We start from the raw sequence: 57084 nt of genomic DNA on the forward strand, positions 1-57084 counted from the left end.
AAGCCCGCCGACAACTCGGCCGTCAAGGGCCTGCTCTACCGGACCGGCTACTCGGGCAACACCGGCGCGTTCTTCGCGACCAGCACCTTCGGCAGTGGTCGCGTCGCCTTCTGGGGCGACAGTTCGCCGATCGACGACGGCACCGGCCAGTCCGGCAACACGCTGTACGACGGCTGGAACGACACCGGCGCCACCAACGCGGCGCTCGCCCTGAACGCCACCGAATGGCTCGCCGGTGCGAGCGGCACCGGTGGCGGCGGAGGCGGTGGCGGCACCTGCACGGCCGCGCAGCTGCTCGCCAACCCCGGCTTCGAGTCCGCAAGCTCGTCCTGGACCGCGAGCAGCGGCGTGATCACCACCGACACCGGTGAGGCCGCCCGCACCGGCTCCTACAAGGCCTGGCTGGACGGATACGGATCAGCCCACACCGACACGCTCTCCCAGGCGGTGACCATCCCGTCCGGCTGCTCCGCCACCCTCAGCTTCTACCTCCACGTGGACACGGCCGAGACGACCACCAGCACGGCGTACGACACCCTCAAGGCCCAGGTCCTCAACAGCAGCGGCACGGTCCTGTCGACCCTGGCCACGTACTCGAACCTGAACGCGGCGTCGGGGTACACCCAGCGCACCTTCAGCCTCGGCACCGCCTACGCCGGGCAGACGGTCACCATCAAGTTCACCGGCACCGAAGGCTCCACGCTCCAGACGTCGTTCGTCATCGACGACACCGCGCTCAATGTGAGCTGAACACGGGAGGAGCGGGCCCGGATCGATCCGGACCCGCCCCTCGGCCTGTCCCGCCCTATGTCGCCGGGACCGTCCTCTCCGGCGTGTTCCACCCGGACACCCGTACCCCTGGCACGGATCCGCGCAGGTCGGCCGTCCGGTACGTGGCCGTCAGAGTCGTCGACTCGCCGGGCCACAGGCTGACCTGATTGTCGGACCACTGTACCGGCAGTACCGGCTTGCCCTTCGCGTCCACGAGGTGCACATCGGTGAGGAGCGACGGTGTCTTCCCGCTCCCGGTGTTCCGTACGGTGACCGTCGTCGTGGACGTTCCGTCCGGGCCGGAAGAAGTCGACGCCGTCGCCGAAACCGGCACCTGCGCCATCGAGGTGAGCCCCTTGAGGTCCGCATAGCTCGTCGTCGGCGTGTAATACCAGTCGGTCTTGGACCAGTCGAGCGTGTCCGGTTTGGTGGACAGCCAGTAGACGTTGCGGCTCACCTCCTGGCCTTTGGAGTCGGTGAGGATGAGGCGTGCGAGATACGTCGTCGACAACCCGCTGACCGATGACGGCACCGTGAGCGCGGCGCTGCGCGCTCCGTCCCCGCCCACTGTCACGTCCTTCGTCGTCTTCTCGTACTTCTGCGCACCGTCGGTGTTGAAGAGCGTGACCCGGGCTGTCAGGCCGGACGCTGACGCGTGCCGGTTGTTCACCACCACGACCGAACGGTTGTCGTACGAGTACTGGATGTGCAGCGGCTCATTGGCCTTCTTGGCGCCGAAGTAGGCGCCGCCCTGGTCGAGATAACGGTCCATCAACTGCCAGTGCAGTGACGTCCATCCGCTGTTGAACATCCAGTAGATGACACCCGTCGAGGGCTTCGAGGTGTCGGTGGCGTTGCGCCCGTATGCCTCGTACTGTGCGCGCACGTTCTCGTACTGGGCGAGCTGTGCCTTGCGCACGTAGTCCGTGAGGCCGGTCGGTGCGCCGTAGCGGCCGGTCAGGGCGGCGTCGTAGATCTTGAGGGTGTCGAAGGTCGACGACGGCGAGCGGTGGTACTGCTTGGCGCCCGGATTCTTCCAGAGGGTGTCGAGATCGGCGGGGGACATCATCCGGCGCAGGGTGTCGAGCGTGGGGATGTCGGGGCCCGCGCTGGTCTCGGAGTTGAAGCCGGTGGCGCCGCCCTCGCGCTTGGCGTACCAGTAGTTCGGCGGGATCCAGTCGTAGGGACCGGTCATCTTCATGCCCGAACTGCCGGACTGCGGAGAGGATTTGTCGGAGGCGGCGGCGACCACCGGGGTCGGCCAGTCGGCGGCCTTCAGCGCGTCGAGATAGTTCTTCTCGATCGTGGCGTCCGGCGCGAAGTCGCTGCCGATCAGGAACGAGATGACGCTCGGGTGATCCCGCAGGCGCGCGGCCTCGGCGGCCATCGAGGCCTTGGCGACGGGATAGTCGGCGGCGGTCCACTTGTCGCCCCGCTCGCTGCCGTTGACGTTCCCCTCCCACTTGTCGCAGCACTCCCAGCCGGGAAGCGTGAGGATGCCGTACCGGTCGGCGAGGTCGAAGAACTCGTCGGGCTCGATGTGCCCTTCCAGGCGGATGGCGTTGAGACCCAGGTCGAGCGCGTATTTCAGCCGGTCCTCGACGTACCTCCGGTCCCAGCGCAGGAACTCGTCCGGCGACCATCCGCCGCCCTTGATCAGCAGCCGCCGGCCGTTGATGCTGTACTGCCGGGCGCCGTCGGAGTTGAGCGGCGCCTTCACGTCGCGGATACCGAAGTCCTCGTGCGCGGTGTCCGAGGGGGTGCCGGCGACGGAGGCGGTCAGGTCGAGGCCGTACAGGGGCTGTCCGCCCATGCCCGTGGGCCACCACACCTTCGGCGATGTCAGGTGCAGGCCGGGGGAGTCGGCCGGGGTGAAGGTGACCGCCTTCGTCTCGTGCGCGGCGAGCGCGACGGTCTTGCTGAAGGACGCCGACCCGATGGTGCCGGAGACCGTGGCCGAGACGGCGGCGCCCGTCTCGTTGCGCGCCTTCGCCTTGACCGTGAGGTCCGCGGCGGCGAGCGACGGGATGTCGAGCTTGGTCACCACGTGCGCGTCGCGCAGCGCGACCGGGCCGCCCCGGCGCACGAGGACGTCGCGGACGATGCCCATGTTCTCGTCGGGCGGCGGTTGCAGCCAGTCGATCCAGCCCATGGTGAGGTTCTTGATGGGCACGTTGGGATGGATCCGGAAGGCGACCGTGTTGGTGCCCGCTCGCACCAGTGAGGTGATGTCGAGTTCGTGGTGCGTGTACGCGCCCGCCACATCGGCGGCTTTGGCGACCTGCTTGCCGTTGACGTAGACGTCGGCCGCCGAGATGACCCCGCTGAAGTCCAGGTAGCTGCGCTCGGAGGTGTCGGTGACCGTGAAGTCCGAGCGGTACCACCAGGGCACGGCGAAGTCGGCCTTCGGGATCTTCTGCTGGTTGGTGGAGTAGAACGGGTCCGCGAACTTCCCCTGCGCGAGCAGAGCCGCGAGGACCGTGGAGCGCGAGCCCGCCGGATACCAGCCGCTCGCGGGATAGCCGGGACTCGAGACGTCCGCCGCCGGGTCGCTCACCTCGGCGGTCGACTGGATCGCGTACCCGGCGAGTGCGGTGGTGCTGCCCGGTGCGGAAGCCACCGCGGTGACGCGGCCCCGCTGCGCGGTGGCCGGCCCGGCGTCATGGACGCCGGCCCACGCGCTCGTGGAAAGGGCGCACAGGAGGCCCAGGGCGACGGCGGGCGTGGCGAGGCGCCGTCTTGAGGCAGGACGGTGGAACACGGTGGTCTCCTTGGGGGGTGGGGGAGCATCCGCGCTTCGACACTGCAGGTTTGCAAGCTTCGATAATGTAAGTTAGGAAACTTTACTAACTTGGCCCACACAAGCTAGGCGGCTGGGAAAGTCATGTCAATCACCGCAGGGAGCACGCTCCACTCGGCAGGGCGGGTGCGCTCAGGAAGCCGACCGCCGCTCGAACACCACATCACGTGCTGTCCCCAGTGCCGTCGCGACTGCCCCGAGCAGCACCGCGTCCTCACCCAGTCGGCTGGGTACGACTTTCGGACGCAACGGCGTAAGGGTGCGCAGGGTCTCGCGCACGGGCCGCAGCAGCAGATCGACGCTGTGGCCCACCCCGCCACCCAGGACGACCAGATCGGGGTCGAGCACCGCGGCGGCCGCCGCCACCGTGTGCGCGATCCGCTCGCCCTCCAACCGAACCGCCTGGACCGCGGCGGCATGGCCCTCGCGCGCCGCGTCGAAGACGGCCTTCGCGGTGAGCTGCCCGGTCATGCCGAAGTGCCGTGCCGCCTCGACGACGGCCACCCCGGACACCGCGTCCTCCAGCGTCTCCGGCTTCTGCTGCCCCGGCCACGGCAGGAATCCGATTTCCCCGGCCCCGCCGTGCGCCCCGGTGAACAGCCGGCCCTCGCTGACGACACCCATGCCGAGACCGGTGCCGATCATGATGTACGTGAACAGGCGGCTGCCCGCGCCGACTCCGTAGGTGTACTCGCCCAGCGCCGCCAGGTTGGCGTCGTTGTGCACCTCCAGCGGGATGCCCAGCTTCTCGCGCATCCGGTCGAACAGGCCCGCGCGGCCCCACCCGGGCAGATGCATCGAGTACCGCACCCGGCGCTGCTTCTCGTCGTACACGCCCGGCGTACCGACCACCGCGTGGGCCACCTCGTCCGCCTCGACGCCGGAGTTGGCGACCACCTGATGGGCCGTGGCGACCACCAGGTCGGCCATGGCGCCCGAGCTGCGGGCCCGGTTGCGCACGTCGGCCCGCGCCACCACCGCGCCGTCCAGATCGGCGACGGCCACGCGCAGCCAGCTGCGGCCGATGTCGATGCCGAGCGCGTAGCCGGCCGCGGGGTCGGGGGCGTACAGGACCGCCACCCTGCCGCGCTCCGGCGCGTGGGTGCCGACCTCGTGGACCAGTCCCGCGTCCTCCAGGGCGGCGAGCGCGCTGGAGACCGTGGGCTTGGACAGTCCCGTCTCGCGGGCGAGTTGGGCGCGCGAGGCGGCGCCGACCGTGCGCAACCGGTCGAGGAGCAGTCGCTCGTTGGTGCTGCGCAGCCGCCGCCGGTTCCAGGGCTGATCCGGCTGCTCTGTGGCGTCGCTGGCGGGCATCGCACCATTCTCACGCATTCATGACACCCTCTTGACGCATCTAGTAAGGCTCCTTAACTTTATCGCCCAGTCAGCCTCGCCGGGCGAGCCAAGGGGAGCCCAGCGCCGGCCGGTCACCCGCCGCTCTTGTTCCGTCGGCCGCCATTGAGGTCGGCCGTCACTTCGTACCTCTCCCCGCGTCTTGCTTCAGGAGGAACCATGTCCGGTAGCCCGCCACCCGAGGGCGGTTTCGTCCGCCGCGTCGGCCTGTTCCAGGCCACCGCCATCAACATGAGCCAGATGTGCGGCATCGGGCCGTTCGTGACGATCCCGCTGATGGTCGCCGCGTTCGGCGGCCCGCAGGCGGTCATCGGCTTCCTCGCCGGGGCCCTGCTGGCCCTCGCGGACGGGCTCGTCTGGGCCGAGCTCGGGGCGTCGATGCCCGGCTCCGGCGGCAGTTACGTCTATCTGCGCCAGGCCTTCCAGTACCGCACCGGGCGGCTGATGCCCTTCCTGTTCGTCTGGACGGCCATGCTGTTCATCCCGCTGATCATGTCCACCGGCGTGGTCGGCTTCGTCCAGTACCTGGGCTACCTGGCCCCCGACATGGGCAAGACCACGGGGGACCTCATCGGACTGGGCATGGTCGCCCTCGTGGTGATTCTGCTGTGGCGCGGCATCGAGCACATCGCGCGGATCACCGCTGTGATGTGGGCGGTCATGATCACCTCGGTCGTCCTGGTGATCCTCGCCGCCGCCACCGACTTCAGCGCGCACCTGGCCTTCACCTATCCGGCGCACGCCTTCGAGCTGACCAGCAGCCACTTCTGGATCGGCTTCGCCGCGGGCCTGACCATCGGCATCTACGACTACCTCGGCTACAACACCACCGCGTACATGGGCGCCGAGATCAAGGACCCGGGCCGTACGCTGCCGCGCTCCATCATCTTCTCCATCCTCGGCATCATGGCGATCTACCTGCTGCTGCAGATCGGCACGCTCGGCGTCATCGACTGGCAGCGGATGACCGACCCCGGCGACATCGCCTCCACGTCCGTGGCCTCCGCGGTCCTGGAGAAGACCTGGGGCAAGGGTGCCGCCGACACGGTCACGGTCCTCATCCTCATCACCGCGTTCGCCTCGGTCTTCACCGGCCTGCTCGGCGGTTCGCGCGTCCCGTACGACGCCGCCCGTGACCGCGTCTTCTTCCGCCCGTACGCCAAGCTCCACCCCGAACACCGCTTCCCGATGCTGGGCCTGGCCACCATGGGCGTCATCACGGCGATCGGCTTCCTCATCGGCCGCCACACCGACCTCGCCACGCTCATCCAGCTGCTCACCACCGTCATGGTGATCGTCCAGGCACTGGCCCAGATCGTCGCCCTGTCGGTGCTGCGTCGGCGGCAACCGGAACTGCGCCGCCCGTACAAGATGTGGCTCTATCCCGTGCCGAGCTTCCTCGCCCTCGCGGGCTGGCTCACCATCTACGGATACGCGGACAAGAACTCCCCGGGACGCCACCCCATCGAATGGTCCCTGGCCTGGGTCGCCCTCGGCTGTGTCGCCTACGTCATCTGGGCGCGCCTGGAGAAGGTGTGGCCGTTCGGACCGAAGGAGATCACCGAGGAGTACCTTCCCGCGCCGACGCCGGACGCGGAACCCGCGGAGGCGTAAGGGACGGGCGCCCGCCCTCCTTGGGCCCGCTTCAGGGCTTGGCGGGCAGCCAGCCGGTGGCGGCCACGACCTCACGCGCGATGTCGATCACCGCGCGGTCGTCGGTCGCCACCCGCACGGTGTCCGCGGGCGCCCACGCGTCCAACAGCCGTGCCTTGTAGGCGCTGTTCTTCAGCTCCCGCTCCAACTCGGAGCCGATTTCGCGCCCCTTGAGCCGATGGGCGATCGTCTCGTCCGTGGCTGTCAGCAGCACCCGTACCAGCCGTACGTCCGCTCCCATCGCCCGCTCGAACAGGCCCGCCGACTCGGCGAGCACGCTCACGGTGTTGGTGTAGACGAGACGCCGGTGGCCCAGCTCGGCGAAGTTGCCCCAGACCGCCCGGAGGTTGCGCTCGGTGACCGCGGCGCGGTGCGGGTCGCCCTCCGGCGCCGGATGCACCTGCCCCATGAAGTCGCCCTCGATCACCGCGTGAGCGACCTCCGCGACCCGCAGCCGCGCAGAAACCTCCCAGCCCACCGTGGACTTGCCCACACCGGCGCGTCCGCCGATGAGCAGTACCTCCGCGTGAGTACCGGAGCGCCGCGTCACCAGCGGTGCCCGTCGCTCGCTGCTTCGCCGCCGTCGAGATGGCTCCAGGTGCGCAGGACGACCTCCCGGCCCTTCGCCTCTCGACGGACCGGATCTTCGTCGGTCAGCACGAACCCGGCCGCCTTGGCGACCGCCTCGCTCGCCGCGTTCCCGTCCTCGATGCACAGCACCACGCGCCGCGGCCCGGCACGACGCTTCGCGAAGTGCACCGCGAGCCGCACCGCGCGGGTCGCGAGCCCCCGCCCCCGGTAGGCCGGACCCACTCCATACGCGAGTTCGACGTCCCGCGCGTCCGCCGCGCTGCGGAACAGCAGGATCTCACCCTGCGGCCGCCCGCCGTCCGTGGTGATGGCCAGCTGCACCGTCTGCCGCTCGGCGGCCTTCTGCTCGGCGGCCGCGAGATACACCCGCGCCGCCTCGGCGTCGAACGGCGACGGGACCGGTGTCCAGCGGTCGATCTCGGGATCGTCGTAAAGCGCGACGAGGTCCGCCACGTCGTCGGCGCACCACTCGCGCAGCTGAAGTCCCAGCCCTTCGATGTGCAGCGGCCTCGGGAAGTCGAACATCGGTTGAACGTCCATCAGTTGATCCTGCCGCGCCGGACAGGTGCCGGCCAAGAGGCCCCCGCGAGATACGGGCTCGGCTTAGGCCCCCGCGAGATACGGGCTCGGCTTACCTGCGCACCGCACCGCCGCGCGGATCTCGTCCGCCGGATCTCCCCGGTGGTACGGCCGTTCCGAGGGCTCGATACCGTCCAGGAACTCCTGATAGCGGAGCGCGTACGTGAGATGGGCGAGCGGCTCGGCGAGCGCGAGGGCGCGCGCCGGGTCGGCGGCGGGCAACCGCGCCCTCCACGCGTCGATCCAGGCACGGGCGGCCTGCGCACGGCGCGACTCGGGGAGGAAGTCCTGCACGCGCAGTCCGTCCAGGACCGGGTTGCCCCAATGGGCGTCGGCGAAGTCCACGACCACGGGCGTCCCGCCGTCACTGCGCCAGTTGCCGGGGTGGAAGTCGCCGTGCACAAGCGTGTCGGGCAGCCCGCACTCGGTGAGAAGGTCCCAGCGATTCATCAACTCCCTTGCGGACGTGAGCTCTTGACACTTCAGCTCCCGCGCGACCGGTCCGTCCAGCAGCTCGCGGAGCTGAGCGGTGAGAACCGGCGCACGCCAGTCCCTGATGCCTGACGGACGCCCCGAATCTCGCCCCGCGAGCGCCGCCTGCGCCGCCACGAAGCGCTCCGTGACGGCGGCGACCGTGTCGGACGAGGCGCCCCAGCAGTCCTCGCCGGGGATGTGCTCCATCAGCAAGCGGTACTCGCCGGAACCGAGGAGCGTCGCGACCAGACCGGGGTCGACCCGCGCGAAGGCCCCGACGACCGTGGCCTCGTCGGCCGCGAAATGCGGTGTCGCCTTGAGCCAGACCGCGCCCCGCACGGTGGGCAGGCGGAAGAGCCCGGCCAGGTTCCACGTCCGGCGCTGCTCGACCCGACCGGTCACCGGCCGTCCGGCCGACGCCAGCGTGTCGGTCGCCCAGCCGAGGAGTTCGCGCAGACCGTCGGCGCGCGCCCACGGCGAGCGGAACACCTCGTGGCCGTTCAACAGGCCCTGATCGACGGGCCGTCGATCAAGCGCACCGGGCGCCGGCCGCTCCAACGCCTCGACGTGGTAGGTCACATGACCGTCCCGTCCACCCGCACCGCCGTCGACATCGACGAGACGCAGGACCAGCACCGGTACGCCGAGCAGCCCCTCCAGTCGTCCGACGACCGGCTCCACCTCGGACCACCAAGGGATGTCCACGGGGAAGGGTCCTGCGACACCCAGGAAGTCCTCGCCCGAGGTCACCCATGCGCTCACGGTTCGGCTCACGGCGCCAGTGTGGGCGGCGACGGAGGTCTCTGGCGAGCGAATATCCGGGCCTGGCCGAGTGGGTTGCTCTATAGGACTGACGGCGCTACCGTCCAGTAAGTTGTTCCACGGGGCAGCAGGACAGGCGCACGCAACAGGTGCAGGCAACAGATGCAGGCAACAGATGCAGGCAACAGATGCAGGCAACAGAGCACGGACACAGGTAACACGGCACAGACGCAGGACTCACTGGAACCCGCTGAGCGTGAGGAGCCGATGGGCGTGGCCGACACCGGACGAGAGACCTGGCAGACCTCCGCGTGCATCCTCTGCGAGTGCAACTGCGGAATCGAAGTCCAGCTGGACGGGCGGCGGTTGGCCCGCATCCGCGGCGACAAGTTGCACCCCTCGTCGGCGGGCTACACCTGCGAGAAGGCGCTGCGCCTCGACCACTACCAGAACGGCCGCCACCGGCTCACCTCACCGCTGCGCCGCCGCGCCGACGGGACGTACGAGGAGATCGACTGGGACACCGCGCTCGACGAGATCGCCGAACGCCTCACGGCCGTGCGCGACGAGCACGGCGGCGAGAAGATCTTCTTCTATGGTGCCGGGGGCCAGGGCAACCATCTCGGGGGCCTGCACACCAAGGCACTCCAAACGGCTCTCGACAGCTCCTACTTCTCCAACGCGCTCGCCCAGGAGAAGACCGGCGAGATGTGGGTCGACGCCAAGCTCTACGGCGGCCACACCAAGGGCGACTTCGAACACAGTGAAGTGGTCGTCTTCCTCGGCAAGAACCCCTGGCAGTCGCACAGCTTCCCGCGGGCCCGGCCTACCCTGCGTGCCCTCGCCAAGGACCCAGACCGTTCGTTGATCGTCCTCGACCCGCGGCGCAGCGAGACCGCCGCGCTGGCCGACCATCACCTCCAGGTGCGGCCGGGCACGGACGCGTGGTGTCTGGCCGCCCTGCTCGCCGTCATCGTCCAGGAGGGCCTGTACGACGCCGAGTTCATCGAGGCGCACACGACGGGGGCCGGCCCGGTGCTCGCCGCGCTGGCCGACGTGCCGGTGTCGGAGTACGCGACCCGCTGCGGAGTGGACGAGGAACTGCTGCGGGCCGCGGCGCGACGCATCGGGACAGCCGCGAGCGTCACGACGTACGAGGATCTGGGCGTGCAGCAGGCACCGCACAGCACCCTGGTGTCGTATCTGAACAAGCTGGTGTGGATCCTGACAGGGAACTTCGGGCGACCCGGCACGATGTACCTGCACTCCGCGTTCGCCGCACTCGCCGGCGGCAGTGGGAAGTCCGGCCGTGGGCGCCGCACTCCGGTCACCGGGGCGAAGATCATCTCGGGGCTGGTGCCGTGCAATTCCATCGCCGAGGAGATCCTCACCGATCACCCCGACCGGTTCCGGGCGATGTGGATCGAGAGCGCCAACCCGGCGCACTCGCTGGCCGATTCACGCGCTTTCGCCGAGGCGCTGGACGCGCTCGACCTGGTGGTCGTCGTCGATGTTGCGCTCACCGAGACCGCTCGGCGTGCCGACTATGTGCTGCCCGCGGCCAGCCAGTTCGAGAAGTGGGAGGCGACCTTCTTCAACACCGAGTTCCCGCACAACGCCTTCCAGCTCCGCCCGCCCGTCCTCGACCCGCTCCCCGGCACCCTCCCGGAACCCGAGATCTACGCCCGGCTGCTGCGCCGCCTGGGCGCCGCCGACGAGAAGCTCCTGGCCACCCTCACCAAGGCGGCCCACGCTTCGCGCACCGCCTTCGGCCGGGCCTTCTTCGCCGTCCTCGGGGAGGACCCGGCCCTCATCGGCCTCGCCCCGTACCTGCTGTACGAGACGCTGGGCACCGCACTCCCGGAGGGGCGGCGTGCCACCGCGCCGGTGTGGGGGCTGGCCCAGTTGTGCGCGATGGCGTACCCGGACGCCGTGCGCCGCGCCGGGTTCGCCGATGGGGATGCCCTTTTCGACGCGATCGTGGAGACGCCCTCCGGGGTCACCTTCACGGTCGACGCGTGGGACGACGTATGGCACTACGTGCGCCGCCCGGATCGCCGCTTCACGGTGGAGATTCCTGAACTGATCGAGAAGCTGGGGGAGTTGGGAGATGTGGGGAACCCCCTCACGAGTGAAGAGTACCCGCTGGTGCTCTCGGCGGGCGAGCGCCGCTCCTTCACCGCCAACACCATCTACCGTGACCCGGCCTGGCGTCGCCGCGACGCGGAAGGCGCCCTGCGCGTCAGCCGGGCCGACGCCGACCGCCTCGGTCTGACCACCGGCTCCACGGCCCGCCTGCACACCGAACGCGGCAGCGCCGACGTGGTCGTCGAGGTGAACGACATGATGCGCGAGGGGCACATCTCCCTGCCCAACGGCCTCGGCGTCGATCACCCCGACCACGGCGTCGTGGGCGTCGCCCCGAACGACCTCACCTCCCTCCACCACCGCGACTGGCTGGCCGGAACGCCCTGGCACAAGCACGTTCCGGCGCGTCTGGAGGCGACCGCGGACGCTCTGCGCGGCCGGTAGGCAAGGTCGGCGCTGCGGCGGCTTCCCTCTGCATGCCGAGAAATTCCGTCGAGCCGGTTCCAGGACGCCCCCAGGAGGCCGCTGCGGCCGTCCGGGGTTGCCTCCCGTTTGACATGCAGGTAATTGCCTGCATAACGTCGAGTGTGCGATCAGACAGCGACTCCGGAATGAACCAGGTCTTCAAGGCACTGGCCGACGAGACGCGAAGGAGGCTGCTCGACCGGCTGCACGAGCACAACGGTCAAACGCTCGGGGAGCTGTGCGAGCACATCGACATGACACGTCAGTCGGTGACGCAGCACCTTGCCGTCCTGGAGGCCGCCAACCTGGTCAGCGTCGTGCGGCGGGGGCGGGAGAAACTGCACTACCTCAATCCTGTGCCGCTCCACGACATCCAGGAGCGGTGGATCGACAAGTTCGAGCGCCCGCGCCTGCGCGCGCTGAGCGCCCTGAAACGAAGAGCCGAGGAATCCATGACCGACAGGCCGAATTTCGTGTACGTCATCTACATCCAGAGCACAGCCGAGAAGGTCTGGGACGCGCTCACCGACGCCGACCTGACCGCCGCGTACTGGGGCCACAGCAATGTCTCCGACTGGCAGCCGGGCTCCCGTTGGGAACACCGGCGCACGGACGGTTCGGGTATCGCCGATGTCGTCGGCACCGTCGTGGAGAGCGAGCGGCCGACCCGCCTCGTGACCACGTGGGCCGCTCCCGAGGACGAGGGGCAGGAGGACAAGTACTCCCGCGTCACCTTTGACATCGAGCCGCACGCCGACATCGTCCGGCTGACGGTGACTCACGAGGACCTGCCCGACGAGGGCGCGCTCAGTGACGTCAGTTCCGGCTGGCCGGCGGTGCTGTCCAACCTGAAGTCCGTGCTCGAGACCGGCACTCCGCTGCCGCAGGAGCCGTGGCTGGTGCCGAACCGCTGAGGGGCGGGAGCGATGCGCGGGATCCGAGCGGGCACGAACGGGTCGGCCCGCCCAGGGCGGACCGGCCCGCGGACTGCTTCCGCTTGTTTCCGCTTCCTTCGGCTGTCGGACCTACGCCCGAGAGGTGCTCTTCGTCGCCGTCGCCGCGCACAACGCCCCCAGCACCACGGCCAGTGCGCCGATGATGATGCTGTTGATCACGACTCCGGCATCCGGGCTGGTGCCGACAATCCATGGTGAGATGATCATCCACGCGCCCATCGCGCAGATGGCCCAGCTCAGGCCGTACATCCTCTCCGGCGTGACGGTGAATCCGAGGGCCAGCAGGGATATCGCGATGCCCATGATCAGGTTGTGGGTCCCCAGGGCGGGCTGGCTTGTCGTGTAGTGAAGTATCCACGGGGACACAGCGCAGTACAGGCCCAGCAGGAACACCGGCCCGTCCACGAGTGCCACATCGCGACCACCGAGCATGCGGTCATACCGAGCCCGCATTTCGGATGCATCGGGGTGGGTGGTGATGTCACCCCTGTGCGAGACGTTGGCCATGACTCGTCTCCTTCGTTCTCTTTCGACCCCGCGGCCCAACCGCTTCTGGTGCGGTATGCGGTAAGCGCCGCGTACATACATTCTGCGCTTATTTCTTCTTTATGTGTAGGGCTGACGGGCCCGAAGGGGCGGGAGAGACGCACTCAGTGGCTCTGGGCGGCCGGGGAGGGGACCCCGGAGGTGAGGGGCGTTCTCAGGGTGCGATGAGCAGGCGGGCGATGGCGCGCCGGGCACGCGTGGGCGCGAGCGGATCACGGTGCAGCTGGATGGACTGATTGGCCGCCAGGGCAATGCCGTTGAGCTCGAAGATGAGCTGGTCCGTATCGGTGCGCTCCGGGAGCTCGCGATTGTCCACCGCGGTGTTCAGCTCCGACGCCACGTACGCCGACCACGCGGAGAGCGCCTCGAGCACCGCGTCGCGGACCGGGCCTGGTCGGCCGTCGAACTCGCTCGCCACCGAGGTGAGGAAGCAGCCCCCGTGGCCTTCGTCCTCGGCCATGTAATCGATCCACTCGCCGAAAACGCGTGCCAGCCGTTCCGCTCCGGGCCTGGCGCCCATGGCGCGGGCCGGCACCCGTAGCCGGAACCGCTCGACCGCGGCGTCCAGCACGGCGAGTTGCAGCCTTTCCTTGCTGCCGAAGTGACCGATCACCCCGGCCTTGCTCATCTCCAGATCGGTCGCGAGCCGACCGATGGTGAGCCCTTCGAGCCCCTCGGTGGACGCCAGTGCGAGGGCGCTCTCGATGATCCGGTCGCGGGTGGCGGCGGCTTCGGCAACGGACTTGCGCGGGCTCATACCACCAGTTTAACCTAACGACCGTTCGCTATTAACGCACGATCGTTCGTTATCTAAAGGCGGACCTGGGCACAGTGCCGTGCCGATGCCCGGGCGGCATCCATCGGTGCGTGAGGGGACTCATCGTGAAGATCCACCACCTGAACTGCGGTTCCATGCGGACAATCGACACCGAGGAGGGGAGCCTGCCCGCGGTCTGTCACTGCCTGCTCGTCGAGACGGACCGTGACGGACTCGTCCTGGTCGAGAGCGGCCTCGGTACGGCCGATGTGGCCCGGCCCGAGGAGAGCCTCGGCACGGAATTCCTCGGCCGGGCGCAGCCCGTCCTCGACCTGGGGGAGACCGCACTGCACCAGGTCGCCGGACTCGGATTCCGGCCCGAGGACGTCCGGCACATCGTGCTCAGCCACCTCGATCTCGACCACGCGGGAGGCCTCGCCGACTTCCCCTGGGCCAAGGTCCATCTGAGCGAGGCCGAACACCGCGCGGCGATGGCGGCACCCGGTGCCCACCCCGAGGACCGCGTCCGCTACCGCCCGGCCCAGTGGGCGCACCGGCCGCACTGGGTGACGTACGCGCAGCCGCAGGGCGAGCCCTGGTGCGGATTCGACGCGGTCCGCCCACTCGAGGGCCTGGGCGCCGAGATCATGCTCGTCCCGCTCGGCGGCCACACCCGCGGACACAGCGCGATAGCCGTCGAGGACTCCGGCCGTTGGCTCCTGCACTGCGGCGACGCCTACTACTTCCACCGCGAGATCGATCCCGACCGTCCCCAGGGCCATCCCGGGATGGACATCCTCCAGCAGATCACCGAGGTGGACCGGCCGCTGCGACTCGCCAACCATGCCCGTCTGCGGGAACTGGTGCGTCTGCACGGCGACGAAATCGACGTCTTCAGCGCGCACGACCCCTGGGAACTGGCGCGGTACGCGGGTGGTGGCCCGGCCGGGTCCTGATCACGCCGCCTTGAATTGAGCAGAGGGTCCTGACCGCGTCGCACCGAAACTCACCGAGCGGGCTCGCATTCGCGGGGCGCAGGACCCCGTCCTCGCGACGACGTAACCGGTGCACCGCGGCGGTGGGCAGAGGAGACGCGCTCGCCGCCGGGGAGAAGAACCGCGGGTACGACGGCCGGGCTCAGCCGAGAGGCGGGGGCGGACGGATCGTGGACCGGACCGCGCGTCGCCGCACTTCAGCGGTCGGCCTCCGGTCGCAGACAGAGGCGCAGTTGGTGGAGACCGCGTCGGCAGTGGCTCTTGACCGTGCCGAGGGGCCAGCCGGTGTGCCGCGCGATCTGCGTCTGGGTCAGGTCCTCGTAGAACGCGAGGTGAAGCACCCGCCGCTGCGGCGCGGGGAGTCTGGCGAGTTCCTGCCGGATGAGTACACGGTCGAGTACGGATTCGGGGTGGGTGCACGTGTCGTCGGCAGGCGTCAGAAGGGCTCCGGCCGCGGACACCAGCTCGGTGCGGCGGCTCCGCGCCGACAGCGCGTCGGCGATCTTGCGCCGGGTGATGCCGACGAGCCATCCAGGGATCGGGCCGCGCTCGGGGCGGTAGCCCTGCCGACCCCGCCACGCTGCCAGGAACACCTGCTGGGTGACGTCTTCGGCCTCGGGCGCGTCCCTGAGCGAGCGTCTGGCCAGGGCGTGCACCAGTGGACCCCAGCGGTGATAGGCGGCGGCAAGGCAGGCCTCGTCACCGTCCACGAGGCCCTGGGCGATATCTGCGTCGGCCATATCTGCGTCGGCGCGATCCTGGGCGGCCTCTTTCGGATGGGCAAGCACGTCTTCGCGTTCGCCGAAGGGCGGCTCTTCGCGTTCAAATACGGGCTGCGCAAGGACGGGATCTGCGGTCATGGCGACGGCTCCTGGGTCGGGAGGGCTCCCGGTCGTGAGGCGCCTTCCTCGACACGCCCCATGAGCCCCATGGTGTGAAGCGAGGAACATCTCGGACAACTCGCATCGATTCTGCGTCGTATAGTCGCCGTATGGGCGAGGACCAGCCGACGAGGCGACGCGACCCGGACGTACAGCCCGCCGTCACCACGGGTGCCCTGGCCCGTCGCCTCGGGGTGTCGCCCACCACCCTGCGCTCCTGGGACCGGAGGTACGGCGTGGGGCCCGCGGTCCGTTCCGGCGGGCGGCACCGCCGCTGGGCGCCCCGGGACGTGGCGATGCTCGAGGAGATGTGCCGTCTCACCTCTGCCGGGGTGCCGCCCGCCGAAGCGGCCAGGGCGGCCAAGGCGGGCGCCGGTCGGCTTCGCCTCGGCGCGGATCGGTCCGCACAGAGCCGGACACCGCCCGCGCGCTCGCGGGCAGCCGGCGCGCTACCGCTCGGCGATGTCCGACAGGAGTGCAGGGGACTCGCCCGCGCTGCCGTCCGCCTCGATGCGCCCGCCGTGGCCGACCAGTTGACCTCGCTGGTGGACCGGCACGGCCTGGTCGTCGCCTGGAACGAGGTGATGGTGCCGACACTGCACGCGGTCGGACGCAAGTGGGAGTCCTCCGGCGACCGTTACGTGGAGGTGGAGCACCTGCTGTCCTGGCACATCTCCGGTGTGCTGCACCGCGCTACAGAGCCCGTGGGTCCCGGCACTCCAGCCCCTGCCGGCGCGGGAGCCGTGGTGCTGGCGTGCGTCCCGGGCGAACAGCACAGCCTGCCGCTGGAGGCACTCAACGCGGGCCTCCTCGAACTCGGCCTGCCCGCGAGGATGTTCGGTGCGGCAGTCCCTGCGGAGGCTCTGACCGCGGCGGTACGGCGCCTGGGCCCGATGGCCGTGGTGCTGTGGGCCCAGACGCGTTCCTCGGCCGAGCGGCCCCTGGCCCGGCTCATCGCCGCCACCAGCTGGGGCGTCAAGGGGGCCCGCAACCGTCCCGCCGTACTGCTCGGCGGCCCGGGCTGGGCGGGCCACCCGGTGCCGGGCACGCTCCGCCCGCTGGGACTGCGGGATGCGCTCAATGCCCTGGCCGGCATGTACGACGAGCTCGGGGTGGGCCCGCGGAGCCGGCCACCCGCCGCGCTGTGAGGGAGCCGTTCACCCCACCGTCGGTGTCGGTGTGGGCGTCGCGGACGACGTCGAGGAGCCGTCCGCGGGCGGAGTGAGCACCACGGTCGGCTCGCCCGGCTGGGGCGCCGGAGGCGTGACATCCTGCGCGGGCAGATTCGGCTTCCGGGTCTCCTGGAACAGCACCTGATCGAAGTTGACCATCCCCGTCTTCTCCATGACCGTGATGTGGTCGAGCACGGTGTCATTGGCCTGGTCGGCGAGTTGACGTACCAGCGAGTTCTCGGTCGAGGCCCTGATCTTCGCGATGACCGGGAAGATCTGCCCGTGGGTCACCCGCAGGATGTTGGCGAGGTCGGTGTCGAACTGCTTGCCGCTGTCCGCGCTCAAGGTGGCCACGAAGCCCTGCTGTTGCGGAGACGGTTTGTTGGGCAGGGTGATGCCGAGTTGTGTGGCGACCTTGCGACAGGTGGCGTCCAGCGCGGCATGGCCCTTGACCAGGTGCTGGCCCGCCGTTCTGACCGCCGGCGTGGTGCCCTTCTGCAGGGCCAGCTGTCCGGAGGGGTACTCCCACAGCCCGGCGGCCCGCACCTTGACGACGAAGTCGCGGTCGGCCTCGGTCAGCGGTCCCGTCGAGGTATGGGCGATCACGCGCGTCGGGGCACTGGACGTGGTCTGCAACCCGAGCACGGCGGGGTAGGCGAGCGCGGCGAGGGTCATCGTCAACGCACCGGCCACGAAGAGGGTTCCCATGTTCCGTCCAATGCGCATTGAGCCTCCTGGCAGGGCGGCGGAGCAGAGCCGGACGCTCTGCTCCGCCGCATGATGGATCCGGGCCGACGGATCCGGTACGGGTGGTTGGTTCGGACGCCCACCAGTACGGCCGTGCACGGGAGAGGAATCTTTAGCTTGGGTAAAATCCGCGGACGCGCCCCGCCGCCCCCGTCGGCTCAGCCGAGGTTCCGGGCGGCCTTGAAACGGGCCAGCCCGTCCGGGAGTTCGACGATGGGGTCGGGGTAGTCATAGGCGGCGCGTGCCAGGCCCCGCAGCTTCCACGGCTCGTGCACGGTGGCCCCCACGAGTCCCGCAAGCTCCGGCACCCAGCGCCGGACGTACACCCCGTCCGGATCGTAGTGCTTGGCCTGCGTCAGCGGATTGAGGACGCGGTGGGGCCGCGAGTCCGTACCCGTTCCGGCCATCCACTGCCAGTTGAGCTGATTGTTGGCGATGTCGCCGTCCACCAGCAGCTCCAGGAAGTGCCGGGCGCCGACCCGCCAGTCCACGTACAGCGTCTTGCTGAGGAAACTGGCGGTCAGCAGGCGTCCACGGTTGTGCATCCAGCCCTCGTGGCGCAGTTGGCGCATGGCCGCGTCGACCAGCGGATAGCCGGTACGGCCCTGTTTCCAGGCATCGATGTCGTCCCGCGCCTCCGCCTGAGACCGCCAACGGTCGTTGCGGGTGCGGTAGTCGGCGGTGGCCGCCTCGGGCCGGGCGGCCAGCACCTGGTGGTGGAAGTCCCGCCAGGCCACCTGGCGTACGAAGGCCTCGGCGCCGGGGCCGCCCGCGCTGCGAGCCCGGTGGACGAGCTCGACCGCGGAGAGCGTACCGAAGTGGAGGTGGGGGGAGAGCCGGGAGGTGGCGTCGCCGGGCAGGTCGTCGTGGCGTTCCTCGTACGACGCGATACCGTCGCGCAGCCAGGCCGCGAGCCTTTTCCTCGCCTCTGTCTCGCCGCCCCGTGCCAGCCCCTCCGACACCCCGAACAGGCCGGTGCGGGAGGGGATCTTCTCCGACCGGACGCCGTCGGGCACCCGGATCGCCCGGGGCGCGGCGACCACGTCGCGGAGCTGTTGCTGCGACCAGCGCCGGAAGTATGGCGTGAAGACGGCGAAGTGGTCCGAGGAGGCGGGAACGACGGCGCCGGGTGCGAGCGCGGTGATCACGGTGTCGTGGACGTGCAGGCGACAGCCTTCGGCCTCCAGGGCCGCGCGCAGTCGCTCCTCCCGGCGGTGCGCGTAGGCGCTGACTCCCGCCGCCATGTGCACCTCGTCCGCGTCCGCCTCGGCGACCGCCTTGCACACCTGCGGGACCACATCGCCCGAGCGCACCACCAGACGGCCGCCGCGCTCCCGGATCCCGTCGTCGAGATCCGCCAGGCAGTCCGCGAGGAACGCCATCCGGTTGGGAGCGGTGAATCCGGCCGCGGCGACGGCGTCGTCTCGTACGAAGAGGGGTACCAGCGCGGTCGAGCCGTCGTGGGCCGCACGCAGCGCCGGATGGTCGTGCAGGCGCAGGTCCGAGGTGAACAGGACGAGAGAAACGTTCATGGTGCGGCTCCGACGGGGGACATGGGACTGCGAAGGGGGACAGAAGGGGGACATGGGACTGCGAAGGGGGACAAGGGGCACGAAGGGGATACAGGGGCGAAGGAGGCCACGAGTGCTGCCGTGAGCGCTTCGGGCCTGCGGCCCCCCGCGGATGCGGGGATCAGCGAGAAGGCATGGCGGCTGTCCGTGCCCGCGTCGGAGCCTCCTTGGCCGCGGCCCTGGCGATGTTGCGGGCCATGCCGCCGAAGACCACAGCGTGGAAGGGCGAGACGCTCCACCAGTAGGCGTGTCCCAGCAGCCCGCGTGGATGGAACAGGGCGCGCTGCCGGTAGCGGGTCCGACCGTCGTCGCCGACCTCGGCGTACATCTCCAGCCAGGCGAGTCCGGGCAGTCGCATCTCGGCACGCAGACGCAGCAGACGAGCGGGCTGGATCTCCTCCACACGCCAGAAGTCGAGCGAGTCGCCCGCCCGCAGCCGGGCGGCGTCACGCCGCCCGCGCCGCAGTCCTACACCGCCCATCAGCCGGTCCAGCCAGCCGCGGACGGCCCAGGCCGGCGGGAAGGAGTACCAGCCGTTGTCACCGCCGATGCCCTCGATCACCCGCCACAGTGCCTCGGGTGGCGCGTCCACGATCAATGCGCGACGGTCGCTGTAGAGGCTGCCGCCGGCCCAGTCGGGGTCGGTGGGCAGCGGATCGCTGGGCGCGCCAGGCACCGAGGCCGACGACCACCGGGTCGTGACCTGGGCGTCCCGCACGCGTTGCAGTGCCAGGGACACCGCCTCGTCGAAGCCGAAGGGACGCCCGGGGAGTTCGGGGATGTACCGGACGATGTCATGTTCGTGGCACACGACCTCGTGGCGCAGCGACTCGGTGAGCGGGCGGGCGATGGACGCGGGCACGGGAGTGACCAGCCCGACCCAGTGGCTCGACAGTCCCGGGGTCAGCATCGGCACCGGCAGGATCAGTCTGCGCGGCAGGCCGGCCACCGCGGCATACCGCTGCATCATGTCCAGATAGGTCAGGACCTCGGAACCGCCGATGTCGAAGGTGCGGTTGACGTCGGCGGGCATGCGGGCGCTGCCGACGAGGGCGCGCAGTACATCCCGCACGCCGATCGGCTGGATGCGGGTGTGCACCCAGCTCGGCGTGACCATGACCGGCAGCCGTTCCGTGAGGTAGCGCAGCATCTCGAACGAGGCCGAGCCGGAGCCGATGATCACGGCGGCGCGCAGGACCGTGGTCGGCACACTCGAGTCCAGCAGGGTACGGCCGACCTCGGCGCGGGACCTGAGGTGAGGTGACAGCCGTTCCTCGGGCACGCCCGCCGGGGTCAGGCCACCCAAATAGACGATGCGCCGCACGCCCGCGGCACCGGCCTGCTCCCCGAAGATCCGGGCCGCCCTCCGGTCGGTCTCCTCGAAGTCGGCGCCGGTGCCCAGGGCGTGTACGAGGTAGTACGCGACGTCCACGCCGGCGAGAGCCGCGGCGACCGAGCGGGCGTCCGTGACGTCCCCGTGTACCACCTCGGCGTTGCCCGCCCATGGGTAGTCCCGCAGCTTGGCGGGGGAGCGGGCCAGACAGCGCACCCGATGCCCCTCGGCCAGCAACTCGGGGACCAGACGGCCGCCGATGTAACCGGTGGCTCCGGTCACCAGACACCGCAGGCCGGGGTGGGGACGGTCGTCGCTCATGGGTCCTCCGTGGCTCGGTCGGCTGCCCCCTTCGGTTGCTCCCCTCATCCCTGTCTTCCCCGTGGACACCGCCCGCGGATGCGCGCCTCAGCCCGGTACCGGCCGGCGCTGTCGGCGGGCAGGTCATCGCCCTCGAGATGGTTGACGAGGCCCAGGCCGAGGCTGCCTTCCGACAGTGCCCGGTGGATCTCCGACTGCTGGGCGCCGACGACCTCGACCTGCGTCAACGGATGCGTCGCTCGAAAGCCCTGAACCGTGGGGATGAGCAAGGACACGGTCGCCGCGTTCACCGTGCCGACGCGGATCATCCGGCTGATGCGGTGCTGTCCGCCCGCGGCTCCACGCAGCTGGTCCACGCTTCCAGCACATTGATGACGTGCGGCAGCAACTCCCGCCCCTCGGCGCTCATCTTCGCCCCGGACCGCTTGCGCTCCAGCAGATCCACGCCGAGTTCGCGCTCCAGATTCCGCACGGTCTCGCTCAACGCCGGCTGGGAGAGATGGAGTTCCTCGGCGGCCCGGCGCAGCGAGCCGATCCGGGTGACCGCCGTGATGTATTCCAGCTGCTCAATTCGCGCCGCAGCAGATTGCCGACGCGCTCGCGCCGTGTTCAAGGGTTGCCCTATTACGCCTTCGTGAAATTCGGCGGTCCGGGATGCGAGACCGGTCCACTATTTCTTGACTGCCCGGAGCGGGGGCTGCGACGATCGGCGACATGACGATGCGACTGGACCTCACGCGGCGACGCCACGTCGACCTCGCGCGTGTCTCCAGCTCCTTCTGTTGCCGCGAAGCCTGACGAGCGCGACGGTAGGGTCCCCTTCGCACGGGCCGGTCCGCCTCCGGTGATTTCCTCCCGCACGGCGGCCCTCATCGCATTCCCCTGCCTGCCGCGTCCATTTCACCGCCCGCATTCCCTGTGAATTTCCGGGCCTCCATTCGTCATGCCCTCGTTCCGCACACCGGGAGTTCTCCGTGTCCGCAACAGAATCCGAGTCCGGCACCGCAACAGGCACCGCCACCGAACCCGTCCGCTTCGCCTACTGGGTGCCCAATGTCAGCGGTGGCCTGGTCACCGTTCCGTACGGGCTGACCGGCACCCCGGAGCAGATCGCCGAGCGGATCGTCGGCTACAAGCGGCTCGGCGTCGACCTCTTTCTGCCCGGCTTCCTGCATGACCACGAACAGGTCGAGTACTTCGGCCGCCGGGTGCTGCCCCTCGTCCGCGAGCTGGAGGCCCAACTGCCGGACGGCGAGCCCGAGTCCGTACCGGCCCACGCCTGACACCCACCCTGGAACTCCGTTCCTCCGCTCACGAAAGAGGGCCCATGGCCACCGTCCTGTCCGTCTCCGGCAGTCCGTCCGTCACCTCCCGCACCGCCAAACTCCTGCGCCATCTGGACACCCGGCTCGTCGCGCAGGGCCACGAGGTGATCCCGCTCGACGTCCGCACGATTCCCGCCGAGGCCCTGCTCGGCGCCGACTTCCAGCACCCCGCCATCGTCGAGGCGACCGCACTCTTCGCGCGTGCCGACGGTGTCGTCATCGGCACCCCTGTCTACAAGGCCGCCTACTCCGGTGTGCTCAAGGCCCTGCTCGACCTGCTCCCGCAGTACGCCCTGACCGGAAAGACGGTGCTGCCGCTGGTCACCGGAGGCAGCACCGCGCACGTCCTCGCTCTCGACTACGCCCTGCGCCCGGTGCTCAACTCCATGGGTGCAGCGCACATAGTCCAGGGCTGGTTCACCCTCGACAAGGACATCACCACGCGTGAGGACGGCACTGTCACCGTGGCGCCGGGCACGGCCGAGGCCCTGACCCAGGTGGTCGACCAGTTCTCGGATGCTCTGGGCCGCACACCCCTGCTCGCGGCGACGGGCTGACACCATGACGGCCAAAGCGATCGCCGACGATGTGGAGGCCCTGGCCGTCGCCGCGGCGCTCGCCGACTAGCCGAGGCTGTCGAGTTCGTCCGCGCCAAGAGTCGCCCCTGGTTCGAGAGCGGCTTCGACACGGCGGCAGAGGACCCGCTGCCCATTCAGCGCTTCGGTGAACTCGCCCTCCAGGTACGGGCGTCCGAGGCGCTGCTCGGGGTCGCGGCCCGCGCGGTGGACGCGGCCCGAGACGAGCTGAGCGACGACTCGGCCGCCGAGGCGTCCATCGCCGTGGCCGCGGCCAAGGCGCACACCGCCGCCACCGCAGTGGAGGTGGCGAGTGCCCTCTTCGAGGTCTCCGGCACCCGCTCGGCCCTCGACTCCCTCAATCTGCACCGCCATTGGCGGGACGCACGCACCCACACCCTGCACGACCCGGCGCGCTGGAGGATCCAGCACATCGGCCGTCACGTCCTCAACGGCACCCGGCCACCACCCCGCCACGGCCAGCTGTGACCGCCTCGCCGACATACCCCCACGATCGGAGAAACCCGCCGTGTCCCTCACCTTCCACTGGTTCCTGCCCACCAACGGCGACAGCCGCCATGTGGTCGGTGGCGGCCACGGCACCCCTGCCGCCGCCTCCGGCCGGGACCGGCCGCCGACCGTCGCCTATCTGAGCCCGCCGCCCCCCTCCGCGCAGGTGCCGTTCGCGCGCTAGGCGGGGCGTCTCACGCACCTGAGGCGGCGAACGGTCCGCCGGTGTCGAAGGCCAGGGCGGCGAAGCGTTCGCCGATGCGGCGATGTGTGGCGGCGTCCGGGTGGAGCTGATCGGGCAGCGGCAGCTCGGCGAAGTCCGCCTTGCCGTAGAGATCGCGGCCGTCGAGGTAGTGCAGGTTCGCGTCCTCGGCAGACCGCTGCTTCACGACGCGGGCCAGTTCGTCCCGGATGACGTTGAGCGTCAGCTTCCCGCCGGCCCGTTCCGCGGGGTCGCCGGCGGCCTTGAACTGGAGCTTGCCCTCGCTGAGGTCGCTGAAGTCCGGAATGCTCGGGCCGGGGGTGTCCTCGTGGATGGGGCACAGGATCGGGGAGACGACCAGCAACGGAGTGCTGGGATGCCCCTCGCGGATGGAGTCGAGGAACCCGTGCACCGCCGGAGTGAAGGCGCGCAGCCGCATCAGGTCCGCATTGACCACGTTGATGCCGATCTTGATGCTGATCAGGTCCGAGGGGGTGTCCCGCAGCGCGCGGGCGGTGAACGGGTCGAGCAGGGCGCTGCCGCCCAGACCGAGGTTGATCAGCTCCACACCGCCGCGGGAGGCGGCCAGCGCCGGCCAGGTCGTGGTGGGGCTCGCGGCGTCGGAGCCGTGGCTGATCGAACTGCCGTGGTGCAGCCACACTCTGCGGCTCTGTTCCTGCGCGGCTTCGACGGGGGCGTCGGTGCGCAGGGCGACCAGCTGGGTGATCTCGTTGTGGGGGAGCCAGATCTCGACGTCCTTCACACCCTGGGGCAGACCGGTGAACCGGACGGTGCCGACCGGGCCGGGCCGGGTTTCCATGGCACCGGTGGTCATGTCCATCATCAGGACGTTTCCGCCGGTCGTGCCGGCCTGGGCGGTGAGCCGGCCGTCGACAAGCAGGTCGTACACGCCGTCCGGACGGGGCGGGGCGCCCTCGTAGGCCATCTTGGTGCGGAGGGTGTCCAGTTCGACGGTGGTGGCCCGGGTGCGGAACACCAGCCGTACGCCGGAGGGCTGGGCCTCCGCCATGGCCAGCTGCCCGTCGGCGCACTGTGCGCGGGCCCGCGCGGGCAGCCGGTGCGGCAGCACCCCGTGCTCGGTGCGCTCCACATCGAGCGCGCCGCGCAGGAGGTCCGCGGTGACGGGAGTGATGGTCCAGTCACTTGCGGGGGGCGTGGTGGGGGAGCCGGGGACGGGGTCGTGCTGAGGGGTCATGATCTCAGCCTGTCAACCGGATACCCGATCCGCACACGCTTTTCCGCCCCTGCCCCCCGTGCTCGTACTCGAGGCCGACCGTTGACGTCCATCAGGCGATCGGCGGGACCAGCCACCGACCCGGCACCGTCTGCCGTCGCGCGGGCCGTCCGCTCGTGACCGGAGAGACAGGACCTGCCTAGGGCCTCTCGTCACCTTCCCGCCTGCCCCGCGACGGGCCCCGGTCCACTGGGGGCAGTGACCCGAGGTGCGCCCTGCGCACCTCCGCCGTCTGCCCCTGGACCAGCAGGAACATCCCCTCCCGTGCCAGCCGCTGCGCCGGGCTGCTCAGGTCCATGGACCGTCCGCCCCCGGCCACGACCGCCGCGGTCGTGGCCGCGCGCATCACGTCGTACGCCCGCGTCTTGGCCGCCAGCCGCTCCTCGATCCGCTCTTCCGGAACCGGGTGGTCGGCCAATGCGTACGCCTGCCGCCTCACTTCGTCGAGGCGGGAGCGCAGCGCACGCGCGGTCTCCTGCGCGGCAGGGTCGCCGCCCGGCGAGTCCAGCAGATCGAGCGCCGACGCCGTGATGCCGAAGACGGCCGGTGAGGCGTTGGTGTTCCTCGGGCGATCGGTGACCGCCCAGGTCTCGTACGGCGTACGCAGCGCCACCGCGTCGTCCGGCAGCCACAGGCCGTCCAGCTCCAGCGAGACCGTCCGGGAGGCGGTGAGCGCGGCGAGCCGCATCGCGGGGGAGGGGCGCAGGCCCGGCTGTTCGCGCGCCTCGGTGAACGCGAACAGCGCCTCGTCGGCGTCCGTCACACCGGCGAGGAGCATCACGTCGTTCAAGCCCCACCCCGTGTACCAGGGCACCGTCCCGTCGAAGCGCCAGCCGCCGCCCTCACGGGTGACCCGGACCGGGATGCGCGGATACGCGCGCAGCTGGGCGTAGGCGACCCCGGACAGCAGCTCCCCCTTCGCGAGCGGCCCCAACAGCCGTTCTCGCACCGGGAGTTCGCTGTTGGCCAGCGTCATCACCGGTGTGTGGTGCTGGGTCTGTACGAACCAGGTCGAGCAGCACGCCCCGGCCAGGATCTCGGCGGTCTCCCGGGCCACCGCGGCCGGCGCCGCCGACCCGCCGTACTCCACAGGCGCGCTCACTCCGAGCAGCCCCGACCGCTTGACCGCCTCGATGCTGCTCGCCGGCACACCCTCCTGGTCCACGCGCTCCGCCTGGGGCGCCAGCACCCCGGCAGCCAGCTGCCGGGCGCGGGTGACGAGCGGATGCGGTGGGATGGTCATGGAAGGAATCTCCCGCTGTTGTCGTGGCGGGTGTCGATCCGGCGCTCCCGCGTTCGTGTAGTCAGTGAAGACCACCCGATGCGAGAGACCACCGAGGAGGACACCTCATGAAGTACTACCTCTTGAGCGTGATGCAGCCGCAGGGCGAACCGCCCGCGCCCGAGGTCCTGGAAGAGATCATGCACAGCCTCGATGTCTTCCACGCGGAGCTGCGGGAGGCGGGTGCCTGGGTGTTCGCCGGGGGACTGCACGGACCGGAGACGGCCACGGTGCTGCGCGCTCAGGACGCAGAGGTCCTGGTCACCGACGGCCCGTACACCGAGAGCAAGGAGTACCTGGGCGGCATCTGCCTCATCAAGGCCCCCGACCTCGACGCGGCGCTCGCATGGGGCCGCAAGGCGACCGTGGCGACGACACTTCCCATCGAGGTGCGGCCCTTCATGGGCGAAGCGTGATGACTGCCGGCATCGAGGATGTCTTCCGCGCGGAGTACGGCCGCGCGGTCGCCGTCCTCATCCGCTTCCTCGGCGACATCGACCTCGCCGAGGAAGCGGTGCAGGACGCGTTCACCACCGCGGTGCAGAAGTGGCCGGAGACGGGCATACCTCCGAGCCCCGCCGGGTGGATCATCACCACCGCCCGCAACCGGGCCATCGACCGGCTCCGCCGCGAGTCCACGCGAGAGGCCCGGCATGCCGAGGCGGCCCAGCTGTACGCACCGGACGAACCGCCCGAGGAGGGCCCCGTGCGCGACGACCGGCTCCGCCTGATCTTCACCTGCTGCCATCCCGCCCTCGCCACCCAGGCCCAGGTCGCCCTCACCCTCAGACTCCTCGGCGGTCTGACCACCCCGCAGATCGCGCGTGCCTTCCTCGTGCCCGAACCCACCATGGCCCAGCGTCTGGTGAGGGCCAAGGCCAAGATCCGCGACGCCCGCATCCCGTACCGCATCCCGCGCGACGCCGACCTCCCGGACCGTGTCAGAGGAGTGCTGGCGGTCGTCTACCTCATCTTCAACGAGGGCTACGGCGGCCGCGAGGACCTCTGCGCCGAGGCCCTCCGCCTGGGGCGCCTGCTGGCCGAACTCATGCCGGACGAGCCCGAGGCCCTCGGCCTGCTCGCTCTGATGCTCCTCATCGAGGCCCGTCGGCCCGCCCGCGCGACACCGGGCGGAGACCTGGTCCTCCTCGCCGACCAGGACCGCTCCCGGTGGGACCGCGCCCTGATCGTCGAGGGCCAGTCCCTCGTACGCCGGTGCCTGCGCCTCAACCGCCCCGGCCCCTACCAGATCCAGGCCGCGATCAACGCCGTACACAGCGACGCTCCGACCGCCGCCGCCACGGACTGGGGCCAGATCCTCCAGCTGTACGACCAGCTCATGGCCCTCGCGCCCAGCCCGGTGGTGGCGCTCAACCGCGCCGTCGTGGTGGCCGAGGTCGAGGGACCGGAGCCGGCCCTCGCATGCGTCGATGCGCTCGACCTGGACGGCTACCACGCCTTCCACGCCGTACGAGCGGATCTGCTGCGCCGTCTCGGCCGCCGCACGGAGGCCGTACGGGCGTACGAGGCGGCCATCGCGCGCACCGAGAGCGCGGCGGAGCGCGCCTACCTCGAACGGACGCGGGCCGCGCTGATAGGTGACTGAGCGGGCTCGTCGAGGAAGAGACCCGAGGCTCCGTCACCAGAGCACGGGCGATGGCGAGTTACCGGCACCGGCCGCCGGAGAGCAGGCCCGCGCGGCGGCTAGCCGCCGCGCGGAGCGCGGGGGACAGGCTCAGCGCCTCGGCGATCGCCCCCTTGCCCCGCCGCCCGTTCGCGGTCGGCTGGAGGTTCTCGGCGGTGGCGAGAACCTCGTCCACCGCCGCGTCGGTCCGCTCGACGGACGCGGCATCCTCGCGTACCTCCCTCCGCGCCGCGAGACGTGGCGGCGGCTGGACCGCGCGGTCGCGTGCGGTGGCCGATGCTGAGCCACGGGGAGGACGAGCTCCTGCGGGCCCTGCTGGGATGGCTGGTGGACACCCTCGGCCCGGCGAGCGCCAAGAGCACACTCTGAATCCGCCCGCTTACGCAAAGTGGTTCCCGCGTCTGGAATTTATTTGGGTGCATGAAAGGTTGGCATATACATCCAGCTAAGGTTGGCTCATACAACCAGCCACCGAGCACGTTCGCGCGGCCGACCTGCCCGTCCGCGCCCCGACCAGCGAGGCACCGTGAACCACTCCGCACCCGTACAGCCCGCCGACGTCGTCTCCCGGCTGCGCGCCACCTTCCGCTCCGGCCGCACCAAGCCCGTCGCCTGGCGTACGAACCAGCTGCGCCGCCTGCGCGAGATGCTCACCTCGCACGGCGAGGACCTCGCCACCGCCCTCCACACGGACCTCGGCAAGAGCTCCACCGAAGCCTTCCGCACCGAGATCGACTTCACCGTGCGCGAGATCGACCACACCTTGGAACATCTCGACGGCTGGCTACAGCCCGAGTCCGCCCCGGTCCCGGTGCACCTCGGCGCCGACGCGACGGCCTGGACGCAGTACGACCCCCTGGGTGTCGTCCTCGTCATCGCCCCCTGGAACTATCCGCTGCAGCTTCTGCTCACCCCGATGCTCGGCGCGCTGGCCGCGGGCAATGCCGTGGTCGCCAAGCCCAGTGAGCTGGCCCCCGCGACCTCCGCCGTCGTGGCCCGGCTGCTGCCGCAGTATCTCGACACCGATGCGGTCGCCGTCGTCGAGGGCGGCATCCCGGAGACGACGACCCTGCTGGCCGAGCGCTTCGACCACATCTTCTACACCGGTAACGGCACCGTCGGCCGCATCGTGATGCGCGCCGCCGCCGAGCACCTCACCCCCGTCGCCCTCGAACTGGGCGGCAAGTCCCCGGCGTTCGTCGACCGCGCGGCCGACCTGGCCGTCGTCGCGGACCGCCTCGCCCGCGGCAAGTTCCTCAACGCCGGACAGACCTGCGTCGCGCCCGACTACGTCCTCACCGACCCCGAGACTGCCCGCGCCCTGGAGTCCGAGCTCGCCCAGGCCGTCGAGGCGCTCTACGGCCCCGAGCCGCGGGCGGCCACCGAGTACGGGCGGATCATCAACGAGCGGCACTTCGACCGGCTCAGCGCCCTGCTCGACTCCGGGCGCACTGTCACCGGTGGCGACAGCGACCGCGCCGAAAAGTACATCGCGCCGACCGTCCTCGCCGACGTCGACCCCAAGTCGCCCGTCATGCAGGAGGAGATCTTCGGCCCGATCCTCCCGATCGTCACCGTGGCGGACCTCGACGAGGCCATCGGCTTCATCAACGACCGGGACAAGCCGCTGGCCCTGTATGTCTTCACCGAGTCGGACACCACCCGGGAGCGGATCGCCGCCGAGACCTCCTCCGGAGGCCTGGGCTTCGGACTGCCGCTGGCCCATCTGACCGTCTCCGACCTGCCGTTCGGCGGGGTCGGTGAGAGCGGTATGGGCAGCTATCACGGCCGCTACTCCATCGAGACGTTCAGCCACCGCAAGGCGGTGCTGGAGAAGCCGCTCGGCTGAACCGAGCCGATGTGAGGCGGGCGGTGGCCCGGGCCGGTCTTCGGACGGGCCCGGGCCACCGGCGTGTCGACCAACCCCCGCCGGGTGCCCGGCAGTTCTCTGCCAACGTTGTCAGATCTGACTGGTCTACACCCTTGACTGGTACATACCAAAGCGGTTGAGTGTGCCTCCACACCCCCCCACCGCGGCCGCCCCCGGTGCCGTGGCCGGCCTCGCCGGCGCGTGCGCGCAAGGCTCAGCTCCGCTCTGCCCTTGTACCGGGAGCGGCCGTGCTGCGCGAAGGAGTTGACCCTGTGTCGAGGCGCCGTATCTCCGCAGTGATGGCCGCGATCGTCGTCGGAACCGCCGTACCGGCGCTGCTGCCGGCCACGAGCGCGTCCGCCGCGGCTTGTTCGAGCTACCCGAACTGGGTGGCCGGCAAGTCCTACGTCACCGGCAACATCGTCCGGTACACCGACGGCAAGGCGTACATCGCCGAACACGACAACCCTGGTTACGACCCCACCATCAGCACCTGGTTCTGGGAGCCGTACGCCTGCGACGGCGGCTCCACGCCCTCGGACGGTTTCGTCGTGAGCGAGGCGCAGTTCAACCAGATGTTCCCGAACCGGAATTCCTTCTACACCTACAGCGGGCTGCGGGCGGCGATGAGCGCCTATCCGGCCTTCGCCAACACCGGCAGCGACACGATCAGGAAGCAGGAGGCCGCGGCCTTCCTCGCCAACGTCAGTCACGAGACCGGCGGCCTGGTGTACGTGGTGGAGCAGAACACCGCCAACTACCCCCACTACTGCGACTGGAGCCAGTCGTACGGCTGCCCGGCAGGTCAGTCCGCGTACTACGGCCGCGGCCCGATCCAGCTCAGCTGGAACTTCAACTACAAGGCCGCGGGCGACGCGCTCGGCATCGACCTCCTCAACAACCCCTACCTGGTGCAGAACGACGCCTCGGTGGCCTGGAAGACCGGCCTCTGGTACTGGAACACGCAGACCGGCCCCGGCACGATGACCGGCCACAACGCGATGGTCAACAGCGCCGGATTCGGCCAGACGATCCGCAGCATCAACGGCTCCCTGGAGTGCGACGGCAAGAACCCCGCGCAGGTGCAGAGCCGGGTGGATGCCTACCAGAGGTTCGTGCAGATCCTCGGCACGACGGCGGGCGGCAACCTGTACTGCTGACGCCCGCACCGGCACCGGCGGCAGCTGCGTGGAAAGGGACCGTCCGACCGACACCCCGCCCATGGCTCGCCGCCACCGCCGTACTGGACACCGTCCGCACCGCTCCCTCGTCGGCCCGGTCCGCCGAAGTCCCGGGCGCCGGCCCTTACTGCGGCCAGATCGGGACCACCGACCTGAACGCAGTACGTGGCGGGGGAGCGGCCGTTCAGCACGACCCCTGAGGCAACGAGACAGCAGGGCTTCGAGCCGAAGCCCTGAATTGGCTGGGTCGGCCCGTTCTGCGATACCATGGAAAAGGATTTCTGCATCCTCCGGTTCCTCCTCGAGAAATTCGACCGTAGCGGCCAAAAATCGATTCCGTCGCTCGGGTTTGTGCCGCTCCTGCGGCGCATCGTGGCCCGTCGTCATTCGACGCCTGTATCGAGCCGAATGCCGCAATCGAAGAATGAACTCAACCAGCGCCGCGCGCTGGTTGAGCGGGTTCGGCAGGCGGTCGTCGCACGAGTTCGTCGCGAGGAAGATCAGTTCCCATGGACCTCAACACGATCACCGAAGTCATCAGGCGACCCTCTGATGATCGGCCAGGCGCGGACTGGCACGACGGCGACGCTTGGCTCGCCGGCGGAACGTGGCTGTTTTCCGTGGAGCAGCCAAGCCTGCGCCGCCTGATCGACCTGACGGCGTTGCCTTGGGCTCCCCTCGTCCCGAGCGACGCGGGCCTCGAAATCGGCGCGACATGCACCATCCGCGACCTGCATGCCTTTGTGCCGCCAGGTGATTGGACCGCGGGCACCCTTCTCGCGCAGAGCTGCGAGGCGTTCTTGTCCTCGTTCAAGGTCTGGAACTCGGCGACCGTGGGCGGGAACATCTGCATGTCCTTGCCTGCCGGCCCCATGATCACGCTCGCGGTCGCACTCGAGGCAAAGTACGAACTGTGGGCTTCCGACGGATCCATACGCGTCGTCGATGCCATCGACTTCGTGACCGGCGACCATCGGAATGTTCTGACCCCCGGGGAAATCTTGCGGCGCATCGACATCCCGGCGCACGCCCTGAGGAAGCGCACCGCGCACCGTCGCTTCACGCTGACCCACCTCGGCCGTTCGACGGTGTTCCTCATCGGTACTCAAACGCCAGGAGAGAGCGACCTGCTGCTCACCGTCACGGCCGGCACCACACGGCCCGTGCGCATTGTTTTCGACACCATGCCGGATGACCGTACGCTGCAGGAGAGCATCGACGTCATTCCCGCCGACCTCTGGTTCGCCGATCCCAACGGAACCCCCGAGCACCGTCGCCACCTGACAAAGAACTTCGCCGAAGAGATTCGCCGCGAACTCACCGCCGGGGGCCCGGCATGACCTACATCGTGAACGGCAAGAACTTCGACGAAGAACCAGAACCCGGCCAGTGCCTGCGCACTTTCCTCCGCTCACTCGGCCACTTCGGCGTCAAAAAGGGTTGCGACGCAGGCGATTGCGGCGCATGCACGGTGTGGTTGGACGGAAATCCGGTGCACAGCTGCATCACTCCTGCTTTCCGCGCCGACGGTCGTGAAGTGACAACGATCGAAGGCCTCGGATCACCCGGAAACCTGCATCCCATGCAGCGGCAGTTCCGCGACGCCCCGGGGTTCCAGTGCGGCTTCTGCACCGCAGGGATGATCATGACGACGGCAACGTTCACCGAGGCCCAGAAGAAGGACTTGCCACGGGCGCTGAAGGGCAACCTGTGCCGCTGCACCGGCTATCGAGGGATCGAGGATGCCGTGAAGGGCGTCGTCGGTGTGGAGACGGCCGCGCCGGGAAAGGCCGTCGGGACGAGCATCGGTGCGCCGGCAGCCGACGATGTGGTCACCGGTCGCGCCGAGTTCACGATGGACACCCACAGGGAAGGCATGCTGCACCTCAAGGTGCTGCATTCGCCTCACGCGCACGCCCGAATCATCTCGATCGACAAGACCGCCGCACTCGCGGTTCCCGGCGTGCATCGGGTCTATACCTGGGAAGATGTGCCGCGCAAGCGTTTCACCACAGCGATCCACACGGACCATCTCGTCGATCCGGACGACACCTTCATCCTCGACGACACGGTCCGCTTCGTCGGCCAACGCGTCGTTGCGGTCCTGGCCGACACGGTCGGGGCAGCAGAAGAGGGCTGCCGAAAGGTCGTCGTGGAATACGAGGTGATGCCGGCGGTATTCGATCCCGAAGCGGCAATGGTCGAGGGAGCGCCACAACTGCACGCCACGGACGATCCGTTCGCCCGCGACCTCGTCCACAACATCCTGCTCGAGATCCATGCGCACATCGGCGATGTCGACGCTGGGTTCGCAGAAGCCGACGTGATCCACGAAGGAACGTACTCGTCACCGCGCGTGCAACATGCGCATCTCGAAACCCACGGCTCGATTGCCTGGATGGAGGACGGTCGTCTCAACGTCCGCACCAGTTCGCAATCGCCGTCGATCGCGAAAGTCAAACTCGCCTATCTTTTCGCGCTGCACCCTGACCAGCTCCGCGTGTTCTGCAAACGCGTCGGCGGCGGCTTCGGCGGCAAACAGGAAGTGATCTCGGAGGATCTGGTCGCGCTCGCCACCCTGGACACCGGGCGTCCCGTCTGCTTCGAGTACACCCGCGAAGAGGAGTTCACCACGGCTTCGCCGCGGCATCCGATGACGCTGACGGTCAAGCTCGGCGCGAAGGCGGACGGAACACTCACGGCGTTCCAGGTCCGCAATGTGTCGAACACGGGCGCCTACGGCAATCACGGCGGCGAAACCCTGTACGCAGGCGGCGCGGCCGTCATGATCTACCGCTGCCCCAACAAGAAGTACGACGCCTTCTCCGTCTATACGAACACTGTTCCGAGCGGGGCGCTGCGCGGTTACGGCATGACGCAACCGGCGTTCGCAGTGGAATCGGCCATGGACGAACTGGCGCTCGCCTTGCACATCGATCCGCTCGAACTGCGACGGCGCAATATCGTGCGGCCTGGTGATCCGCTCGTCGCTCTGCATGACGGCCCCGACGACGTGATGTTCACCGAGGATGGACTCGCGAAGTGCATCGATCTGGTGGACGGTGCCATGGCCCGTACAGCCGATGAGCCGTCCCCCGGCCCCGATTGGCTCGTCGGCGCTGGAGTCGCGAGTTCCATGCACGAGACCGCGCCCCCGACCGAACACATCTCCGAGGCCTGGGTCACGCTCGGCGACGACCTCATGTACGAGTTGGCCGTCGGAACAGTCGAATTCGGCGAAGGCACGTCGACCGCGCATGTCCAGATCGCGGCCAACCAGCTGGGCACGACGCCGTCGCGCATCCGCCTGGTGCAGTCCGACACCGACCGCACGGGATTCGACACCGGCGCCTTCGCCAGCGCAGGCCTTTTCGTGTCGGGCAATGCGGTACTTCGAGCGGCCAACGCTGTGCGCGACCGCATCCTGGAATTCGCTGCCGCCCACACAGGTGTCCATCTCGTGATGTGCTCGATGGGCGCCGAGGATGTCGCCTGTGGCGACCAGCGCGTGCCGTTGGCCGAGCTCGTCGCACTGGCCCGGGCACGCGGAATCCGATTCACCGCCGCCCGCAAGGCCCATGGCTCACCTCGAAGCGTCACCTCCAATACGCAGGGGTTCCGTATCGCCGTCCATCGGGTGACAGGTGAGATCCGTGTCCTTTACAGCGTCCAGGCGACGGACGCTGCCGTGGTCATCAACCCCGAGCAAGTCAGGGGACAGGTGGAAGGCGGTGTCGCCCAGGGGATCGGCTTCACGCTGACCGAGAATTACCAGGTCGATGCGAACGGCGTCATGGTCAACCCGAACCTGCGCAACTACCGCATCCCCACCTACGCCGACATCCCCCGCACCGAACTGCTCCTGGTGGAATCGGCGGATTCCTTTGGGCCCTTGCGCTCGAAGGGCATGGCGGAATGTTGTATCAACCCGGTGGCCCCCGCGTTGGCGAATGCGCTCCACGACGCCACGGGCGTCCGCTACCGTGCGCTGCCTCTGACCCCGGAGCGGATCTACAGCCGGCTCAACGAAAAACAGTCGATGCCGTCGGGCCTGAGCACATGACCACCGAACAGCACGAAGGCGCCGCGGCGACGGCAATCATCGGCCAGAAGGTTCTGCCCGGAATGGAGCGGGAGTACGAGGCGTGGCAGGAGGGCGTCAACGTGGCTGCCGCCCGGTACCCAGGGCACCTCGGTGTCGAGGTCTCCCCGCCGACACCACTGCAACCCGAATGGGTCGTCGTATACCGATTCGACTCGATAGCCCATCTGCAGGCGTGGATCAACAGCGCAACCAGGCAGAGTCTCCTCGATGTCGGCAACAAATATCTTGACGGTCCCGCCACCCAGCAGGTGGTCAGCGGCGGCACACAGCCAACGGATCCGCTGGCGACCGTCGTGGTGACCCACCGCGTTCACCCGCACCAGGTCGACGAATTTCTCGACTGGCAGCGCCACATGAGCCAGGAGGAGAGCAAATTCGAAGGCTTTCGCGGAACTGAACTCTTCCGCCCGGTCGAAGGACTACAGGACGAATGGACCACGCTGTACCGATATGACAACGCAGAGCACCTCGACGCCTGGTTGACATCGACGAAGCGGCAGGAACTTCTGACTGAAGGCGAGAAGTTCAACGACTTCAGACTGCGCACGATCGACAACTCGTTCGGCAGTTGGTTCGCCTTCGAAGAGAACGGCATAGAAGCGCCGCCGCCCTCGGAAACCAAAACCGCCATCGCGGTCTGGGTCGGCTTGTACCCCACCGTTGTACTGCTGACGCTCGCCCTGTCACCGCTGAGAATGCCGCTCTGGCTCGGACTGCTTGTGGGCAATCTACTGTCGAGCTTCATCATGAGCTTCTTCACGATGCCCTACTACGTGAACCGGCTGCTCAAGCGGTGGCTGCGGCCGTCACCGGACGCATCGGCGGCGAAGTCCAACCTTGTCGGGCTCGGCATCGTCGCCGCGGTGACCGTGTTCTGGGCCGTTGTCTTCTACCTTGTCACCAGGCAGATCTGGACTCTGCCCTGACCGTTCCTACGGACTGAGTGGGAGTAGGTCCTGTTGCCAGAACCCCTGCTCAGCCGCGTGTCCCGAACGGTGTTGGGCACGCTGGTCTCCCGCGTTCGCTCCGTGTCCGGGCGGCACGCATCGTGTGCGTGGTCCGGGAATACGGGGGCGGGGTTCCTCACGCCCAAAGGTGCCTGGTCGGGCCTGGACGGTCCGATGCCCCGCAGCATCGCTCTGGTGCTGTGGGGGCGGTGTCGTCCGTCGCCGGATCGGGTGCCTTTGGGCGCGTCGCCCGATCGCGATGCTCGCGGCGTCGTGACGGGTGGTCTTCCTGTTCTTGCTGGTGAGGGGCTTTTGCCAGTGCTGGGCGCCCCACCTGGAGGTATACGCGGGATCGACGGCGATGATCGCGATGCCCGTCCGGTCGGCCATGGAGGTCAGACGGGCGCGGAGCTTGCCGGTGGGCATGCCCGAGATCAGCTGCCTGAACCGCTTCTTGCGGCCGTGCTTCTCCCTGGTCTTGTCCGCGGTGAAGTCCAAGTTCTCGACCGCGATGGCTTTGACACCGCAGGAGTGGGCCCAGTTCAGCAGCCGGTACAGGGCATGGCGGACCTGGGCGTCGCGATGATCGGCCGACCCGGTCAGGTCGTAGGAGAAGCGGCGGGGGTGGCCGATCGGGATGCCGTGGACGTCCAGACGCCAGGCCGCCAGGTGGTCGGCGTTGGTGTCGACACCGATCACCCCGTCGGCGAGCGCGGCCTCGATGCCAAGGGTCCGGGTCGGGGTGTGCTGCCAGGCGGCGGTGATGTACCAGCGCCCGCGCGCCACATCCAGGTGGATGCGGTAGGCGATGGCACGGTTGCCTACCAGACGGTCGGCCCACTCCTGTCCTCGATGCGGGAATCCTACCCGGGCGGCGAGGACGTACCGGCCGTGTGCGGCATTGGCCAACTCAGCCAGCGGCGCAGGTAGTTTGAGCAATACCTCGCCCTCGGGTGTGACGCGGATCGTCTCGTTCCCGTATCGTTTCCCGCTCTCCCCGTCCGCTTGAAGGAACCAGCGCCCGGCCTCCCAACGCTGCCGCCAGGCATCCGCGGTGAGCTGCGCTGCTGGAAGGTGGTGCCGGTTGAGGGCCAGCCGCTTTCCGCCCCGCACCACGTGCACCACGCCGTTGTCGCGATCCTTCACCTCCCGCGCCAGCCGGTCTTGCAGCACACGCAGGCGGCGGCTCTTGTGGAACCACTCGCCCTTCGAGCGGTAGCCGCCCGGCATTCTCTTCGAGCCGCGCTCGCCGATCGGCAGGGACAGACGGTGCGCGATGGTCTGGATCCCGGCTTCGAGGTGATGGATGTGCGCCTGCTGGCAGCAGCGGGCCAGCGCCCACTGATCGTGGGTGGCCTTGGTGAGGGAGCCGGCCCAGCGAGCCGACGAATGAGGGGTCAGCGAGCGCTTGCGTGCTGCCCACGTGTCGCTGCTGTGGTCGAGGCCATCAGCGCAGCGGGCGGCAAGGTCCTTCGCAGCGAGTGAGCCGTTGTGCGCGCCGACCCACCGCAGAACCGTCTCATCCTCGACGGTCAAACCCTTCAGCCGGTCTCGGATCGACACACCCGAGGGCCCGAGAGCGACGAACGGCAGGGCGATCGGACGCAACCCCCTCTCCCGCACCGCTTACCCCCTCACCCTTCCCGTGACCATCAGCACCACGAACGTACCGGCACCCACCGACAATCCCATCCCCACAACCGCAACGGACTCGGCCAGACAGCCCTGCACTCACTCAAACGACCTCAGACACGAGCAGTTGGGTACCCCCCAACTCTCTCGGCGACGTCGGACAGCGTCGGCCGTGAGCACGTTGAACGCGCGCACGTATCCGCAAGTCATGTGCGAAACTGCCGCGATGACCTCAGAGACGATCAACGCTGCATCCTCGGGCACTTGGAAACTCGGAGATCTCACCGTCCATCGCATCGGCTTCGGCGCGATGCGGTTGACGGGCAGCGCGGCCTTCCACCACGGCACACCGAGCGACCGCGAACGCTCGATCGCCGTGCTGCGGCGGGCGATCGAGCTGGGCGTCAACCACATCGACACCGCGGCCTTCTACTTCTCCTCGCTCCGCTCCGCGAACGAACTGATCAACAGCGCGCTCGCCCCGTACGCGGACGACCTGGTCATCGCCACCAAGGTGGGGCCGTTCCGTAACTATTCGGGGGAGTGGGGCACCTCGGCCCGGCCGGAGGATCTGCGCGGCCATGTCGAGGAGAATCTGCGCCAGCTCGGCCGCGACCACCTCGATGTGGTGTACCTGCGCCGTATGCGACAGGACTCGATCGCCGAACACTTCGGCGCGCTGGCCGAGCTGCGCGACGCCGGGCTGATCCGGCACCTGGCCGTCTCCGACGTCGAACCCAGGCACCTCGCCGAGGCACTGGCCATCGCGCCGGTGGTGAGCGTGCAGAACAAGTACGGCCTCGACTCCCCGGACCCCGGGACGGATGCTCTCCTGCGGACCTGCGGCGAACAGGGCATCGCGTTCGTGCCGTTCTTCGCGATCGCGGGCGAGGGCGGCGCGCTGGGCCCGAGCGGCACCACCGACGACGTGGTGCTCGACGTCGCGCGGGCGCACGACGCGACGCCCGCCCAGGTCCGGCTGGCGTGGACCCTCCACCAGGGTCCGCACGTGCTCGCCATTCCCGGCACGGGCAACCCGGACCACCTGGCGGAGAACGTCGCCGCGGGCGCGCTCCGTCTCACGGACGACGAGCTGACCCGCCTCGACGCGCTCCACACGCGGGCGCAGTGAGCCCGCGGGCCCCTGCCGGCTTCACTGCAGGGGCCCGCCGCGCTCAGCCCGAGTACGCGCTCAGCGGATAGTGGTCCGAGAGGTTCGTGTACGTGTAGTCGGTGCCCCAACTGGACACGGTCCAGGGCGCGGACTGCTCCTTGACGACTTCGTTCTTCCACACCGCGGGGCGCGCGTGACCGGCGCGGTGGAGGACGTAGTCGAGATCCTCGCGCGGGTCGGTCGGATAGCGGTCGTGCGCGATGGAGTTCTCCTGTGTGTCGAAGGAGTACGGGTGCCCGGTCCGTGCGTCGGCTCCCACCAGATCGGCGTCCGCGAGCATCGACGCGTACTCCGGGCTGCGCGAGTCGACGTTGAAGTCACCGGCTACCAGGACCTGTTCGTCGGCCGGGATGTTCTTGGCGTCCAGGAACGCGTCGATCGCCTTGAACTGCCGGCTGCGCATGGAGGCGGCCTCACCCGTGCTGCATCCCGGGTCCGTCGACTGCGCATGGGTGCCTACCAGATGAACCCTGGTGCCGTTCACATTCAGCACCACATAGGCGAACCCCTTGTTGGACCACCAGTCCGCGCCGCACGCGTCCTTGTAGACGTACTGCTCCTTGTGCAGGATCGGCCACTTGCTGAGCACGGTCACGCCGCCGTCCTCGGGCGTGGCGGACGAGTAGGCCCCGTCGGTCGCGTCCCAGCCGCTCCTGCTCCGGCCGACCACCGGTGTCTGGTACGGGTACTCGCTCGCAGCCGCGCTCTTGAGGGCGTCCGACGAGGAGTTGTCGAACGCCTCCTGCAGCACGACGACATCGTTCCCGCGGAAGAACGAGGTCTTCGGTATCTCCGCGGCGCGGTGGTCCTGCCCCCAGTTGGGGTAAAGATTCTTGCTCATGAGGAAGACGTTGTACGTCAGCACCCTCATCGAAGGCGTCGTCGCGGTGTCCGCCGACGCGGGCGAGGCCCCGACGAGGCCCGCGGCGGTGAGCGAGAGGACGAGGGTGGCTGCGCCCTGAGTGCGGCGCAGTGAGGAGAGCGGCACTGGATCTCCCTGTGAGTGAGGGGGGTTGAGTGGCGCCGCACATCAAATCACCGAGGATTACTGTCAGGTAACTCCCGTGCACGGAAAGGATGTCTCCCAGAAGTACGTCCAGAGTGGAGCAGGCCGGGGAGGCACTTCTGGCCCTGCCCCTTCGCGCCCAGGTCTCCGGCCGTCCTATGTCCGGCCGGCGCGGGGCGCGCGTGCCGCAACCCGTCCCTACCGCCTGATGTACGCCTCCACCTCCTGGCTCTACCCGGTGCTGCGCCGCCTGTCCCCGCGGCACATGACCACGACGGACACGGTGGGCCGGGCCATGCTCGCGGTGACGCGAAGCTGAGGGCGAGGGCCGCGCGTGCTCACCGGCGTGGAGATCAACGGACTTGCTGCCCAGGAGGCGGCGTAGCGGCGCCCGCCCGCGAGGCATCGTCGCGGGCGGGCGGCTGCCGAAGGCCCTTCAGCCCAGCTGCTCGTGCAGGAAGGCCACCGTGCTCTCCCAGGCTTGCGCGGCCGACTCCGGGGCGTACACCTCGGGACGGCCGTCGTTGAAGAAGGCGTGCTGGGCGGGGTAGAGGCGGAAGTCGGGGGTGATGCCCGCCTGCTGCTGGGTCGCCTTGCTCAGCTGCTCCAGGCTCGACTTCGGAATGCTGGTGTCGAGTTCTCCGTAGTGACCCAGGATCTGCGCCTTCAGGCCGGAGAAGTCGGGCAGCTCGCCCTGGATCACGCCGTAGAACGGCACCGCGGCGCTCACCCGTGGGTCGGCCGCCGCCTGGTAGAGGACGAAGCCGCCGCCCATGCAGAAGCCGACCGACGCCACCGTGTCCGAGGTGACCTCGGGCAGGTCCAGCAAATGGTCGACCGCGCCGGAGAGCAGCTCGACGCCACGCGCGACCGGCAGCTCCTGCATCATCCGGAAGGCCTCGCCGCTGTCGTGCGCCACATTGCCGCCGTACAGGTCGGGCGCGAGGGCCACGAAGCCCTCCGCCGCCAGCCGGTCCGCGACATTCGCGATGTGGTCGGTCAGGCCCCACCACTCCTGGATGACGATCACGCCGGGTCCCCGCCCGGAGGGCGGCAACGCCAGATATCCGTGCGCGGTACCTCCGGCGCTCGGGAACGTCACGTTCTGATGGGCAGGGGCCCCGGTCGACTTCGGCAGCTCGGACATGTCGCTCAATTCTGGTGAGGGGCAGCGTCAGGTGGGGGCGCGGCGGGGCCGGCCCCGAGTCGATCTCCACGATGTCATGCGCGCGCACCGCGACCTCGCCGGGCCCGCACGACACGGCCCGCGGCCACCTTCTGCAGCAGGCTGTACGCGAGAACCGGCAGCAACACATGCGGCCGGTCCGGCAGCGCCGTCGTGATGAGGACCGCGCCGGCGCTGCTGTTGTTCATCCCGCAGGCCAGCGTGACGGAGGCGCCGGCGGGAGGCTCGAGGCGCAGTACGCGCGCAGTGGTCCGGCCCAGCGTGAACGACAGCCCGCAGACGGTGGCGGCGACGGCCAACGCGGCCGCGAACAACACCGGTTCGGGGTGGCTGAGGAAGGGGCCGAGGACGCCGCTGGCATTGATGTACGTCAGCAGCAGCGAGGCGAGTATCGCCGCGGGAACCGCCGCGTCGAGGAGCCGATCCATGAGACGGCGGGGCAGGGCGAGCCGACACATGATGCCGGCACCGCAGGGCAGCAGGACCCCCGTGAGTGCGAAGCCGCTCCCCGCGGACCGCGCCGCTCCGGCCAGCGTGCCGGCGTACTCACCGCTCAGCAGCGGGCACAGCGCCGTCATCGTGACCGGGGTGGTCAGGGGGCTGACGATCGTGGACGCCAGCACGAGGCCCACCGTCGTCGGCTGATCGCCGTCGCCCTTGCCGGTCCACACCGTGGCCCCGGCCGCCACGGGCATGGCGACGATCAGGATCATCGCCGCGACCAGGCCACTGCCCCCGTCGGTGTCGGGCGACTGCCGCAGCGCGAACGCGACCACCGGGATGATCAGCAACGGCGCGACCAGGTGGAGGACGAGCCCGGTCAGCAGCGCGGTGGGGCGCGCGAGTAATGCCCGCAGCTCGTGCAGGGGCACTTGGAGACCTGCGGTGAACAGGACGAGAGACAGCAGGAAATGCGGCGTTCTGAAAGGGAGCTCGGGAAGTCCCAGGCCCCAGGCCGCGCCGAGCGTGTGCGTGTGGCGCATCCACAGGCCCGGAGCCGGCACCGTCGTGGCGGCGAGATAGGCCGCGCCGACGGCCCATCCGAGATGGCTACGGAGCAGAGTGAGGGGGGACGTCGCGTGGGGCGTGCGAATCATGGCGGCGCTCTTCCGTCGTGGGACCTGGGCGGAGACGGGGCGCCGATATTGCGGAGCAGGCGCGGGGAGCGAACCGTGCGAAGAGGTAGGTGCACAGACTCAGCCAGCAGAGGCTGAACAGCCAGCCGCCCAGGACGTCGGAGAACCAGTGAACTCCCAGGTAGACACGGGACAGTCCGACCAGTACGGCCCAGCAGCCGATGACCACGACGAGCGACTTTCTCCCACGTGGAGCGCGCGCGAGCAGCGCGAGAATGAGCAGTCCGCCGGTGACGGCGGATGTGGTGGTGTGGCCCGAGGGGAACGACCAGCCGGAGGCGTGCGTGGCCCAGTCCGCCGTCGCGGGGCGGGGGCGGGTGACCAGGGACATCACCCCGTACCGCAGGGCTTGCGCGGCGGCCAGGCAGCCGAGACAGCCGACGACGGCGAGGATCCGCCGGCGCGCCGTACGACCGAGGACGAGGCCGGCCACAGCGACCAGGACGTAGGGAACGATCCCCGTGCCGGTGTACGTCACTCCGCGTGCCGCGGCGAGGGCCACATCCGGGCGGTGTCCCACCGACCAGGAGGTGAGGGCCTCGTCGCCGAACAGTGTCGCGCCGTCCCGGCCGATGAGGATCAATGTCAGCAGCACGAACGCGACCGCGCTTCCCACCGCCACCGAACCGGCGAGATCCGTGGCGTCCTCCCGCGACGGCGCGATGCGCCGGGCTGAGGCCATCGGAGCGGCTCCCTTCCCTGGTGGTCACACGGACGCGGCAAGAGCCCACATCCCCGTGGTGACTACAATCCTGTAGACGGTCTACACAACTGTAGACGATTAAGAGGTGGGGAGCGTTCCCGGAGCACCCGATCGGATGCCGTACGCTACGTGTTACGTATAACCCTGGAGGCCCCGATGAGACGCATCGCCCTGGTCACCCTCGTCGTCGACGACTACGACGAGGCGATCCGCCACTACACCGACGCTCTCGGATTCCGGCTCGTCGAGGACACGCCACGCCCCGACGGCTCCCGCTGGGTCGTCGTCGAACCGGGCACCGAGACCGGCGGCAGCGGGCTGCTGCTGGCCCGGGCCAAGAACGAGGCGCAGCGCGGCCGGGTCGGTGACCAGACCGGCGGACGCGTGGGCTTCTTCCTGCACACCGACGACTTCGCCCGCGACTACGCCAGGATGCGGGCCGCCGGCGTGACCTTCCTGGAGGAGCCGCGCCACGAGCCGTACGGCTCCGTCGTCGTCTTCCAGGACCTGTACGGAAACCGCTGGGACCTGCTGCAGCCTGCCACCACCGCCTGAGCCACCCGAGAACACGCCGCTCACCACCTGCCGAACCTGCCGAGGAAAGACACGCATGACCGCGCACCGCATCGACGCCGACACCATCCGCCGCCTCCCCAAGGCCGTACTCCACGACCACCTCGACGGCGGTCTGCGCCCCGCCACCCTCGTGGAGCTCGCGGAGACGGTCGGCCACACCCTGCCCACCACCGACCCGCAGGCGCTGGCCGACTGGTACTACGAGGCCGCCAACTCCGGCGACCTGGTGCGCTACATAGCCACCTTCGAGCACACCCTCGCCGTGATGCAGTCCCGTGAGGGCCTGCTGCGCACCGCCGAGGAGTACGTCCTCGACCTGGCCGAGGACGGCGTCGTGTACGGCGAGGTCCGGTACGCGCCCGAGCTGATGGTGAACGGCGGACTCACCCTGCCCGAGGTCGTCGAGACCGTGCAGGAGGGCCTCGCGGCGGGCATGGCCAAGGCGGCCGCCGCCGGCACCCCCGTGCGCGTCGGCACCCTGCTGTGCGGCATGCGCATGTTCGACCGCACCGGTGAGATCGCCGACCTCGCGGTGGCGTTCCGGGACGGCGGCGTCGTCGGCTTCGACATCGCGGGTGCCGAGGACGGATTCCCGCCCGCCGACCACCTGGCCGCCTTCGAGCACCTGCGCGGCGAGAGCGTCCCGTTCACCATCCACGCCGGTGAGGCCCACGGCCTGCCCAGCATCCACCAGGCCCTCCAGGTCTGCGGTGCCCAGCGCATCGGCCACGGCGTTCGCATCACCGAGGACATCGTCGACGGCAAGCTCGGCCGCCTCGCCGGCTGGGTGCGCGACCGCCGTATCGCCCTGGAGATGTGCCCGACGTCCAACCTGCAGACGGGCGCGGCCACCTCCATCGCCGAGCACCCCATCACCGCCCTGCGCGACCTGGGCTTCCGGGTCACCCTCAACACCGACAACCGTCTGGTGTCGGGCACGACGATGACCCGCGAGATGTCGCTGCTGGTCGAGGAGGCGGGCTGGGGTGTCGAGGACCTGCGCACGGTCACGGTGAACGCGATCAAGAGCGCGTTCATCCCCTTCGACGAGCGCAATGCCCTCATCCGCGATGTGGTGCTGCCGGGCTACGAGGCCGCGCTCTAAGAGTCATCCCGTGATGAGATGCCGTTCGACCAGTTCCTTTTCGGGTGTGTCGCCTCTTGGCGGGGCGCTCCCTACTGGGGCGGCTGTTCCGACGTGGGCCTTGTGCCGCTCGTTCGCGGGTGGGGTCTCATTCGGGGTGGGCCGGTACCGGGCGGCGGTCTTTTGCCGAGCAGAGGCCCGCTGTCTGGGGATTCCCGGACGGCGGGCTGCCGCGTGGGTGCGGCCCCTGGCGGGGCGGGCACCGCGCTGCGGTTGACTCGACAGGGCCTCTTGCTGCCCTTGTGAGAACAAAGTCTGTGTGGTGCGCGCCTGGACTATGTCCAGGCGCGCCGTGCTGGGGTCGCCTGGGTCGGTGATCCGGACGTGCGCGGTGAGGGCCGCGGAGAGGAGGTCCCGGTCGGCGACCAGGCCGCAGGCGGGACAGGCGTGTACCCGGTCGGCGAGGGCCTTCTTGACCTGCTCGCCGCACAGACACATCTGCGACAGCTTGGTGGTGAAGGTCGAGGCGCGCAGCAGGCGGCCGCCGGTCTTCTCGCATTCGCGGCCGATGGCGGTGATGAGCCGGCCTGGTGTGGTGGCCTGCAGAGCTTTGCCCCACAGCCGGTACCACGTGCGGATGTCGCAGTCCTCGACCGTGAGGTGGGGGCCGTGGTCGGCAACGATGCTTGCGGCGATGCGGCGGGCCCGGTGGTCTTTCGCCCCTGCCGCGGCGGCCGCGGCCTGGGCGAGGCGTGCCCGGTTGAGGCGGTAGCCAACAGACAGGTCGTCCCTGCGGTAGGCCTGCTTGGGGACTCCGGCGTTGTTCGCCGTGCGGGCACCGCCGGGGACTTGGACGATCCGTTCGGGCAGGCCGGCAGCTCGGCGGCGTTCGGCGCGGATCTGCTGATGCTTCGACGGCCCGTACTGGCCGGGGTTCGACGCTCGGCGGGAGCGGTCGAGTGCACGTGTGCGGCCGCGTTGCTTGCGGCGGGCCTTGTCGAATGCGTTGCATTCTCGGTCGGTGAGCTCGATCCGGGACGTTTCGGCTGGACCGTCGTCGGGGTCGAAGGTGTCGGGGAAGGAGACGACGGAGAGGTTGGAGACATTGCCGTCGATCCCACCGACCCGCTCCATGCTTGCTGCGGCGCCGCGACGGGCGCGGGTGGCGGCGGACGTGTAGCCGCCAGCCAGCACCATCAAGTGGGCTTCGTAGGACCAGCCACCCGGTGCGCCGGCATCGCGGCGCCGGACGAGGTCGACCTTGTGCCACGTCTCCGGGTTGTTCAGGAAGTGCAGCAGACGGGGCCATCGGCCGGAACCCGCGGGCAGCCGCACCGGCAACACGAGGTCGCCACGGCGGGAGTCCGCGCCGCCGGTGAAGACGACGGTCAGGGGTCCGGTGTGGTCCCACCACGTCGCGGCCCGGGTCTTCGGCGTGCCCTTCGACGTCACCTCGCCGATCGACACACGGCCCGACGGCGGCGTCGGCACAGGCAGCCGCCGAGGCTGCTCGAGGACACGCGTGCCTGGCGGCAACCCGGCGGCCTGCTCAGGCGCGGTCACCGACGAGTTGAGGTCCCTATGCCGGTAGGCGGTGAAGTGCCCGGCGAGAGTGCCGTGCAGGCGGAACGTCTCCCACTTCCGCGCGGTGGTGTGCGATCGGGCACGGCCGGGGATGCGGGTGTGGTCGAACCAGCGGCCTACCTGCGGCCGGCCGAACCTGCGGCCGGTTGCATCGGGGAACAGGTGGCGGACGACGGCTTCCCACACTTCGTCGGCCTGGTGCATCACCAGAGCCTTCGTCACATGATGCCCCAGGTGCCGAGAGGCTTCCATGTGCCGGTAGCCGCGGCGCTCCATTCCTTCGCGGGACAGACCCACAGCCCGCCTCCACGCTTTCGCGTCGCTTTCCCGGCGCACATCCCCGGCCCAGTACGCGTCCACCGCGCCGCGGGCGTCGCGCTGCAGGGCACGCTTGAGCGACCACATCGCCGAGTACAGCTGCTCCAGACGGTGCAGGTCGTCGAGGTTGTCGACGTCGAGCGTGAGGCGGATCACCGCAAGTTCGGTGTCCTCGCCGCGTTTCCAGCGTTCGGCCTTGTTCTTTCCCCGGAACCGGCGGCCAGGCCCAGCGTCCGAAGTGGGCGCCACATCGAGCAGCGTCGTAGTCACGGGCATCCCACCTCCCTTTCTGGCTCTGGCGATGCAGGAGACCTGTCGGGCCATGTGACCGTCCGGCAATCACATTCAAAGCTATACGCCACCACTGACAACACCCGCTGTAGCAGGCGAGCTTGGCACCCTACGACCTCGCCCAAGCGCCTGAGCCTCGCCACGCCAACTGCACCACCGTCGGCCTGCGCGGGGCAGGGTTTGCCGGACCGCAGATGCGCCGGCACGTCGAACAACTCTGGGACTGAAACCCGGACCCAGGGCGGGGCCGGCCCTGGGCACTACCGTTCGCCGACCGGGCTCTGCTGCTCGACTTAAGCCAAGAACTACCGGCGGAGTGCGAGCGTGCAGATCGTGTGCCGCGCCCGCGACCGCCGCGTCGTCGCCGTCGGCGACGCATGGCCCGTACCGTCCTATTGGAGCAGCCCGCGGACGTACGCGGCCTGGCCGACGTGTTGCAGATCGTCGGCCAGGACGCTCACCAGCCGTACGCCGAGGGTGACGGCCGGGGTCCAGCGCTCGTCCACGACGCGCTCCAAGTCCTTGGCGGTCAGCCCGCGTACGAACTCCAGGCTCTGTTCGTGCACCGCGTCGTAGTAGCCGATCAGCAGGTCACCCGACTCGACCCGCACCTTGGCCACCTTCGCCGCGGTGTGACCGTACCCGGTGTCCCGGCGGGGCAGATCGAGCCCGAAGCGCTTCTCCCAGCCCTGCGCCAGCCAGACCTGGTCGAGCTCCGCGGCGTCGGCGACGTGGTCGTCCTGGATCCGGGTGAGATGCCAGATCAGCCATGAGATGGAGTTGGCGGTCTCGGCGGGCCGGGCATTGAGGTCGTCCGGGTCCAGACCCTGGACCGCGGCATGGACTTCTTCCTGGATGCGGCTGTACGCGTCGATGAGGATGTCCTTCGCATGCATGCGTCCACCATGGCGCACAGCGGCGCCTCACGCGTCCGCAATCCAGCTCCCGTGGAAGCCCAGCGGCACCCGGCCCGGCAGATGGATCCGGGCGACCGGCTCACCCGTGAAGTCCTGGGCGGCCAGGATCACCAGGTCGGCCGCCCCTCGATCGGGGTTGTGCACGTACGCGATCGCGTAGCCGTCGTCCTCGGCCTTCGCCCCGCCGACGGGACGAAGACGGCTTCCCCCGCGGCGGCGTCCCGCGGCAGGCGGTGCACCTGCGTGGTCCCCCGGAACAGGTCGTGCTTGATCAGCGCGTTGCTGAAGGCGCGGTCGGGTGGATTTCCGTCGGCCGTCGTGTACGCGAGCGTCATGTCGGCGGCGGCCGCGGTGTAGGCGTACCGGTGCCGCCGGCTCACCAACGCCTCGTGGACGCGTGGGAATTCCTGCGGGCGGTCGTCGATCGTCCTGGTGTGTACGCGACCGTGGGCCAGGTCGACGGTCCAGCGTTCGAGCGAGGCGGTACCGGCTCCGTAGGGTCCGTCGGAGCCGCGGCCCGCGACCTGGAAGGGTGCCGGGTAGGTCGTCATGTCGACGATCACGGAGGAGCCCTCGTCATAGGCGTTCAGGGTGTGGGAGTAGTAGACCGGCTCGACCTCGAACCAGCGGACCCTGCCGCCCGCGCGTGGCAGCAGGCCGACGCGCATCGGGTGTTTCTCGTTCCAGATGTAGGGGACGAGGTCGCCGCGCTCCGCGGCCGGGGGGTCGAAGGTGATGGGGAGATCGAAGATCACGACGTATTTCTCGGTGAGTGCGAAGTCGTGCATCATCGGCCCGTCCGCCACCGGGATCCTCGTGGTCCGCACGACCCGGCCCGTGTGATCGATGACGTGGTGCCGGACGTGGTCCCAGGTCGGGTAGTAGGCGATCGCGTGCAGTTCGCCGGCCGCCGCGTCGAACTTGGTGTGTGCGGTGAATGCTCCCTTGAGGGTGCCCCGGAAGTCGTACGTACCCACGGTGTTGAGCTCGTGGTCGAGTTCGTACGGAAGGGGTCCGCTCTCCTGGAGCGTCAGGATTCGTCCGCCCAGGCCGATCACATGGGTGTTGCACGGGAAGTCGTCCGGCGGCACGGGCTCGGGGTAGGGCTCGCCCAGCTTCTTGGCCACCGACGACGAGCGGACCCAGCGGTTGCGGTACCACTCGGCACGGCCTTCGCGCAGTCGCACGCCGTGCACCATGCCCTCGCCGAGCATCCAGTGGTGTGCGCGAGGGTCCTCAAGTCCGAGGACGTTGGGGCCGTTTCGCAGGAATCGGCCGTTCAGTTCGTGCGGGATCCGTCCGGTGACCGGCAGGTCGAACGCCGTCAGCTCCTCGGTGACGGGCTTGAACGCTCCGTCCAGGAAGGGGTAATGCCTGCTGTCCTGTGCGCGGAGTGGGGCGGGCGCCGCCGCTCGGCCGCCGATGCCGCCGATCAGCCCTCCCGCCGCCGTGACCGCCGCGCCCCGCAGGACCGTCCGTCGTGTGTGATCCGTCATCTCGGTACCCCCGCCTCGCAGTTCGCGTGCCCGACGTTCACGAGTCTGCGTCGGCGGACCGGCCTGGTCAGGAGTGCTGGGGCCCTTTCGGGGGTGGTGTCAGCCCCCCTCTTGCGAGGTGTCGAGAAGACCCATCAGCGCCCGCGCCGCCGGACTGGTGGCCGCCGGCGGCGGCAGCATGGCGACGGTCTCGTACGACGTGTCGGAGGCGGCCTTGAGGGGGAGGGCGGTGAGATCGCCGGCCTCGCGCTTGAGGCCGAAGTGCCGCGGTACGACGGCGATCCCGAGGCCCTCGTGGACGAGCTCCAGAAGGCTGTGCACGTCATTGACCTCAAGGGTCACGGTCCGGTGCACGCCCGCTGCCGCGAAGGCGGCGTCCGTGGTGCGGCGCGGCCCCCAGTCGGGGTGGAAGTCGACGAAGGCCTCGTCGCCCAGCTCCTGGGGCGTGAGCACGGCGGCGGTCGCCAGGTGGTGCGTGGGATGGCAGAGCACGGTCATCGACTCGCGGGTCAGCGGGACCGAACGCAGCTGGTCGGTGTCGGCCTGCGTCTTGACGGCGAAGGCCAGGTCGAGACGGCCCGCGGCGACCTCCTCGGCCAGCGCTCCGGACCCCGCCTGCCGCAGCCGGATCTCGACATCGGGATGGCGCCGCCGGAACGCGGCCAGCAGCCTCGCCACATGCACTCCGGCGATGCACTGTTCGGTGCCCAGGGAGAGCGTGCCGCGCAGCACGCCCTGCACGGCGGCCACCGCGTCGTGCGCCGAGCGGACCTGGGCGAGGATCCGCTCCGCCTCGGCCAGCAGCGCGCGACCGGCCTCCGTGAGGGTGACGCGACGGGTGGTGCGGACGAACAGTGGTGCCTGCAGCTCCCGCTCCAGTGCGCGGATCGACGACGACAGGCCGGACTGCGACACCATGAGCCGCTCTGCCGCCCGGGTGAAGTGCTGGTCCTCGGCGACCGCGACGAAGTGCTGAAGGTGGCGCAGTTCCATGAGGGGCAAGCGTAGTCGCTGATTGAGAAGCGTCATCGCTGAATCCCATCCGATTCTCCCGTTGGACCGCTGCTCGGGCGCGCGCGAGAGTGGAGTCCTGTTTTCCCGGCCCTCAGGAGTACGCGTTGTACACCGCACACCCCGACCGTTACGCGGACATGCCCTACCGGCGCGCCGGACGCAGCGGTCTGAAGCTCCCCGCGCTGTCGCTCGGCCTGTGGCACAACTTCGGCCCCGACCGGCCGGCGGAGACCCAGCGCGCGATCCTGCGCCGCGCCTTCGACCTCGGCGTGACGCACTTCGACCTCGCGAACAACTACGGGCCGCCGCCCGGCGCCGCCGAGTCGGCCCTCGGCGACGCCCTGAAGGCCGACTTCGCGCCCTACCGCGACGAGCTGGTCATCTCCACCAAGGCGGGCTACCTGATGTGGCCGGGCCCGTACGGCGAATGGGGCTCGCGCAAGTACCTGCTGTCCTCGCTCGACCAGAGCCTGGCCCGGATGGGCCTGGACTACGTGGACGTGTTCTACTCGCACCGCCCCGACCCGCAGACTCCCTTCGAAGAGACGATGGGCGCCCTGCACTCGGCGGTACAGCAGGGCAAGGCGCTGTACGTCGGCGTCTCCAACTACTCGCCGGAGGAGACCCGCGAAGCCGCCCGCATCCTGGGCGAACTGGGCACCCCGCTGCTCATCCACCAGCCGCGCTACTCGATGCTCGACCGCCGTCCCGAGGAAGGGCTCCTCGACGTCCTGGACGAGCTTCAGGTGGGCTCCATCGCCTACTCGCCGCTGGAGCAGGGACTCTTGACCGGCCGCTACCTCGACGGCATCCCGGAGGGTTCGCGTGCGGCGAGCGACAGCCCGTTCCTCAGCGCCGACACGGTCACCGAGGATCTCGTGCGACAGCTGCGTGCCCTCGACGAGATCGCCAAGTCGCGTGGGCAGTCCCTGGCGCAGCTGGCGCTGGCCTGGGTGCTGCGCGGCGGCCGGGTGACCTCCGCGCTGATCGGCGCGAGCAGCCCGCGGCAGTTGGAGGACAGCGTCACGGCCGTCGGTAACCTGGAGTTCGATCCGGACGAGCTCGCCCGGATCGACGCGATCATCAAGCCGTGACGCCCACGGGTCAGGCGGTGAGGCGCTCGCTGAGCTCCCACAGCCGGTCGGCCGCCTCGGGGTCGATGGCGTAGGGCAGCACCCCGGCCTTCCACGACCTGTTCATGAGGGTCCAGTCGCGTCCCTCCGCCGGCGGCATCGGGGGCGCGACGTCGCTGTTCTCGCAGTAGAGACCGCCCATTCCGTCGAGCAGGGGGCTGGTGGCGCACCACACGCTGGTGGCCGCCCCCTGCTCGACGTTCTTGAGCTGCCGGTCCGGGTCCAGGATCGGCTCGCCGTCGTCGTCGAGGACACCGACGGCCTTCAGGTCCTCCTCCGCGAGGTACCTCTTCAGGCCGGTGTCGACGATGCTGCCCGGATGCAGGGAGAAGGCGCGGATGCCGTCCGCTCTGCCGCGCTCGTCGAGCGCGAGGGCGAAGAGGATGTTGGCCGTCTTCGACTGACCGTAGGCGACCCAGCGGTCGTACGCGTGGTGCTCGAAGTGCGGATCGTCGAACAGGACGGGCGAGAACCGGTGCCCCCACGAGGACACGGCGACGACCCGGGCCCCGTGTGCCCGGCGCAGCGCGGGCCACAGGCGTGCGGCCAGCTGGAAGTGGCCGAGGTGGTTGGTGGCGAACTGCACCTCGTATCCGCGTGCGTCGCGCGTCAACGGGGTCGCCATGACGCCCGCGCTGTTGATCAGGATGTGCAGCGGCCGGCCGGAGGCGAGGAAGCGCTCGGCGAAGGCGTCGATCGAGGCGGGATCCAGCAGATCCAGGGTCTCGATCTCGATGCCGTCGATGCCTTCGAGCGCGGCCCGGGCCTTCTCGATGTCGCGCGCCGGTACGACGACCTCGGCGCCCGCGGAACGCAGCACGCGGGCGGTCTCCAGACCGATGCCGGAGTATCCGCCGGTGACGATGGCGACCTTGCCGGTCAGGTCGATGCCCTTGATGACGTCCTCGGCGGTGGAGGCGGCGCCGAAACCGGAGTGGAGGGGCTGTTGGGCGGTGGTCATGGCTCGAATCTCCTCATGTGTGCCTTGCCGCCACCATAGAACCGGCAATCCGTACGATGAATGCTTGTGAGTCCGCATTACTTGCGCGATAGTACGGATATGCCAGTCGACCCGCTGTCCGACACCCTCGCGCTCACCGACGCACGCTGTGTGATCTCCGGTGGGTTCACCGCCGGGGGGCAGTGGGCGCTGCGGTTCCCCCGGCCGGACCGGCTCAAGATCACCGCCGTCGTCAAGGGCAGTTTCTGGGTGGCGCTCGACGGTATGCCGGAGGCCGTGCTGCTGGAGCCCGGCGATGCGGCGGTCTTCGACGGCAGCCGCCCCTTCGTGGTCTCCAGTGATCCCGCGCTGGAGCCGGTGGACGCCTCGAGGCTCTTCGCGGACGCGCCGGAGCCCATGGTCCACCTCGGCGAGGGCGAGGAGGTCGTCTCCGTCGGCGGCCATGTCGAACTGGGGCGCTCGGGCGAGGAGTTGCTGCTGCACGCGCTGCCGCCGCTGATGCACGTCCGCGCGGCCGCGGCGGAGGCGCCCGTGCTGCGCTGGCTGCTCGACCAGCTGCTGCGCGAGCTGACGGCAGGGCGGGCCGGTGCCGACTTCGCGGCGGACCAGCTCGCTCAGCTCATGTTCGTCCAGGTCCTGCGCGCCTACCTGGCGGACGCCGAGGCGCTCCCGGCCGGCCGGCTGCGGGCCCTCGCCGACGACCGCATTGCCCCGGCCCTGCGTCTCATGCATGCCGAGCCGGGCCGTCCCTGGCAGCTGGAGGAACTTGCCAGGGCGGCGGCCATGTCCCGCACCACCTTCGCCCAGCGGTTTCGCGCCGTGGCCGGTGTGCCGCCGCTGACCTATCTGCTCGACTGGCGCATGAGCCTGGCCCGGCGCGCCCTGCGGGACGGGGAGACATCCGTGTCGGCCCTGGCCCAGAAGGTCGGTTACACGTCCGAGAGCGCGTTCAGCAATGCCTTCAAGCGCACGACCGGTGTCGCGCCGAGGCGCTATCGGGACGCGGTGCGGGCCGCGGCCACGAGCTGAGTGGCCCCCTTGGGGCGGCGGCCATGAGCCGAGCGGGCCCCGTGACGGTGCTACGCGTCGAGGCGCTCCTCCAGACGGACGGTCACCGTGTCTCCCTCCTCCTTCCCGATCGCCTTGCGTACGTCGGCCTTGACCGGCAGCTTGTGGGTGCAGTCTCCGAGGGCCATGAACGAACTGCGGAAGGGTCGGCCGTCGATCGTGCCGCTGACCTTGACCAGTCCGCGGGTTTTGAAGAACGCGACGGACTCCGGCCAGACGACATAGGTCCAGCCACCCTTCTCGGGGCTCTTCCGCAGTACCGCGGTGAACTCCGCGTTCACCTTGCTCACTGTGCTCATTCGATCCTCCCGGTCCGGTGGTGTTCCTGTTCAAGAGACCATCCGGACCGGGAAAACTCATCGCGGACCGTCGCCCCGGTCTAGGTCGTCGGAACGCGGTCCAGGAACCCGTGCACACTCCGGATGCGACCCTCGCCGTCCAGCGTGATCACGTCGAACCCGGCGACGGGCGCCGAGCCGTCCGCCTCGTTGACCAGCTCCCAGCCGAAGCGGGCGATGTCGTGGTGACCGTCGACCGCGCCCAGCGGGCGGAACGCGAACCCCGGGAACTGCTCGTGCGCCGCCGCGATCACGGCCGCGATCTGCTGGTGCCCGTGGACGTCGGCCAGCGGGTCGGTGTAGGTGCCGTCCGCGGTCCAGGCAGCGGCGACCGCCTTCGCCAGCGCGTCCTGCTCGCCCGCGTTCCAGGCCTCGAAGTAGCGGGCGACGGCGGTCTCGTAACGGTCGTTGTTCGCGGACATGGTGAATCAGCCTCCATCGAGGTCGTACCTGCTGGTCAGAGGGTCGAATCCCGGCGTGTCGTGCCCCGCTGGGATCCGGTACGACCACCATGCCGGGCGCCGTCGGGGGCGTCGATTACCCCACGGGTAATGGCCCGGGCGCGGGGCATCGGAGCTGCCCGGTCCGATTCGGCCAAACCAAGCTGCGCATATGCCAAGAGACTGGCTGGAATGGCATGGTGACAGAGTGTCAGGAGTGGCGATACTGAATTCCTAGGGCAATTCAGCCACGCCCTGACAGCAACATCGTGCACAGCGAAAGAGCCGCGGGGAAAGCGAGGCCGGACCGGCAGCGAGCGACGCCGATGGGGGAGCGATCGTGCACGACGAATTCCTGTGTCATGTCACCGGGTATGGAATATGCGGTGGTCAGCGCGTCGGTGTACCCCTGGGGACATATCGCGCGCCGACCCTTGCGCTGGCGCTGTGGTGGATGCGGGACCGTGCCGCGTGGATGGCCGATCGGCTCGATCCGCAGCCCGAAGACCCGGCCTTTCCGCCGAACTCGATCGCGCCGGTGGCGGACACCGTCCCGGACGTGCCGAGCATGCTGCGCGCGTGGTGCGGGGATTCGGTCCAGCAGGAACTGGTGGCGGAGGAATTGGCCGCTGGAAAGCTCGTTCGGATCGCCACCAGCGACGACACCACCGAATACGAATTGCTCGCCGAATCCGTGGACGCGCTGCGCATGCAGCGGACCGCCGCCGTACTGGGCATCTCCGCCGCCTGACATCGACCGTCGCCCCGGAGGCGTCACACCCCGGACCAACGGCTCGGCGGGCCTACCCCATCCGGCGCAGTGATCAGGCGCACATGTGGACAAATAGTTAGAATTCTGGCATGCGAGAGCGGCCGGTCGCCTCGACTGCGCCCGAACTCGTCATCGAGACCGAGACGGGCTCCACGGTGATGAGCCCGAGCCGCGAGTATCACGTCGGACGGGATCCCTTGAGCGACGTGGTCCTCGACGACGTCCGGGTCTCGTGGCACCACGCCGTGCTGCGGCCCGAGGCCGATCACTGGACGCTCGAGGACGAGAAGAGCAAGAACGGCACGTACGCCGACGGCCGGCGCGTCCACGAGTGGTGCGTAGGACCGGGCAGCGTCATCCGGTTCGCCGACCCCTCCGACGGCCCGCAAGCCGTCCTCCTCGGGCGGCCGCCGCCCGCCACGGAGCGTCTCTCCGCCGTCTCCATACCGGCCGCCACCGGCACCTTCCGGCAGCCTTCCGCCGTACGGCCGCTGCCGGCGCGCCTCGTCCGCATCGGGCGCGGCGACGACAACGACCTGGTCGTCGACGAACTGGTGGTCTCCCGACAGCACGCGGAGCTGCACACCCGCCCGGACGGGACGTACGAGATCGTCGACCTCGGCAGCCACAACGGCACGTTTCTCAATGGCCGGCCCGTCGCGTGCGCTCCGGTCACGCCGGGTGACATCGTCGGCATCGGCCACTCCGCGTTCTGCCTCGTCGGCGAACAGTTGCAGGAGTACGTCGACACGGGTGAGGTCTCCCTGGATGTCCAGGACCTCACCGTCGAGGTCGACGGGGGCCGCAAGAAGCTCCTCGACCAGGTGTCCTTTCCCGTCGGCGAGAAATGCCTGCTCGCCGTCGTGGGTCCGAGCGGCGCCGGAAAGTCCACGCTCCTCAATGCCCTGACCGGGCAGCGCCCCGCCGACCGTGGCACCGTCCTGTACGACGGCCGCGACCTCTACCGCGACTACGCCGAACTGCGCCAGCGCATCGGCCTGGTCCCGCAGGACGACATCCTGCACACACAGCTCACCGTACGGCGGGCCCTCGGGTACGCCGCCGAACTGCGCTTCCCGCAGGACACCGCGAAGGCGGAGCGCCACGCGCGGGTCGACGAGGTGATCGGCGAGCTGGGCCTGGAACAGCGTGTCGCCCAGCCCATCCACAGCCTGTCCGGCGGTCAGCGCAAGCGGGTCAGCGTGGCTCTGGAACTGCTGACCAAGCCGTCGCTGCTGTTCCTCGACGAGCCGACCTCGGGTCTGGACCCCGGCATGGACCGCTCGGTGATGCACATGCTGCGCAACCTCGCCGACGACGGCCACACGGTCATCGTGGTCACCCACAGCGTGCTCAGCCTCGACGTCTGCGACCGGCTCCTCGTGCTCGCGCCCGGAGGCACGGTCGCCTACTATGGCCCGCCCGACGACGCCCTCGCCTTCTTCGGTTACCGGCAGTGGCCCGAGGCGTTCGAGGCCTTCGAGCGGGACCAGGGCCGGGACTGGGCGGCGGAGTACCAGGAGTCGCCGTTCCACGACGAGTACATCGACAACTCCAGCGCGCAGCCGCATCTGCCACGGGCCGCCCGTGGCGCGACGGTCGCAGCGCCACCCAAGGCCCAGAGCTGGGGATCCCAGCTCGGCACTCTGGTCCGCCGCTACGCGGCCACGCTCGGCGCCGACCGGACCTTCCTCGCCGTCATGATCGCGCTCCCGTTCGTGATGGGCGCGATGGCCCGGGCGCTGGCCGGCAGCGAGCTGACCCAGGGGACGGCGATGAACGCGCTGCTCATCCTCTGCGTCGGCGGAGTCCTGACGGGTGCGGCCAACGCCGTACGCGAACTGGTCAAGGAGCGGGTGATCTACCAGCGCGAGCGCGCGGTCGGCCTGTCCAGATCGGCGTACCTGATGTCCAAGGTCGTGGTCCTGGGCGCCGTCAGCGTGCTGCAGGCGATCGTCCTCACCCTGGTTGCCCTGTTCGGCGTCGACCTCAACGCACCCCGCGGGGAAGGGGTCCTCATGCCGCCGCTCGTGGAGATGTCGGTGGCCGTGGCCCTGCTCGCCTTCACCGCGATGATGCTCGGCCTCCTCGTCTCCGCCCTGGTGCCCAAGGAGGAGGTCACCATGCCGCTGCTGGTGCTGCTGGCCATCGTCCAGGTGGTCTTCTGCGGCGCGCTCTTGAACGTGAACAGCGTGCCCGGCATCGAGCAGCTGTCGTGGCTGGTGCCCTCGCGGTGGGCCCTGGGCGCGATGGCCGGGACCATCGACCTGGCCCGGATCGTCCCCGGGGACCTGACCTCCTATGCACTGTTCCGGCACTCGGCCGGTGTCTGGTTGCTCAACGTGTCGATGATGGTCGTGCTGTCCGTGGTCTTCGGATACGCCGTGATCCGACTGCTGCGGCGGTACGAGCCCGCGGTCATGCGGAAGTAGGCGCCGATGACGACCTCCGACTTCCGCCCCACACATGTCGTCCCCAAGGACGGCCTGCCCGCCTGGGAGACCCCCGACCCGTCCCGGCCCACCGTTCCGCTCGACGCGCTG

The 57084-nt window shown here is 69.6% G+C and carries 46 protein-coding genes and 7 pseudogenes (1 of these 53 only partly in view); 26 read left to right on the top strand and 27 right to left on the bottom strand.

What is annotated here, in order from left to right:
* Positions 1–750 (top strand): annotated as a pseudogene (locus ACIBK0_RS41410) (hydrolase); the annotation flags it as partial.
* A 55-nt stretch (positions 751–805) separates the two neighbouring features.
* Here ACIBK0_RS41410 and ACIBK0_RS41415 read toward each other — a convergent pair.
* Positions 806–3532, bottom strand: a complete 2727-nt coding sequence (locus tag ACIBK0_RS41415; RefSeq protein ID WP_399092155.1) for a glycosyl hydrolase 2 galactose-binding domain-containing protein — start codon at positions 3530–3532, stop codon at positions 806–808.
* A gap of 171 nt (positions 3533–3703) precedes the next feature.
* Positions 3704–4885: an ROK family protein gene (locus ACIBK0_RS41420; protein ID WP_399092158.1), complete on the bottom strand. Its 1182-nt coding sequence runs from the start codon at positions 4883–4885 to the stop codon at positions 3704–3706.
* Positions 4886–5083: 198 nt separating this feature from the next.
* Between ACIBK0_RS41420 and ACIBK0_RS41425 the strand changes: the two genes are divergently transcribed.
* Positions 5084–6538, top strand: coding sequence for an APC family permease (locus ACIBK0_RS41425; RefSeq protein ID WP_399092161.1), 1455 nt, complete (start codon positions 5084–5086; stop codon positions 6536–6538).
* Positions 6539–6569: 31 nt separating this feature from the next.
* Here the strand turns inward: ACIBK0_RS41425 and ACIBK0_RS41430 are convergent, their stop codons facing one another.
* The 3 genes from ACIBK0_RS41430 to ACIBK0_RS41440 all read right to left on the bottom strand — a co-directional run bounded on the left by ACIBK0_RS41430 (position 6570) and on the right by ACIBK0_RS41440 (position 8995).
* The gene (locus ACIBK0_RS41430) at positions 6570–7127 is read right to left on the bottom strand and encodes a hypothetical protein (protein WP_399092164.1); all 558 of its coding nucleotides are present in this window, start codon (positions 7125–7127) and stop codon (positions 6570–6572) included.
* Complete coding sequence (locus ACIBK0_RS41435) at positions 7124–7708, bottom strand: GNAT family N-acetyltransferase (protein WP_399092167.1); 585 nt, start codon at positions 7706–7708, stop codon at positions 7124–7126. Before ACIBK0_RS41435 ends, ACIBK0_RS41430 begins: the two co-directional genes overlap by 4 nt.
* 63 nt (positions 7709–7771) lie before the next feature.
* Positions 7772–8995 (bottom strand): aminoglycoside phosphotransferase family protein, encoded by a 1224-nt coding sequence (locus ACIBK0_RS41440; RefSeq protein WP_399092170.1) that lies wholly within the window; start codon positions 8993–8995, stop codon positions 7772–7774.
* A 261-nt stretch (positions 8996–9256) separates the two neighbouring features.
* Between ACIBK0_RS41440 and ACIBK0_RS41445 the strand changes: the two genes are divergently transcribed.
* Positions 9257–11515: a molybdopterin-dependent oxidoreductase gene (locus tag ACIBK0_RS41445; RefSeq protein WP_399092173.1), complete on the top strand. Its 2259-nt coding sequence runs from the start codon at positions 9257–9259 to the stop codon at positions 11513–11515.
* Between the two features lie 167 nt (positions 11516–11682).
* Positions 11683–12450: an ArsR/SmtB family transcription factor gene (locus ACIBK0_RS41450; protein ID WP_399092380.1), complete on the top strand. Its 768-nt coding sequence runs from the start codon at positions 11683–11685 to the stop codon at positions 12448–12450.
* Between the two features lie 111 nt (positions 12451–12561).
* On the opposite strand, the gene ACIBK0_RS41455 is transcribed toward ACIBK0_RS41450, so the two are convergent.
* Together ACIBK0_RS41455 and ACIBK0_RS41460 are read right to left on the bottom strand one after the other, a co-directional pair.
* Positions 12562–12999, bottom strand: a complete 438-nt coding sequence (locus ACIBK0_RS41455; RefSeq protein WP_399092176.1) for an SPW repeat protein — start codon at positions 12997–12999, stop codon at positions 12562–12564.
* Between the two features lie 193 nt (positions 13000–13192).
* Positions 13193–13795 carry a TetR/AcrR family transcriptional regulator gene (locus tag ACIBK0_RS41460; protein WP_399092179.1) on the bottom strand — a complete coding sequence of 201 codons (603 nt, stop codon included), beginning with the start codon at positions 13793–13795 and terminating at the stop codon, positions 13193–13195.
* Between the two features lie 110 nt (positions 13796–13905).
* On the opposite strand from ACIBK0_RS41460, the gene ACIBK0_RS41465 reads away from it, so the two are divergent.
* Positions 13906–14751 carry an MBL fold metallo-hydrolase gene (locus tag ACIBK0_RS41465; RefSeq protein WP_399092181.1) on the top strand — a complete coding sequence of 282 codons (846 nt, stop codon included), beginning with the start codon at positions 13906–13908 and terminating at the stop codon, positions 14749–14751.
* A 236-nt stretch (positions 14752–14987) separates the two neighbouring features.
* Here ACIBK0_RS41465 and ACIBK0_RS41470 read toward each other — a convergent pair whose 3' ends face one another.
* On the bottom strand, positions 14988–15530 hold the full coding sequence (locus tag ACIBK0_RS41470; protein ID WP_399092383.1) for an RNA polymerase sigma factor: 543 nt from the start codon (positions 15528–15530) through the stop codon (positions 14988–14990).
* Between the two features lie 251 nt (positions 15531–15781).
* Between ACIBK0_RS41470 and ACIBK0_RS41475 the strand changes: the two genes are divergently transcribed.
* Entirely contained in the window at positions 15782–16819 is a 1038-nt protein-coding gene (locus ACIBK0_RS41475; protein ID WP_399092184.1) for a MerR family transcriptional regulator, read from the top strand.
* Positions 16820–16828: 9 nt separating this feature from the next.
* Here the strand turns inward: ACIBK0_RS41475 and ACIBK0_RS41480 are convergent, their stop codons facing one another.
* The 4 genes and pseudogenes from ACIBK0_RS41480 to ACIBK0_RS41495 form a co-directional block, all read right to left on the bottom strand.
* Positions 16829–17569: a DUF4142 domain-containing protein gene (locus tag ACIBK0_RS41480; RefSeq protein WP_399092187.1), complete on the bottom strand. Its 741-nt coding sequence runs from the start codon at positions 17567–17569 to the stop codon at positions 16829–16831.
* 179 nt (positions 17570–17748) lie between these two features.
* Complete coding sequence (locus tag ACIBK0_RS41485) at positions 17749–19122, bottom strand: cryptochrome/photolyase family protein (protein WP_399092190.1); 1374 nt, start codon at positions 19120–19122, stop codon at positions 17749–17751.
* 160 nt (positions 19123–19282) lie between these two features.
* A complete protein-coding gene (locus tag ACIBK0_RS41490; RefSeq protein ID WP_399092193.1) occupies positions 19283–20815 on the bottom strand; it encodes an SDR family oxidoreductase in 1533 nt (510 codons plus the stop codon).
* A 110-nt stretch (positions 20816–20925) separates the two neighbouring features.
* Positions 20926–21428: pseudogene (locus ACIBK0_RS41495) on the bottom strand (LysR family transcriptional regulator); the annotation flags it as partial.
* Positions 21429–21535: 107 nt separating this feature from the next.
* Between ACIBK0_RS41495 and ACIBK0_RS41500 the strand changes: the two are divergent.
* The 5 genes and pseudogenes from ACIBK0_RS41500 to ACIBK0_RS41520 form a co-directional block, all read left to right on the top strand.
* On the top strand, positions 21536–21613 hold the full coding sequence (locus ACIBK0_RS41500) for a putative leader peptide (protein WP_356242872.1): 78 nt from the start codon (positions 21536–21538) through the stop codon (positions 21611–21613).
* A 287-nt stretch (positions 21614–21900) separates the two neighbouring features.
* A pseudogene (locus ACIBK0_RS41505) lies at positions 21901–22098 on the top strand (dimethyl sulfone monooxygenase SfnG); the annotation flags it as partial.
* A gap of 44 nt (positions 22099–22142) precedes the next feature.
* Entirely contained in the window at positions 22143–22697 is a 555-nt protein-coding gene (gene ssuE, locus ACIBK0_RS41510) for an NADPH-dependent FMN reductase (RefSeq protein ID WP_399092196.1), read from the top strand.
* A 57-nt stretch (positions 22698–22754) separates the two neighbouring features.
* Positions 22755–23204: pseudogene (locus ACIBK0_RS41515) on the top strand (acyl-CoA dehydrogenase family protein); the annotation flags it as partial.
* Positions 23205–23244: 40 nt separating this feature from the next.
* Positions 23245–23370: pseudogene (locus tag ACIBK0_RS41520) on the top strand (alkanesulfonate monooxygenase); the annotation flags it as partial.
* A gap of 49 nt (positions 23371–23419) precedes the next feature.
* On the opposite strand, the gene ACIBK0_RS41525 reads toward ACIBK0_RS41520, so the two are convergent.
* Both ACIBK0_RS41525 and ACIBK0_RS41530 read right to left on the bottom strand, forming a co-directional pair.
* Positions 23420–24643, bottom strand: coding sequence for a GDSL-type esterase/lipase family protein (locus tag ACIBK0_RS41525; RefSeq protein ID WP_399092199.1), 1224 nt, complete (start codon positions 24641–24643; stop codon positions 23420–23422).
* A 178-nt stretch (positions 24644–24821) separates the two neighbouring features.
* The gene (locus tag ACIBK0_RS41530; protein ID WP_399092202.1) at positions 24822–25925 is read right to left on the bottom strand and encodes an acyl-CoA dehydrogenase family protein; all 1104 of its coding nucleotides are present in this window, start codon (positions 25923–25925) and stop codon (positions 24822–24824) included.
* 107 nt (positions 25926–26032) lie between these two features.
* Between ACIBK0_RS41530 and ACIBK0_RS41535 the strand changes: the two genes are divergently transcribed.
* Positions 26033–26380 carry a YciI family protein gene (locus ACIBK0_RS41535; RefSeq protein WP_399092204.1) on the top strand — a complete coding sequence of 116 codons (348 nt, stop codon included), beginning with the start codon at positions 26033–26035 and terminating at the stop codon, positions 26378–26380.
* A complete protein-coding gene (locus ACIBK0_RS41540) occupies positions 26380–27570 on the top strand; it encodes an RNA polymerase sigma factor (protein ID WP_399092207.1) in 1191 nt (396 codons plus the stop codon). The genes ACIBK0_RS41535 and ACIBK0_RS41540 overlap by 1 nt, the downstream gene beginning before the upstream one ends.
* A 58-nt stretch (positions 27571–27628) precedes the next feature.
* Here the strand turns inward: ACIBK0_RS41540 and ACIBK0_RS41545 are convergent, their stop codons facing one another.
* Positions 27629–27784 (bottom strand): hypothetical protein, encoded by a 156-nt coding sequence (locus ACIBK0_RS41545; RefSeq protein WP_399092210.1) that lies wholly within the window; start codon positions 27782–27784, stop codon positions 27629–27631.
* Positions 27785–28135: 351 nt separating this feature from the next.
* Between ACIBK0_RS41545 and ACIBK0_RS41550 the strand changes: the two genes are divergently transcribed.
* The 5 genes from ACIBK0_RS41550 to ACIBK0_RS41570 all read left to right on the top strand — a co-directional run bounded on the left by ACIBK0_RS41550 (position 28136) and on the right by ACIBK0_RS41570 (position 35691).
* The gene (locus ACIBK0_RS41550) at positions 28136–29458 is read left to right on the top strand and encodes an aldehyde dehydrogenase family protein (protein WP_399092213.1); all 1323 of its coding nucleotides are present in this window, start codon (positions 28136–28138) and stop codon (positions 29456–29458) included.
* Positions 29459–29751: 293 nt separating this feature from the next.
* The gene (locus ACIBK0_RS41555) at positions 29752–30639 is read left to right on the top strand and encodes a glycoside hydrolase family 19 protein (RefSeq protein ID WP_399092216.1); all 888 of its coding nucleotides are present in this window, start codon (positions 29752–29754) and stop codon (positions 30637–30639) included.
* 530 nt (positions 30640–31169) lie between these two features.
* The gene (locus ACIBK0_RS41560; protein WP_399092219.1) at positions 31170–32000 is read left to right on the top strand and encodes an FAD binding domain-containing protein; all 831 of its coding nucleotides are present in this window, start codon (positions 31170–31172) and stop codon (positions 31998–32000) included.
* A complete protein-coding gene (locus tag ACIBK0_RS41565; protein ID WP_399092222.1) occupies positions 31997–34723 on the top strand; it encodes a molybdopterin-dependent oxidoreductase in 2727 nt (908 codons plus the stop codon). Before ACIBK0_RS41560 ends, ACIBK0_RS41565 begins: the two co-directional genes overlap by 4 nt.
* A complete protein-coding gene (locus ACIBK0_RS41570) occupies positions 34720–35691 on the top strand; it encodes an antibiotic biosynthesis monooxygenase (RefSeq protein ID WP_399092225.1) in 972 nt (323 codons plus the stop codon). Before ACIBK0_RS41565 ends, ACIBK0_RS41570 begins: the two co-directional genes overlap by 4 nt.
* A 6-nt stretch (positions 35692–35697) precedes the next feature.
* Here the strand turns inward: ACIBK0_RS41570 and ACIBK0_RS41575 are convergent.
* Positions 35698–37335: pseudogene (locus ACIBK0_RS41575) on the bottom strand (IS200/IS605 family accessory protein TnpB-related protein).
* A 235-nt stretch (positions 37336–37570) separates the two neighbouring features.
* Here ACIBK0_RS41575 and ACIBK0_RS41580 point away from each other — a divergent pair.
* Positions 37571–38476 (top strand): aldo/keto reductase, encoded by a 906-nt coding sequence (locus tag ACIBK0_RS41580; protein ID WP_399092228.1) that lies wholly within the window; start codon positions 37571–37573, stop codon positions 38474–38476.
* Between the two features lie 43 nt (positions 38477–38519).
* On the opposite strand, the gene sph is transcribed toward ACIBK0_RS41580, so the two are convergent.
* The 4 genes from sph to ACIBK0_RS41600 form a co-directional block, all read right to left on the bottom strand.
* Positions 38520–39506 carry a sphingomyelin phosphodiesterase gene (gene sph / locus ACIBK0_RS41585; protein WP_399092231.1) on the bottom strand — a complete coding sequence of 329 codons (987 nt, stop codon included), beginning with the start codon at positions 39504–39506 and terminating at the stop codon, positions 38520–38522.
* Between the two features lie 454 nt (positions 39507–39960).
* Positions 39961–40671, bottom strand: coding sequence for a dienelactone hydrolase family protein (locus ACIBK0_RS41590; protein WP_399092234.1), 711 nt, complete (start codon positions 40669–40671; stop codon positions 39961–39963).
* A 74-nt stretch (positions 40672–40745) separates the two neighbouring features.
* Positions 40746–41807 carry a sodium-dependent transporter gene (locus ACIBK0_RS41595; protein ID WP_399092237.1) on the bottom strand — a complete coding sequence of 354 codons (1062 nt, stop codon included), beginning with the start codon at positions 41805–41807 and terminating at the stop codon, positions 40746–40748.
* Positions 41761–42528, bottom strand: coding sequence for a phosphatase PAP2 family protein (locus tag ACIBK0_RS41600; protein WP_399092240.1), 768 nt, complete (start codon positions 42526–42528; stop codon positions 41761–41763). Before ACIBK0_RS41600 ends, ACIBK0_RS41595 begins: the two co-directional genes overlap by 47 nt.
* Positions 42529–42705: 177 nt before the next feature.
* Here ACIBK0_RS41600 and ACIBK0_RS41605 point away from each other — a divergent pair, with 177 nt between their 5' ends.
* On the top strand, positions 42706–43104 hold the full coding sequence (locus tag ACIBK0_RS41605; protein WP_399092243.1) for a VOC family protein: 399 nt from the start codon (positions 42706–42708) through the stop codon (positions 43102–43104).
* A 55-nt stretch (positions 43105–43159) separates the two neighbouring features.
* Positions 43160–44230: an adenosine deaminase gene (locus tag ACIBK0_RS41610; protein WP_399092245.1), complete on the top strand. Its 1071-nt coding sequence runs from the start codon at positions 43160–43162 to the stop codon at positions 44228–44230.
* A gap of 3 nt (positions 44231–44233) precedes the next feature.
* Here ACIBK0_RS41610 and ACIBK0_RS41615 read toward each other — a convergent pair whose 3' ends face one another.
* The 4 genes and pseudogenes from ACIBK0_RS41615 to ACIBK0_RS41630 form a co-directional block, all read right to left on the bottom strand.
* Positions 44234–46381, bottom strand: coding sequence for a zinc ribbon domain-containing protein (locus ACIBK0_RS41615; protein ID WP_399092248.1), 2148 nt, complete (start codon positions 46379–46381; stop codon positions 44234–44236).
* Positions 46382–46794: 413 nt separating this feature from the next.
* Entirely contained in the window at positions 46795–47298 is a 504-nt protein-coding gene (locus ACIBK0_RS41620; protein ID WP_399092251.1) for a DUF664 domain-containing protein, read from the bottom strand.
* Positions 47299–47325: 27 nt separating this feature from the next.
* Positions 47326–48815 (bottom strand): annotated as a pseudogene (locus tag ACIBK0_RS41625) (carotenoid oxygenase family protein).
* A 99-nt stretch (positions 48816–48914) separates the two neighbouring features.
* Positions 48915–49808, bottom strand: a complete 894-nt coding sequence (locus ACIBK0_RS41630) for a LysR family transcriptional regulator (RefSeq protein WP_399092254.1) — start codon at positions 49806–49808, stop codon at positions 48915–48917.
* A 125-nt stretch (positions 49809–49933) separates the two neighbouring features.
* Here ACIBK0_RS41630 and mgrA point away from each other — a divergent pair, with 125 nt between their 5' ends.
* Complete coding sequence (gene mgrA / locus ACIBK0_RS41635) at positions 49934–50923, top strand: L-glyceraldehyde 3-phosphate reductase (protein WP_399092257.1); 990 nt, start codon at positions 49934–49936, stop codon at positions 50921–50923.
* A gap of 10 nt (positions 50924–50933) precedes the next feature.
* Here the strand turns inward: mgrA and ACIBK0_RS41640 are convergent, their stop codons facing one another.
* Complete coding sequence (locus ACIBK0_RS41640; RefSeq protein WP_399092260.1) at positions 50934–51923, bottom strand: oxidoreductase; 990 nt, start codon at positions 51921–51923, stop codon at positions 50934–50936.
* Between the two features lie 99 nt (positions 51924–52022).
* Here ACIBK0_RS41640 and ACIBK0_RS41645 point away from each other — a divergent pair, with 99 nt between their 5' ends.
* Positions 52023–52952 (top strand): AraC family transcriptional regulator, encoded by a 930-nt coding sequence (locus ACIBK0_RS41645; RefSeq protein WP_399092263.1) that lies wholly within the window; start codon positions 52023–52025, stop codon positions 52950–52952.
* 50 nt (positions 52953–53002) lie between these two features.
* Here ACIBK0_RS41645 and ACIBK0_RS41650 read toward each other — a convergent pair whose 3' ends face one another.
* Together ACIBK0_RS41650 and ACIBK0_RS41655 are read right to left on the bottom strand one after the other, a co-directional pair.
* Positions 53003–53290 carry a DUF1905 domain-containing protein gene (locus ACIBK0_RS41650; protein WP_399092266.1) on the bottom strand — a complete coding sequence of 96 codons (288 nt, stop codon included), beginning with the start codon at positions 53288–53290 and terminating at the stop codon, positions 53003–53005.
* Between the two features lie 80 nt (positions 53291–53370).
* A complete protein-coding gene (locus tag ACIBK0_RS41655; RefSeq protein WP_399092269.1) occupies positions 53371–53751 on the bottom strand; it encodes a nuclear transport factor 2 family protein in 381 nt (126 codons plus the stop codon).
* A 358-nt stretch (positions 53752–54109) separates the two neighbouring features.
* Here ACIBK0_RS41655 and ACIBK0_RS41660 point away from each other — a divergent pair, with 358 nt between their 5' ends.
* The 3 genes from ACIBK0_RS41660 to ACIBK0_RS41670 form a co-directional block, all read left to right on the top strand.
* On the top strand, positions 54110–54520 hold the full coding sequence (locus ACIBK0_RS41660) for a hypothetical protein (protein ID WP_399092272.1): 411 nt from the start codon (positions 54110–54112) through the stop codon (positions 54518–54520).
* Between the two features lie 110 nt (positions 54521–54630).
* On the top strand, positions 54631–56973 hold the full coding sequence (locus tag ACIBK0_RS41665) for an FHA domain-containing protein (protein ID WP_399092275.1): 2343 nt from the start codon (positions 54631–54633) through the stop codon (positions 56971–56973).
* A 6-nt stretch (positions 56974–56979) separates the two neighbouring features.
* Positions 56980–57084, top strand: the 5' portion of a protein-coding gene (locus ACIBK0_RS41670) for a hypothetical protein (protein WP_399092278.1). Its footprint extends 516 nt past the window's final position; 105 of the gene's 621 nt are visible here — the first part of the coding sequence; the start codon lies at positions 56980–56982; the stop codon falls past the right edge of the window.

This window comes from Streptomyces sp. NPDC050564, from assembly GCF_044457265.1.
Lineage (GTDB): Bacteria > Actinomycetota > Actinomycetes > Streptomycetales > Streptomycetaceae > Streptomyces.

Bases quoted from the DNA above. Each gene is read 5' to 3' on its own strand.
- ACIBK0_RS41420 (WP_399092158.1), bottom strand. From the start codon at position 4,885: ATGCCCGCCAGCGACGCCACAGAGCAGCCGGATCAGCCCTGGAACCGG.
- ACIBK0_RS41425 (WP_399092161.1), top strand. From the start codon at position 5,084: ATGTCCGGTAGCCCGCCACCCGAGGGCGGTTTCGTCCGCCGCGTCGGC.
- ACIBK0_RS41435 (WP_399092167.1), bottom strand. From the start codon at position 7,708: ATGGACGTTCAACCGATGTTCGACTTCCCGAGGCCGCTGCACATCGAA.
- ACIBK0_RS41450 (WP_399092380.1), top strand. From the start codon at position 11,683: ATGAACCAGGTCTTCAAGGCACTGGCCGACGAGACGCGAAGGAGGCTG.
- ACIBK0_RS41455 (WP_399092176.1), bottom strand. From the start codon at position 12,999: ATGGCCAACGTCTCGCACAGGGGTGACATCACCACCCACCCCGATGCA.
- ACIBK0_RS41460 (WP_399092179.1), bottom strand. From the start codon at position 13,795: ATGAGCCCGCGCAAGTCCGTTGCCGAAGCCGCCGCCACCCGCGACCGG.
- ACIBK0_RS41470 (WP_399092383.1), bottom strand. From the start codon at position 15,530: ATGGCCGACGCAGATATCGCCCAGGGCCTCGTGGACGGTGACGAGGCC.
- ACIBK0_RS41475 (WP_399092184.1), top strand. From the start codon at position 15,782: ATGGGCGAGGACCAGCCGACGAGGCGACGCGACCCGGACGTACAGCCC.
- ACIBK0_RS41480 (WP_399092187.1), bottom strand. From the start codon at position 17,569: ATGCGCATTGGACGGAACATGGGAACCCTCTTCGTGGCCGGTGCGTTG.
- ACIBK0_RS41485 (WP_399092190.1), bottom strand. From the start codon at position 19,122: ATGAACGTTTCTCTCGTCCTGTTCACCTCGGACCTGCGCCTGCACGAC.
- ACIBK0_RS41490 (WP_399092193.1), bottom strand. From the start codon at position 20,815: ATGAGCGACGACCGTCCCCACCCCGGCCTGCGGTGTCTGGTGACCGGA.
- ACIBK0_RS41500 (WP_356242872.1), top strand. From the start codon at position 21,536: ATGCGACTGGACCTCACGCGGCGACGCCACGTCGACCTCGCGCGTGTC.
- ssuE (WP_399092196.1), top strand. From the start codon at position 22,143: ATGGCCACCGTCCTGTCCGTCTCCGGCAGTCCGTCCGTCACCTCCCGC.
- ACIBK0_RS41525 (WP_399092199.1), bottom strand. From the start codon at position 24,643: ATGACCCCTCAGCACGACCCCGTCCCCGGCTCCCCCACCACGCCCCCC.
- ACIBK0_RS41530 (WP_399092202.1), bottom strand. From the start codon at position 25,925: ATGACCATCCCACCGCATCCGCTCGTCACCCGCGCCCGGCAGCTGGCT.
- ACIBK0_RS41535 (WP_399092204.1), top strand. From the start codon at position 26,033: ATGAAGTACTACCTCTTGAGCGTGATGCAGCCGCAGGGCGAACCGCCC.
- ACIBK0_RS41540 (WP_399092207.1), top strand. From the start codon at position 26,380: ATGACTGCCGGCATCGAGGATGTCTTCCGCGCGGAGTACGGCCGCGCG.
- ACIBK0_RS41560 (WP_399092219.1), top strand. From the start codon at position 31,170: ATGGACCTCAACACGATCACCGAAGTCATCAGGCGACCCTCTGATGAT.
- ACIBK0_RS41565 (WP_399092222.1), top strand. From the start codon at position 31,997: ATGACCTACATCGTGAACGGCAAGAACTTCGACGAAGAACCAGAACCC.
- ACIBK0_RS41570 (WP_399092225.1), top strand. From the start codon at position 34,720: ATGACCACCGAACAGCACGAAGGCGCCGCGGCGACGGCAATCATCGGC.
- ACIBK0_RS41580 (WP_399092228.1), top strand. From the start codon at position 37,571: ATGACCTCAGAGACGATCAACGCTGCATCCTCGGGCACTTGGAAACTC.
- ACIBK0_RS41590 (WP_399092234.1), bottom strand. From the start codon at position 40,671: ATGTCCGAGCTGCCGAAGTCGACCGGGGCCCCTGCCCATCAGAACGTG.
- ACIBK0_RS41595 (WP_399092237.1), bottom strand. From the start codon at position 41,807: ATGATTCGCACGCCCCACGCGACGTCCCCCCTCACTCTGCTCCGTAGC.
- ACIBK0_RS41600 (WP_399092240.1), bottom strand. From the start codon at position 42,528: ATGGCCTCAGCCCGGCGCATCGCGCCGTCGCGGGAGGACGCCACGGAT.
- ACIBK0_RS41605 (WP_399092243.1), top strand. From the start codon at position 42,706: ATGAGACGCATCGCCCTGGTCACCCTCGTCGTCGACGACTACGACGAG.
- ACIBK0_RS41610 (WP_399092245.1), top strand. From the start codon at position 43,160: ATGACCGCGCACCGCATCGACGCCGACACCATCCGCCGCCTCCCCAAG.
- ACIBK0_RS41620 (WP_399092251.1), bottom strand. From the start codon at position 47,298: ATGCATGCGAAGGACATCCTCATCGACGCGTACAGCCGCATCCAGGAA.
- ACIBK0_RS41630 (WP_399092254.1), bottom strand. From the start codon at position 49,808: ATGGAACTGCGCCACCTTCAGCACTTCGTCGCGGTCGCCGAGGACCAG.
- ACIBK0_RS41640 (WP_399092260.1), bottom strand. From the start codon at position 51,923: ATGACCACCGCCCAACAGCCCCTCCACTCCGGTTTCGGCGCCGCCTCC.
- ACIBK0_RS41645 (WP_399092263.1), top strand. From the start codon at position 52,023: ATGCCAGTCGACCCGCTGTCCGACACCCTCGCGCTCACCGACGCACGC.
- ACIBK0_RS41650 (WP_399092266.1), bottom strand. From the start codon at position 53,290: ATGAGCACAGTGAGCAAGGTGAACGCGGAGTTCACCGCGGTACTGCGG.
- ACIBK0_RS41655 (WP_399092269.1), bottom strand. From the start codon at position 53,751: ATGTCCGCGAACAACGACCGTTACGAGACCGCCGTCGCCCGCTACTTC.
- ACIBK0_RS41665 (WP_399092275.1), top strand. From the start codon at position 54,631: ATGCGAGAGCGGCCGGTCGCCTCGACTGCGCCCGAACTCGTCATCGAG.